At 60.4% G+C, this 57671-nt stretch carries 44 protein-coding genes and 1 riboswitch (2 of these 45 running past the window's edge); of the genes, 24 read left to right on the forward strand and 20 right to left on the reverse strand.

Going from position 1 to position 57671, the window contains the following annotated elements; translation table 11 throughout:
• The 8 genes from bcsQ to HCK03_RS01085 form a co-directional block, all read left to right on the forward strand.
• A protein-coding gene (bcsQ, locus tag HCK03_RS01050) for a cellulose biosynthesis protein BcsQ (RefSeq protein WP_123552502.1) crosses the window boundary here: on the forward strand, nucleotides 1-194 show its final stretch. The gene continues 547 nt to the left of window position 1, outside the view; only the last 194 of its 741 coding nucleotides appear in the window; its start codon lies off the left edge, out of view; its stop codon occupies nucleotides 192-194.
• Nucleotides 191-2809 carry a UDP-forming cellulose synthase catalytic subunit gene (gene bcsA, locus HCK03_RS01055; protein WP_041143126.1) on the forward strand — a complete coding sequence of 873 codons (2619 nt, stop codon included), beginning with the start codon at nucleotides 191-193 and terminating at the stop codon, nucleotides 2807-2809. The genes bcsQ and bcsA overlap by 4 nt, the downstream gene beginning before the upstream one ends.
• Nucleotides 2810-2819: 10 nt before the next feature.
• On the forward strand, nucleotides 2820-5165 hold the full coding sequence (bcsB, locus tag HCK03_RS01060; protein ID WP_143717621.1) for a cellulose biosynthesis cyclic di-GMP-binding regulatory protein BcsB: 2346 nt from the start codon (nucleotides 2820-2822) through the stop codon (nucleotides 5163-5165).
• A gap of 3 nt (nucleotides 5166-5168) precedes the next feature.
• Entirely contained in the window at nucleotides 5169-6278 is a 1110-nt protein-coding gene (bcsZ, locus tag HCK03_RS01065; protein ID WP_185019743.1) for a cellulose synthase complex periplasmic endoglucanase BcsZ, read from the forward strand.
• Nucleotides 6260-9739, forward strand: a complete 3480-nt coding sequence (gene bcsC, locus HCK03_RS01070; protein ID WP_167691035.1) for a cellulose synthase complex outer membrane protein BcsC — start codon at nucleotides 6260-6262, stop codon at nucleotides 9737-9739. Before bcsZ ends, bcsC begins: the two co-directional genes overlap by 19 nt.
• A gap of 285 nt (nucleotides 9740-10024) precedes the next feature.
• Nucleotides 10025-12031 carry a biofilm formation regulator HmsP gene (gene hmsP, locus HCK03_RS01075; RefSeq protein WP_041143122.1) on the forward strand — a complete coding sequence of 669 codons (2007 nt, stop codon included), beginning with the start codon at nucleotides 10025-10027 and terminating at the stop codon, nucleotides 12029-12031.
• A gap of 155 nt (nucleotides 12032-12186) precedes the next feature.
• A complete protein-coding gene (locus HCK03_RS01080) occupies nucleotides 12187-13473 on the forward strand; it encodes a dicarboxylate/amino acid:cation symporter (protein WP_041143121.1) in 1287 nt (428 codons plus the stop codon).
• Nucleotides 13474-13693: 220 nt separating this feature from the next.
• Entirely contained in the window at nucleotides 13694-15199 is a 1506-nt protein-coding gene (locus HCK03_RS01085; RefSeq protein ID WP_041143120.1) for a M16 family metallopeptidase, read from the forward strand.
• Nucleotides 15200-15257: 58 nt separating this feature from the next.
• On the opposite strand, the gene kdgK is transcribed toward HCK03_RS01085, so the two are convergent.
• Complete coding sequence (gene kdgK / locus HCK03_RS01090) at nucleotides 15258-16187, reverse strand: 2-dehydro-3-deoxygluconokinase (RefSeq protein ID WP_167691036.1); 930 nt, start codon at nucleotides 16185-16187, stop codon at nucleotides 15258-15260.
• Between the two features lie 194 nt (nucleotides 16188-16381).
• Between kdgK and HCK03_RS01095 the strand changes: the two genes are divergently transcribed.
• Nucleotides 16382-18433 (forward strand): AsmA family protein, encoded by a 2052-nt coding sequence (locus HCK03_RS01095; protein ID WP_167691037.1) that lies wholly within the window; start codon nucleotides 16382-16384, stop codon nucleotides 18431-18433.
• 45 nt (nucleotides 18434-18478) lie between these two features.
• Here HCK03_RS01095 and HCK03_RS01100 read toward each other — a convergent pair whose 3' ends face one another.
• From HCK03_RS01100 to HCK03_RS01110, 3 genes are all read right to left on the reverse strand, one after another.
• Nucleotides 18479-19801: an MFS transporter gene (locus tag HCK03_RS01100; RefSeq protein WP_041143117.1), complete on the reverse strand. Its 1323-nt coding sequence runs from the start codon at nucleotides 19799-19801 to the stop codon at nucleotides 18479-18481.
• Between the two features lie 269 nt (nucleotides 19802-20070).
• Nucleotides 20071-21102 carry an inner membrane protein YhjD gene (gene yhjD / locus HCK03_RS01105; protein ID WP_041143116.1) on the reverse strand — a complete coding sequence of 344 codons (1032 nt, stop codon included), beginning with the start codon at nucleotides 21100-21102 and terminating at the stop codon, nucleotides 20071-20073.
• A 120-nt stretch (nucleotides 21103-21222) separates the two neighbouring features.
• On the reverse strand, nucleotides 21223-22122 hold the full coding sequence (locus tag HCK03_RS01110; RefSeq protein ID WP_041143115.1) for a LysR family transcriptional regulator: 900 nt from the start codon (nucleotides 22120-22122) through the stop codon (nucleotides 21223-21225).
• 118 nt (nucleotides 22123-22240) lie between these two features.
• Between HCK03_RS01110 and HCK03_RS01115 the strand changes: the two genes are divergently transcribed.
• A complete protein-coding gene (locus HCK03_RS01115) occupies nucleotides 22241-22999 on the forward strand; it encodes an SDR family NAD(P)-dependent oxidoreductase (protein ID WP_041143114.1) in 759 nt (252 codons plus the stop codon).
• Between the two features lie 66 nt (nucleotides 23000-23065).
• Here the strand turns inward: HCK03_RS01115 and HCK03_RS01120 are convergent, their stop codons facing one another.
• The 3 genes from HCK03_RS01120 to HCK03_RS01130 all read right to left on the reverse strand — a co-directional run bounded on the left by HCK03_RS01120 (nucleotide 23066) and on the right by HCK03_RS01130 (nucleotide 26742).
• Nucleotides 23066-23614, reverse strand: a complete 549-nt coding sequence (locus HCK03_RS01120; RefSeq protein ID WP_041143113.1) for a GNAT family N-acetyltransferase — start codon at nucleotides 23612-23614, stop codon at nucleotides 23066-23068.
• A 69-nt stretch (nucleotides 23615-23683) separates the two neighbouring features.
• The gene (locus tag HCK03_RS01125; RefSeq protein WP_148250718.1) at nucleotides 23684-25336 is read right to left on the reverse strand and encodes an alpha,alpha-trehalase; all 1653 of its coding nucleotides are present in this window, start codon (nucleotides 25334-25336) and stop codon (nucleotides 23684-23686) included.
• Nucleotides 25337-25593: 257 nt separating this feature from the next.
• On the reverse strand, nucleotides 25594-26742 hold the full coding sequence (locus tag HCK03_RS01130; protein ID WP_123552496.1) for an iron-containing alcohol dehydrogenase: 1149 nt from the start codon (nucleotides 26740-26742) through the stop codon (nucleotides 25594-25596).
• A 216-nt stretch (nucleotides 26743-26958) separates the two neighbouring features.
• Between HCK03_RS01130 and HCK03_RS01135 the strand changes: the two genes are divergently transcribed.
• Together HCK03_RS01135 and HCK03_RS01140 are read left to right on the forward strand one after the other, a co-directional pair.
• On the forward strand, nucleotides 26959-27582 hold the full coding sequence (locus tag HCK03_RS01135; RefSeq protein WP_148250719.1) for a glutathione S-transferase family protein: 624 nt from the start codon (nucleotides 26959-26961) through the stop codon (nucleotides 27580-27582).
• Between the two features lie 214 nt (nucleotides 27583-27796).
• Complete coding sequence (locus HCK03_RS01140) at nucleotides 27797-28930, forward strand: serine hydrolase domain-containing protein (protein ID WP_052474431.1); 1134 nt, start codon at nucleotides 27797-27799, stop codon at nucleotides 28928-28930.
• A gap of 17 nt (nucleotides 28931-28947) precedes the next feature.
• Here the strand turns inward: HCK03_RS01140 and gorA are convergent, their stop codons facing one another.
• Together gorA and HCK03_RS01150 are read right to left on the reverse strand one after the other, a co-directional pair.
• Entirely contained in the window at nucleotides 28948-30300 is a 1353-nt protein-coding gene (gorA, locus tag HCK03_RS01145; protein WP_041143108.1) for a glutathione-disulfide reductase, read from the reverse strand.
• A 71-nt stretch (nucleotides 30301-30371) separates the two neighbouring features.
• On the reverse strand, nucleotides 30372-31214 hold the full coding sequence (locus tag HCK03_RS01150; RefSeq protein WP_041143107.1) for a 23S rRNA (adenine(2030)-N(6))-methyltransferase RlmJ: 843 nt from the start codon (nucleotides 31212-31214) through the stop codon (nucleotides 30372-30374).
• A 193-nt stretch (nucleotides 31215-31407) separates the two neighbouring features.
• Here HCK03_RS01150 and HCK03_RS01155 point away from each other — a divergent pair, with 193 nt between their 5' ends.
• The 3 genes from HCK03_RS01155 (at nucleotide 31408) to rsmJ (ending at nucleotide 35794) form a co-directional block, all read left to right on the forward strand.
• A complete protein-coding gene (locus HCK03_RS01155) occupies nucleotides 31408-32679 on the forward strand; it encodes an acid phosphatase (RefSeq protein ID WP_167691038.1) in 1272 nt (423 codons plus the stop codon).
• A 185-nt stretch (nucleotides 32680-32864) separates the two neighbouring features.
• Complete coding sequence (prlC, locus tag HCK03_RS01160; protein WP_167691039.1) at nucleotides 32865-34907, forward strand: oligopeptidase A; 2043 nt, start codon at nucleotides 32865-32867, stop codon at nucleotides 34905-34907.
• A gap of 134 nt (nucleotides 34908-35041) precedes the next feature.
• Nucleotides 35042-35794, forward strand: a complete 753-nt coding sequence (gene rsmJ / locus HCK03_RS01165) for a 16S rRNA (guanine(1516)-N(2))-methyltransferase RsmJ (RefSeq protein ID WP_041143104.1) — start codon at nucleotides 35042-35044, stop codon at nucleotides 35792-35794.
• A 276-nt stretch (nucleotides 35795-36070) separates the two neighbouring features.
• On the opposite strand, the gene dtpB is transcribed toward rsmJ, so the two are convergent.
• Both dtpB and uspA read right to left on the reverse strand, forming a co-directional pair.
• Nucleotides 36071-37543: a dipeptide/tripeptide permease DtpB gene (gene dtpB / locus HCK03_RS01175; RefSeq protein ID WP_123552493.1), complete on the reverse strand. Its 1473-nt coding sequence runs from the start codon at nucleotides 37541-37543 to the stop codon at nucleotides 36071-36073.
• Nucleotides 37544-37864: 321 nt separating this feature from the next.
• A complete protein-coding gene (uspA, locus tag HCK03_RS01180) occupies nucleotides 37865-38302 on the reverse strand; it encodes a universal stress protein UspA (RefSeq protein WP_041143102.1) in 438 nt (145 codons plus the stop codon).
• A 377-nt stretch (nucleotides 38303-38679) separates the two neighbouring features.
• Here uspA and uspB point away from each other — a divergent pair, with 377 nt between their 5' ends.
• A complete protein-coding gene (gene uspB / locus HCK03_RS01185; RefSeq protein ID WP_041143101.1) occupies nucleotides 38680-39015 on the forward strand; it encodes a universal stress protein UspB in 336 nt (111 codons plus the stop codon).
• A gap of 54 nt (nucleotides 39016-39069) precedes the next feature.
• Here the strand turns inward: uspB and pitA are convergent, their stop codons facing one another.
• On the reverse strand, nucleotides 39070-40566 hold the full coding sequence (pitA, locus tag HCK03_RS01190; RefSeq protein ID WP_143717611.1) for an inorganic phosphate transporter PitA: 1497 nt from the start codon (nucleotides 40564-40566) through the stop codon (nucleotides 39070-39072).
• Nucleotides 40567-40796: 230 nt separating this feature from the next.
• Between pitA and HCK03_RS01195 the strand changes: the two genes are divergently transcribed.
• Nucleotides 40797-41990, forward strand: coding sequence for a BaiN/RdsA family NAD(P)/FAD-dependent oxidoreductase (locus HCK03_RS01195; protein ID WP_167691040.1), 1194 nt, complete (start codon nucleotides 40797-40799; stop codon nucleotides 41988-41990).
• 42 nt (nucleotides 41991-42032) lie between these two features.
• Here the strand turns inward: HCK03_RS01195 and HCK03_RS01200 are convergent, their stop codons facing one another.
• The 8 genes from HCK03_RS01200 to HCK03_RS01235 form a co-directional block, all read right to left on the reverse strand.
• On the reverse strand, nucleotides 42033-43046 hold the full coding sequence (locus HCK03_RS01200) for a magnesium transporter (RefSeq protein ID WP_076946201.1): 1014 nt from the start codon (nucleotides 43044-43046) through the stop codon (nucleotides 42033-42035).
• Nucleotides 43047-43103: 57 nt separating this feature from the next.
• A riboswitch (M-box (ykoK) riboswitch) is annotated at nucleotides 43104-43287 on the reverse strand.
• Between the two features lie 128 nt (nucleotides 43288-43415).
• The gene (gene nikR / locus HCK03_RS01205; RefSeq protein ID WP_167691041.1) at nucleotides 43416-43832 is read right to left on the reverse strand and encodes a nickel-responsive transcriptional regulator NikR; all 417 of its coding nucleotides are present in this window, start codon (nucleotides 43830-43832) and stop codon (nucleotides 43416-43418) included.
• Entirely contained in the window at nucleotides 43820-44611 is a 792-nt protein-coding gene (gene nikE / locus HCK03_RS01210; protein ID WP_167691042.1) for a nickel import ATP-binding protein NikE, read from the reverse strand. Before nikE ends, nikR begins: the two co-directional genes overlap by 13 nt.
• Complete coding sequence (gene nikD, locus HCK03_RS01215; protein ID WP_167691043.1) at nucleotides 44608-45372, reverse strand: nickel import ATP-binding protein NikD; 765 nt, start codon at nucleotides 45370-45372, stop codon at nucleotides 44608-44610. Before nikD ends, nikE begins: the two co-directional genes overlap by 4 nt.
• Nucleotides 45372-46205 (reverse strand): nickel ABC transporter permease subunit NikC, encoded by an 834-nt coding sequence (nikC, locus tag HCK03_RS01220; protein ID WP_115191715.1) that lies wholly within the window; start codon nucleotides 46203-46205, stop codon nucleotides 45372-45374. Before nikC ends, nikD begins: the two co-directional genes overlap by 1 nt.
• Nucleotides 46202-47146, reverse strand: a complete 945-nt coding sequence (gene nikB, locus HCK03_RS01225) for a nickel ABC transporter permease subunit NikB (protein WP_041143093.1) — start codon at nucleotides 47144-47146, stop codon at nucleotides 46202-46204. Before nikB ends, nikC begins: the two co-directional genes overlap by 4 nt.
• Nucleotides 47146-48720 carry a nickel ABC transporter substrate-binding protein gene (gene nikA / locus HCK03_RS01230; RefSeq protein WP_167692381.1) on the reverse strand — a complete coding sequence of 525 codons (1575 nt, stop codon included), beginning with the start codon at nucleotides 48718-48720 and terminating at the stop codon, nucleotides 47146-47148. Before nikA ends, nikB begins: the two co-directional genes overlap by 1 nt.
• A 105-nt stretch (nucleotides 48721-48825) precedes the next feature.
• A complete protein-coding gene (locus HCK03_RS01235) occupies nucleotides 48826-49704 on the reverse strand; it encodes a LysR family transcriptional regulator (RefSeq protein ID WP_115191716.1) in 879 nt (292 codons plus the stop codon).
• Between the two features lie 99 nt (nucleotides 49705-49803).
• Between HCK03_RS01235 and HCK03_RS01240 the strand changes: the two genes are divergently transcribed.
• From HCK03_RS01240 to arnE, 7 genes are all read left to right on the forward strand, one after another.
• Nucleotides 49804-50307: a phenolic acid decarboxylase gene (locus HCK03_RS01240; RefSeq protein WP_041143091.1), complete on the forward strand. Its 504-nt coding sequence runs from the start codon at nucleotides 49804-49806 to the stop codon at nucleotides 50305-50307.
• Nucleotides 50308-50701: 394 nt separating this feature from the next.
• Nucleotides 50702-51841 carry a UDP-4-amino-4-deoxy-L-arabinose aminotransferase gene (gene arnB / locus HCK03_RS01245; protein ID WP_041143090.1) on the forward strand — a complete coding sequence of 380 codons (1140 nt, stop codon included), beginning with the start codon at nucleotides 50702-50704 and terminating at the stop codon, nucleotides 51839-51841.
• Between the two features lies 1 nt (nucleotide 51842).
• The gene (gene arnC, locus HCK03_RS01250; RefSeq protein ID WP_041143089.1) at nucleotides 51843-52826 is read left to right on the forward strand and encodes an undecaprenyl-phosphate 4-deoxy-4-formamido-L-arabinose transferase; all 984 of its coding nucleotides are present in this window, start codon (nucleotides 51843-51845) and stop codon (nucleotides 52824-52826) included.
• Complete coding sequence (gene arnA / locus HCK03_RS01255; RefSeq protein ID WP_167691044.1) at nucleotides 52823-54808, forward strand: bifunctional UDP-4-amino-4-deoxy-L-arabinose formyltransferase/UDP-glucuronic acid oxidase ArnA; 1986 nt, start codon at nucleotides 52823-52825, stop codon at nucleotides 54806-54808. The genes arnC and arnA overlap by 4 nt, the downstream gene beginning before the upstream one ends.
• Complete coding sequence (arnD, locus tag HCK03_RS01260; protein WP_115191718.1) at nucleotides 54805-55698, forward strand: 4-deoxy-4-formamido-L-arabinose-phosphoundecaprenol deformylase; 894 nt, start codon at nucleotides 54805-54807, stop codon at nucleotides 55696-55698. Before arnA ends, arnD begins: the two co-directional genes overlap by 4 nt.
• A gap of 5 nt (nucleotides 55699-55703) precedes the next feature.
• The gene (gene arnT / locus HCK03_RS01265; protein WP_123552487.1) at nucleotides 55704-57359 is read left to right on the forward strand and encodes a lipid IV(A) 4-amino-4-deoxy-L-arabinosyltransferase; all 1656 of its coding nucleotides are present in this window, start codon (nucleotides 55704-55706) and stop codon (nucleotides 57357-57359) included.
• Nucleotides 57356-57671, forward strand: partial view of a 4-amino-4-deoxy-L-arabinose-phosphoundecaprenol flippase subunit ArnE gene (gene arnE / locus HCK03_RS01270; protein WP_041143085.1) — the 5' portion only. Its footprint extends 23 nt past the window's final position; only the first 316 of its 339 coding nucleotides appear in the window; its start codon is at nucleotides 57356-57358; the stop codon falls past the right edge of the window. Before arnT ends, arnE begins: the two co-directional genes overlap by 4 nt.

Consider the following 57671-nt stretch of genomic DNA (forward strand, 5'->3'; position numbering starts at 1 on the left):
TATATCAGCTCTGGCTGGAGAGCCAGCGGCGCATTCTGCCGATCGCCATCCATCGCGATGAGGCGATGGCGGAGTGCCTGGCGGCGAAGCAGCCGCTGGGTGAGTATCGGCAGGACTCTCTGGCGGCAGAAGAGATCCTGACCCTTGCCAACTGGTGCCTGCTGCACTACTCCTCCGACCGGGAGGCGCAATGATGCGCCTGAGCACGCTGCTGCTGGCTCCTCCGGTTGCCGAACGCCTGAGCGAACGCTACGGCGACTATCGCCAGCACGGCGCCTCGTGGCTATCGGCGACGCTGGGCTGCCTGTGGGCGGCGCTGGCGTGGGCGCTGATACCGCTGGAAACGCCGCGCTGGCAGGCGATCCTCACCAGGCACGGCGACTATTTCCCGCATATTAATCCCCATCGGCCGCGGCCGCTCGATCCGCTGCGCTACCTGCTGCAGTCGGTGTGGCTGCTGGTGACGCGGGTGCCCGAGCCTGAGAAAAAGGTCAACTGGCGCTCGCTGGTGGCCCTTGAAGGCGTGCACGGCCGCTATGCCCAGTGGATGGACCGGCTCCCCGAACGGGTGAACACCCGCACCGGTCATCTGGATAAATACAAAGAGCTGGCGCATCTCAATCCAAAGCTGCGTAAGGCGATCCTCAGCGTGGTGGTTTTTTTCTCGCTGATCCTGGCGCTGCTCTGCATCACCCAGCCGTTTAACCCGATTTCACAGTTTATCTTCCTGCTGCTGCTGTGGGGCGTGGCGCTGCTGGTGCGGCGCATTCCGGGGCGCTTCTCGGCGCTGATGCTCATCGTGCTCTCGCTCACCGTCTCCTGTCGCTATATCTGGTGGCGCTATACCTCGACGCTGAACTGGGACGATCCCGTCAGCCTGGTGTGCGGGCTGGTGCTGCTGTTTGCTGAAACCTACGCCTGGCTGGTGCTGGTGCTGGGGTATTTCCAGGTAATCTGGCCGCTCAACCGTCAGCCGGTGCCGCTGCCCAAAGATATGGCCGAGTGGCCGACGGTCGATATTTTTGTGCCGACCTATAACGAAGACCTCAGCGTGGTGAAAAACACCATTTACGCCTCTCAGGGCATCGACTGGCCGAAGGACAAGCTGAATATCTGGATCCTCGATGACGGCGGGCGGGAAGAGTTTCGCCAGTTTGCCAAAGACGTGGGGGTGCACTACATCGCCCGTGAGACGCACGAGCACGCGAAGGCAGGCAATATCAACAACGCGCTGAAGTATGCCAGGGCCGAGTTCGTCTCTATTTTTGACTGCGACCACGTTCCGACGCGCTCATTCCTGCAGATGACCATGGGCTGGTTCCTGAAAGAGAAAAAGCTGGCGATGATGCAGACGCCGCACCACTTTTTCTCCCCGGACCCGTTTGAACGCAACCTCGGGCGTTTTCGTAAAACACCGAACGAGGGCACCCTGTTTTATGGCCTCGTGCAGGACGGCAACGATATGTGGGACGCCACCTTCTTCTGCGGCTCCTGCGCGGTGATCCGCCGCGGCCCGCTGGATGAGATCGGCGGTATTGCCGTCGAAACGGTGACCGAAGATGCGCACACCTCCCTGCGCCTGCACCGCCGGGGCCATACCTCCGCCTATATGCGTATTCCGCAGGCTGCCGGCCTGGCGACCGAAAGCCTGTCGGCGCATATCGGCCAGCGTATCCGCTGGGCGCGCGGGATGGTGCAGATTTTCCGTCTCGACAACCCGCTGTTCGGTAAAGGGCTGAAGCTGGCGCAGCGGCTGTGCTACGTCAATGCGATGATGCACTTCCTGTCCGGTATTCCGCGGCTGATCTTCCTGACCGCGCCGCTGGCCTTTTTACTGCTGCACGCCTATATCATCTATGCGCCCGCGCTGATGATCGCGCTCTTTGTGCTGCCGCATATGATTCACGCCAGCCTGACCAACTCGAAGATTCAGGGTAAATATCGCCACTCCTTCTGGAGTGAAATCTACGAAACGGTGCTGGCCTGGTACATTGCGCCGCCGACCTTCGTCGCGCTGATTAACCCGCATAAGGGCAAGTTCAACGTTACCGCGAAGGGCGGTCTGGTAGAGGACGAGTACGTCGACTGGGTTATCTCTCGTCCCTACATCTACCTCGTGCTGCTTAACCTGGTTGGCGTCGCGGTCGGCATCTGGCGTCACTTCTACGGCCCGGAAAACGAAATATTGACCGTGTGGGTCAGCATTGTGTGGGTGTTTTATAACCTGATTATTCTCGGCGGCGCGGTGGCGGTGTCGGTGGAAAGCAAGCAGGTCCGCCGCTCGCACCGCGTGGAAATGAACATGCCGGCGGCGATTGCCCGCGAAGATGGCCACCTCTTCTCCTGCACCGTCCACGACTATTCTGACGGTGGGATAGGGATCAAAATTCACGGCAAAGCGCAGGTCCTGGAAGGGCAGAAGGTCAACCTGTTGCTCAAACGCGGGCAGCAGGAGTACGTCTTCCCGACGCGGGTAGCCCGCGTGAACGACAGTGAAGTCGGCCTGCAGCTGCTGCCGTTGACCAATAAGCAGCATATCGATTTTGTGCAGTGTACGTTTGCCCGCGCCGATACGTGGGCGCTTTGGCAGGATAGCTTCCCGGAAGATAAACCGATGGAAAGCCTGCTGGATATCCTGAAACTGGGGTTCCGTGGATATCGTCACCTGGCGGAGTTCTCCCCGCCGTCGGTGAAGGTTATTTTCCGCTCGCTTACCCTGCTGGTTGCCTGGATAGTCTCGTTTATTCCCCGTCGTCCCGAACGCGCCGCGGCGATACTAACTTCGGAACCAGAAATGGCTCAACAATGATGATAATGCGATGAAAAGAAAACTCTCCTTGATTTGTGCAGTGGCGGTGGGAATGGCTGGCTGGTACCCCTTCGCGTCTTACCCGGAACCAACGGCGGCCATTACTGCGGCACCGACCGCTGCCGCGCCGCTAACCGCCCCTGAACCTACTCTTGCGCAAGACCAGCCGACGGCGAACGTCGTTGACCCGGCCGCGCCGGTGGTGGTGGTGGAAAATGTCCCGACCCGCGACGTCAAGCTGAGCTTTGCTAAAATCGCCCCGGCGCCTGGCAGCATGGTGCTGCGCGGCGCGCGTCCCGATGGCTCGGTGGAATTCGGCATGCGCAGCGACGAGGTGGTGGCTAAGGCGCTGCTGAATCTCGACTATACGCCGTCGCCGTCGCTGCTGCCGGTACAGTCGCAGCTGAAGGTCTACCTCAACGATGAGCTGATGGGCGTTCTGCCGGTCACCAAAGAGCAACTGGGTAAAAAGGTTAAAGCGCAGATCCCTATCGATCCGCTGTACATCACCGACTTTAACCGCGTGCGCCTCGAGTTTGTCGGCCACTATCGCGACGTTTGTGAGAACCCGGCCAGCAGCACGCTGTGGCTGGACATCGGGCGCGACAGCAACCTGGACCTGACCTATCAGTCGCTGAAGGTGCGCAACGATCTCTCCCATTTCCCGGTGCCGTTCTACGACTCCCGGGATAACCGCCCGCTGAACCTGCCGATGGTTTTCGCCTCCGCCCCAGACGGGCAGCAGCAGCAGGCGGCGGCGATTGTCGCCTCCTGGTTTGGCAGCAAGGCCGGCTGGCGCGGTCAGCAGTTCCCGGTCTATTTCAACGCGCTGCCGGATCGCAACGCCATCGTTTTTGCCACCAACGACAGGCGCCCGGATTTCCTGCGCGAGCATCCGCCGGTGAACGCGCCGACCATCGAAATGATTGACCACCCGGACAACCCGTACGTCAAGCTGCTGGTGGTGCTGGGTCGTGACGATAAGGATCTGCTGCTGGCGGCGAAGGGCATTGCGCAGGGCAATATCCTGTTCCGCGGTAACAGCGTGGTGGTGGACGACGTTAAGCAGCTGCAGGCGCGCAAACCTTACGATGCGCCAAACTGGGTGCGGACCGATCGCGCGGTGACCTTTGCGGAGCTGAAGACCTACGAACAGCAGCTGCAGTCCAGCGGACTGGTGCCGGACTCGATTAACGTGGCGCTCAACCTGCCGCCGGATCTCTATCTGCTGCGCGCCAACGGCATCGATATGGATCTGAAATATCGCTACACCATGCCGCCGGTCAAAGATAGCTCGCGCATGGATATCAGCCTGAACGACCAGTTCCTGCAGTCGTTCAGCCTCAACAGCTCTCAGGACGTTAACAAGCTGATACTCCGCCTGCCGGTGCTGCAGGGGCTGCTGGACGGTAACTCTGCGGTGACGATTCCGGCGCTGCGCCTGGGCGCCATGAACCAGCTGCGCTTTGATTTCCAGTACATGAACCCGATGCCGGGCGGCTCAATTGATAACTGTATTACCTTCCAGCCGGTACAGAACCACGTGGTGATCGGCGACGACTCGACGATTGATTTCTCGAAGTATTACCACTTTATCACCATGCCGGACCTGCGGGTCTTTGCCAACTCGGGCTTCCCGTATAGCCGGATGGCCGATCTCGCCGAAACCCTGGTGGTGGTGCCGAAAACCCCGACCGAGGGCCAGGTTGCCACCCTGCTGGAGTCCGTTGGCGGCATCAGCGCTCAGACCGGCCTGGCGGCGATCAATATCCAGATTACCGATGACGGCAGCCAGGTTAAGGGCAAAGACGCCGACCTGCTGCTGATCGGCTCGATTCCACCTGCGCTGAAGGACGATACGCAGATTAACCTGCTGGTTGAAGCGACGAAAAGCTGGGTGAAAATGCCGATGCGCCACTACGAGCTGCCGAGCATTTATCCCGACGATGAAGCCCGGACGCCGAACACGCGCGCGGACATCACCTCTTCCGGACCGATGGCGGCCATTATTGGCTTCCAGTCGCCGTATCACGACCAGCGCAGCGTCGTGGCGCTGCTGGCGGACAGCACACGCGGCAACGAACTGCTCAACGATGCGCTGAACGACAGCGGTAAACGAGCGGCGATGTTCGGCTCGGCGGTGGTGGTGCGTGAATCCGGCGTCAACAGCCTGCGGGTGGGCGATGTCTATTATGTCGGGCATCTGCCGTGGTTTGAACGCATCTGGTTTGCGCTCTCCAGCCATCCGGTGCTGCTGGCTATTCTGGCGGCGGTCAGCATCGTGCTGCTGGCGTGGGTACTGTGGCGGATGCTGCGTATCGTCAGCCGTCGTCGCCTGCACCTGGATGACGAGTAATCCATGATGAATGCGCTACGCACAGGGGTGACATTGCTATTGGTGCTGGCGGCGGCGCAGGTCAGCGCCGCCTGCCGGTGGCCGGCCTGGGATCAGTTCAGGAAAGAGTACGTCAGCGCCGAAGGGCGCGTCGTTGACCCCAGCGATCCGCGAAAAATCACCACTTCGGAAGGGCAGAGCTACGGCCTGTTCTTTGCCCTGGCGGCCAACGATCGCGATGCGTTCGGCAAGCTGCTGCAGTGGACGCAAAACAACCTCGCCGAGGGCGACCTGCGCGCGCGCCTGCCCGGCTGGCTGTGGGGCAAAAAGAGCGACAGCGAGTGGACGATGCTGGACAGCAACTCGGCCTCCGATTCGGACCTGTGGATAGCCTGGTCGCTGCTGGAAGCCGGGCGCCTGTGGCAGATGCCGCAGTACGTTGAGACGGGTAAAGCGCTGCTGTCGCGGATTGCGCAAGAAGAGGTGGCGGACGTGCCGGGGCTGGGGCCGATGGTGCTGCCGGGGAAGGTCGGCTTTGCTGACGATAAGGGCTGGCGCTTTAACCCCAGCTACCTCCCGCCGCAGCTGGCGAACTATTTTGTCCGCTACGGCGCCCCGTGGCCGAAGCTGCGCGATGGCAATATCCGCCTGCTGCTGGAGACGGCGCCCAAGGGCTTCTCCCCTGACTGGGTACGCTACGAGAAAGGTAAGGGCTGGGAGCTGAAGGCGGATAAACCGATTATCGGCAGCTACGACGCGATCCGCGTCTATCTGTGGGTCGGCATGCTCAACGACGGCGATAAGCAGAAGACGCGCCTGCTGGCGCATTTTAAACCGATGGCGCAGCAGACCATCAGCCAGGGCCTGCCGCCGGAAAAGGTGAATATCGCCACCGCGAAGACCGCAGGAAATGGCCCGGTGGGCTTCTCGGCCGCGCTGCTGCCGTTCTTACAAAATGAGGATGCCCGGGCCGTTCAGCGCCAGCGCGTCAGCGACAACTATCCCGGCGCGGACGCGTACTACAGCGCGGTCCTGACCCTTTTTGGCCAGGGATGGGATCAACATCGTTTTCGCTTTACCGCCGATGGCGAATTACAACCTGACTGGAACCAGGAATGCGCAAGTTCTCACTAACGTTTATCACCCTGGCCCTGGGGGCTGCGCTTCTGCCGCTGGCGCAGGCCGCGACCACGCCTGCTCAGGACCATCTGCTGGAACAGGTGCGGCTGGGGGAAGCGAGCAATCGTGAAGATCTGGTGCGTCAATCGCTGTACCGGCTGGAGCTGATTGACCCGAATAACCCGGACGTTATCTCCGCGCGGATGCGCTATCTGCTGCGCCAGGGCGATACCGATGGCGCAAAGAAACAGCTCGATCGCCTGTCGAAGCTGGCTCCGGACTCGACCGCCCTGAAATCCTCGCGCAGCGAAATGAACCTCAGCACCGGCGACGGGCGCCAGGCGCTGCAGCAGGCGCGCCTGCTGGGCGTGTCGGGGCATGTAGAAGAGGGCGTGGCCGCATTTGAAAAGCTGTTCAACGGCCCCCCTCCGGACGAAACGCTCGCCATTGAGTATTGGTCGCTGGTCGCGCGGCTGCCGGCCCGGCATAACGAAGCCGTCCTTGAGCTGAAAAAAATTAACGCCAGATCGCCGGGCAACGTTGCCCTGCAAACCGAGCTGGCTAAGCTGATGTTTGCCGACAATAAGCCGGATGAAGGATTCGCTTGGCTAGAGCAGATGTCGCGCTCGGCCGCCGGGCGCAGCACCGCCGCCTCGATATGGTTCGACAAAATAAAAGATATGCCGGTCAGCCGCGCCAGCGTGCAGGCGCTTCAGCGCTTTCTGCTGCTCTTCGCCACCGGCGAATCGGCGGCCAATGCCCGGGTGCTGCTCGAGCAGCAGCAGGGGCAGCTCAAAGACCCGACCTTCCTCGCCCGCTCCGAAGGGCTGGCGGCGGTTAAAAGCGATAAGCCGGGTCAGGCGGTGGCGGATTTACAGCAGGCCGTCCGCGCGGATGCCAGGGACAGCGACGCCGTGGGCGCGCTGGGCCAGGCCTATTCGCAGCGCGGGGATCGCGCCCGCGCCGTGGCGCAGCTGAATAAAGCGCTCGCCATGGACCCGGATAGCCCGAATCGCGACAAATGGCGCAGCCTGCTGCAGACCAACCGCTACTGGCTGCTGATTAAGCAGGGCGACAGCGCGCTGAAGGCCGGGCAGCTGGCGCAGGCGCAAAGCGCCTACGCGCAGGCGCAACGGGTGGATAGCACCGACAGCTACGCGGTCCTTGGCCTCGGCGACGTGGCCGCCGCGCGTAAAGAGAGCGCCGCGGCGCAGAGCTACTATCAACGCGCGCTGCGCATGGATCGCGACAACAGCCTGGCGGTACGCGGGCTGGCGAACCTCTATCGTGCGGAGTCGGCGGAGAAAGCCAGCGCCTTTATCGCCGGGCTGACGCCGTCCCAGCGGCGCAGCATTGACGATATTGAGCGCAGCCTGGCGAACGAACGTCTGGAAAAGCAGGCTGAAGCGCTGGAGAGCCAGGGCAACTGGGCGCAGGCTGCGGAAGTGCAGCGTCGCCGTCTGGCGCTCGACCCCGATAGCGTCTGGATAACCTACCGGCTGTCGCGAGATTTAGTGAGCGCAGGCGAGCGGGCCGAGGCGGATACGCTGATGCGCACGATGGTCAATCGTAAGCCCGGCGACGCCGATCGGGTCTACGCCTGGGGCCTTTATTTATCCGGCAACGACCAGGACGATATGGCCCTAGCGCAGATTAACGCGCTGCCGCGTAGCCAGTGGAGCGATAATATTCGCGAGCTTGAGGCGCGCCTGCAGAGCGACAATATTCTGCGTCAGGCCAACGGGCTGCGCGAGGCGGGCGAGGAAGAGCAGGCGATTGCGCTGATTAAGCAGCAGCCCGCGTCGGTGCGCTACGATCTGACCCTCGCCGACTGGGCGCAGCAGCGCGGCGACGCGCAGACGGCGATCCTCCAGTACAACGCGGCGTTGAGCAAAGAGGCCAACAACGGCGACGCGCGCCTGGGGCTGGCGGAAGTCTACCTTGCCGAGGGCGACAAAAACGCCGCCCGCGCGCAGGTCGCGCAGCTGAAGGGCGAGGACGCCGAATCGATCAATATGCAGCGGCGAGTGGCGCTGGCCGAGGCCGGACTGGGCAACGCGGCGCAGGCGCAGCAGATCTTTAGCCGTATCACCACCCAGGCGAAAGCGCAGCCGCCGTCGATGGAGAGCGCGCTGGTGCTGCGCGATGCGGCGCGGTTTCAGGCACAAAACGGCCAGCCGCAGCAGGCGCTGGAAAGCTATAAAGACGCGATGGTGGCCGCTGGCGTTGCCACGGCCCGTCCGCAGGATAACGACGCCTTCACCCGCCTCACCCGCAACGACGCGAAGGATGACTGGCTTAAGCGTGGGATCCGCAGCGACGCGGCGGATCTTTATCGTCAGCAGGATCTTAACGTCACGCTGGAGCATGATTACTGGGGGTCCAGCGGTACCGGCGGCTATTCCGATTTAAAAGCCCAAACGACGATGCTGCACGTGGATGCGCCGCTGGCCGACGGCCGGATGTTCTTCCGCACCGATTTGGTCAATATGAACGCCGGCAGCTTCTCAACCAACAGCGACGGCAGCTATTCGCCGAGCTGGGGCACCTGCGGAGAGATTGCCTGCACCAACGGTAGCCTTCACCAGAGCGACGGCGGGGCGAGCGTGGCGGTCGGGTGGAAGAACGACACCTGGAGCGGCGACATCGGCACCACGCCGATGGGCTTTAACGTCGTCGATGTCGTCGGCGGTCTGAGCTACAGCGACGATCTTGGCCCGCTGGGCTACACCCTCAATCTGCACCGTCGGCCGATTTCCAGCTCCCTGCTGGCGTTTGGCGGGCAGAAGGACAGCCCCAGCCATACCGGTAAAACCTGGGGCGGGGTGCGCGCCGACGGCGGCGGCATCAGCCTGAGCTACGACAAAGGGGAAGCCAACGGCGTCTGGTCTTCGCTGGGAGCCGACCAGCTCACCGGCAAAAACGTCGCCGACAACTGGCGCGTGCGCTGGATGACCGGCTACTACTATAAAGTTATCAACGAGGATAACCGCCGCGTGACGGTCGGCCTGAGCAATATGCTCTGGCACTATGACAAGGATCTCAGCGGCTATACTCTGGGACAGGGCGGTTACTATAGCCCGCAGGAGTACGTCTCTTTCGCGGTGCCGGTGACCTGGCGTCAGCGTACCGAAAACTGGTCGTGGGAGCTTGGCGGCTCCGTCTCCTGGTCACACTCGCGGACGAAAACCCAGGCGCGCTATCCGCTGCTGAACCTCATTCCCTCTGAGTATCGCGCCGATGCCAGCCAGCTTAGCGAGGAGGGCAGCAGCAGCCAGGGCTTCGGCTATACCGCCCGGGCGCTGGTCGAACGGCGGGTGACCGGCAACTGGTTCGTGGGCGCGGCGGTTGATATCCAGCAGGCCAAGGATTACACCCCGAGCCACGCGCTGCTCTACGTTCGCTACTCGGCCTCCGGCTGGCAGGGCGATATGAATATGCCGCCGCAGCCGCTGGTTCCCTACGCTGATTGGTAGCAGAATAGGCTGAATTACGCGATCAACCGTCACTCCACCCCCGTGTTCGCGTATACTCGTCGTACTTCGCGCCGCGGGGGGTATCTCCCCGTTCGCGCTGCGCTAATCGCGACGCCGGCCCGGCGTGTCCGCAAGCCCGAGGGCGGTGCCTGGTACCCGTCCTGGCGATCCGTTTGGCGCTCTCTGTCGGGCGTTTGCGCGCTATTTCGCAGAGACAATCAGCCGCAAAATACCGGCGTTGAAGGACGAAATCCGGACAGTATTCAGTATCAGTGGAGAACACAGTTGCGCGTCAGCCGCTCACTTACAATTAAACAGATGGCGATGGTCGCAAGCGTGTCCATGGCATTTGTATTGGTCTTTTGCTCTATTTTACTCTTTCACTTTGTGCAACAGAGTCGCTTTACTACGGCCACGCAGTTAGAAAGCATCGCCCGTTCCGTTCGCGAGCCGCTCTCTGCGGCGATCCTGAAGGCGGATATTCCTGAGGCGGAAGCCATTCTCGGTCGTATCCAGCCCGCCGGCATCGTCAGCCGGGCGGACGTGGTGCTGCCGAACCAGTTCCAGGCGCTGCGGATGCGCTTTATTCCCGAGCGCCCGGTTCCGGTGATGATTACCCGCATGTTTGAGCTGCCGGTACAGATATCGCTGCCGATCTACTCCCAGGAACGCCCCGCGAACCCGCAGCCGCTTGCCTATCTGGTGCTGCAGGCCGACTCATACCGGATGTATAAATTCGTGATGAGCACGCTTTCAACGTTAGTGACTGCTTACTTTCTGCTGGTGCTGGTTCTGACGGTGTCGATCACCTGGTGCATCAACCGGCTGATCGTCCGTCCGCTGCGTAAGGTGGCGCGTGAACTTAACGACGTTCCGCAGCAGGAGCGTCTCGGGCATCAGCTGACCCTGCCGCGGCTGCATCACGATGATGAGATAGGCATGCTGGTGCGCAGCTACAATCGCAACCAGCAAACCCTGCTGCGCCGGTACGATGAGCTCTCTTTACAGTCCACCCGCTTCCCGGTCTCCGACCTGCCGAATAAGGCCTTCCTGATGGCGCTGCTCGAGCAGGCGGTGGCCCGCCCGCAAACCTCGGCGCTGCTGGTGGTCGCCTGCGAAACGCTGCAGGACACCGCCGGCGTCCTGAAGGAGGCCCAGCGCGAAATACTGCTGCTGACGCTGGTGGAAAAGCTGCGGTCAATCATCCCCTCGCGCATGGTGCTGGCGCAGGTCAGCGGCTATGACTTTGCGATTCTGGCCAACGGCATTACCGAGCCCTGGCAAGCGGTGACGTTAAGTAAGCAAGTGCTCACTGCAATCAGCGAGCGTCTGCCGCTGCACGGTATCCAGCTTCGCCCCTGCGCCAGCGTCGGAATTGCGATGTTTAACGGCGAGCTGAGCGCGGAGCAGCTCTACCGACGCGCGGTTTCCGCTGCCGTCGCCGCGCGGCGCAAAGGTAAAAACCAGATTGAGTTCTTCGATCCGCTGCAGATGGAGAAGGCCCAGCGCCGGCTGATGGAAGAGCACGATATTCTGGCGGCGCTGGATAATCAGCGTTTCGCCATCTGGCTGCAGCCGCAGGTGAATATCGCCAGCGGCGAAGTGTGCGGCGCGGAGGTTCTGCTGCGCCAGCGCCAGGAGGATGGCAGCTGGCTGCTGCCGCCGGATCTGATTGAACGCATTGAGGCCTGCGGGCTGATTGTCCCGGTCGGCTACTGGGTGATGGAAGAGGCCTGTCGCCAGCTTGCGGCATGGCAAAGCCAGGGCATTATGCTGCCGCTATCGGTGAACGTGTCGCTGCTGCAGCTGCTGCATCACGACCGGGGAACGGAGATGCTGACCCTGCTGTCGCGCTATCGCATTGCGCCGGGCACGCTGATTATCGAAATTACCGAAAGCCGCCGGCTGGACGATCCGCGGATGGTCGTCTCCCTGCTGCGCCCGCTGCGCGAGGCCGGGGTGCGCATCGCCCTCGATGATTTTGGCATGGGTTACGCCGGGTTGCGCCAGCTCCAGCATATGAAGTCGCTGCCGGTCGATATCCTGAAAATCGATAAGGCCTTCATCGATATGCTGCCCGAAGATACCAGCATGGTGCCGGCGATTATTCAGCTGGCGCGCGGCCTTAACCTGCGCATTGTGGCGGAAGGCGTTGAGAGAGAGGAGCAGCACCGGTGGCTGCAGGAAGCCGGCGTCGATATCGGCCAGGGCTACCTCTTCGGTTGCGCTTTACCGCAGGAGGCGTTTGCGGCGCAGTTTTTGCCGGTGAATGAAGAGGGTGCAAGCCTGTAACGGGAGGCTGACTTGTGCGAGTCAGCTCTAAGTTTTTAACAATTCCGTTGCAATTTCGCGCTTAGTTATTTCTGAAATGTTTCCCGGGTGTTACTTTTAAGCCACAGACGACCTATAACCCTTCCAGGTCTGTGGTTATACCCAAAGGACACCCTATGAAAACCTCTCTCTTCAAAAGCCTTTATTTTCAGGTTTTGTCGGCCATTGCGATCGGTATTCTGCTGGGCCATTTCTACCCGGAACTGGGCGCGCAGATGAAACCCCTCGGCGACGCCTTCGTTAAACTGATTAAAATGGTTATTGCACCGGTTATCTTCTGCACCGTCGTGACGGGGATTGCCGGGATGGAAAGCATGAAGGCCGTTGGCCGTACCGGTGCGGTAGCGCTGCTCTATTTTGAAGTTGTCAGTACCCTCGCGCTGATTATCGGACTTATCATCGTCAACGTGGTGCAACCCGGCGGCGGCATGAACGTCGATCCGGCCACCCTTGATGCGAAGGCGGTGGCGGTCTACGCCGAGCAGGCAAAAGATCAGGGCATTGTCGCCTTCCTGCTGGATATTATTCCCGGCAGCGTGATCGGCGCTTTTGCCAGCGGTAACATCCTGCAGGTGCTGATGTTTGCGGTGCTGTTTGGTTTTGCCCTGCATCGCCTGGGCAGCAAGGGCCAGCTGATTTTTAACGTTATCGAAAGCTTCTCGCAGGTGATCTTCGGCATCATCAACATGATTATGCGCCTCGCGCCGATTGGCGCCTTCGGGGCCATGGCCTTTACCATCGGCAAATACGGCGTCGGCACCCTCGTGCAGCTGGGCCAGCTGATCGTCTGCTTCTACATCACCTGTATTCTGTTTGTGGTGGTGGTGCTGGGCTCCATCGCGCGGATCACCGGCTTTAGCATCTTTAAATTCATCCGCTATATCCGCGAAGAGCTGCTGATCGTTCTCGGGACCTCCTCGTCCGAATCGGCGCTGCCGCGCATGCTGGACAAGATGGAGAAGCTGGGCTGTCGCAAATCTGTCGTGGGGCTGGTTATCCCCACCGGCTACTCGTTCAACCTTGACGGCACCTCCATCTACCTGACGATGGCGGCGGTATTTATTGCCCAGGCGACCAACAGCCATATGGATATTTTCCACCAGATAACGCTGCTGGTGGTGCTGCTGCTCTCCTCGAAAGGCGCCGCCGGCGTCACCGGCAGCGGTTTTATCGTCCTGGCGGCCACCATTTCTGCCGTGGGCCATCTACCGGTTGCCGGCCTGGCGCTGATCCTCGGTATCGACCGCTTTATGTCCGAAGCGCGCGCGCTGACCAACCTCGTGGGCAACGGCGTGGCGACTATCGTGGTGGCGAAATGGGTGAAAGAGCTGGATTCCCAACAGCTTGATGATGTCCTCAATAACCGTACTCCGGCGAACAAATCGCACGAATTATCCTCTTAAATCCATCTGTTAGGCCCGTTGTCCCTTGCTGGACTCCGGGCTCCTGCGCATAATTAGGTATCGCTCCCCGGGGTTGGGGAGTGATACTAAATGATTATTTTACGTCTCCGTGCGACATTTTCCTCTCCGCGTGGTCTAACCGACGTACTGACTCACCATATTTTTTGGCAGCCCTCCAGCGGGCTGCTTTTGTAACCAGGAATGTTCATCAGGGGTTCACATGCAGGGCACAAAAATTCAACTCTTAACGGGTGGTTTGCTGATGATGGCAGCGGCCGGTTATGTGCAAGCAGAAGCGCTCCAGCCTGACCCGGCCTGGCAACAGGGGACTCTCGCCAACGGACTTCAGTGGCAGGTTTTAGCTACTCCACAGCGTCCGAGCGATCGTATTGAAGTCCGCCTGTTCGTCAATATTGGCTCGCTGAGTGAAAGCACTCAGCAGAGCGGTTTTAGCCACTTTATTCCCCGCCTGGCCTTAACGCAGAGCGGCAGCCTTCCGACGATGCAGGCGCGCTCCCTGTGGCAGCAGAGCATCGATCCGAATCGTCCGCTCCCGCCGGCGCTCGTCTCCTATAGCTACACCATGTTTAACCTCAGCCTGCCGAATAACCGCAACGACCTGCTGAAGGAGGCGCTGAGCTGGCTGGCCGACGCCAGCGGGAAGCTAAAGGTGACGCCTGAAGCGGTGAATCACGCCCTGCAGGGCGGCGACATGGTCGCGACCTGGCCGCTGGATACCAAAGAGGGCTGGTGGCGCTACCGGCTGAAAGGTTCCACCATGCTGGGGCATGATCCCGCCGCGCCGCTGAAAACCCCGGTCGACGTTGCGCAGCTGAAAGAGTTTTATCAGAAATGGTACACCCCGGACGCCATGACGCTGATCGTCGTGGGCAACGTTGATAGCCGTAACGTAGCGGAGCAGATCAACAAAAACTTCGGCGAGCTGAAGGGCAAACGAGAAACGCCGGCCGCGGTGCCGACGCTGGCTCCGCTGCCGACGACGCCGGTCAGCATCATGACCAATACCGTGCGTCAGGATAAGCTGTCGATCATGTGGGACTCTCCGTGGCAGCCTATTCGCGATTCGGTCGCGCTGCAGCACTACTGGCGCGACGATCTGGCCCGCGAGGCGCTGTTCTGGCACGTGCAGCAGAACCTGAGCAAAAACAATATCAAAGACGTGAACCTCGGCTTTGATTGCCGGGTGCTGTACCAGCGCGCCCAGTGCGCGATCAACATTGAATCGCCGGGCAACAAGCTCAACGCGAACCTGATTGCGGTGTCCCGCGAGCTGGCGAAGGTCCGCGATAACGGCTTACCGCAGGATGAGTTCGATACCCTGATTGCGCAGAAAAAGCTCGAGCTGCAAAAGCTCTTCGCCACCTACGCGCGTACCGATACCGATATTCTGATCAGCCAGCGCATCCGCTCGCTGCAGAATCAGGTGGTGGATATCGCGCCGGAGCAGTATCAGAAGCTGCGTCAGGAGTTTCTTGATTCTCTGACCGTCGATATGCTGAATCAGTATCTGCGTCAGCAGCTGTCGCAGGATATGGCGCTGGTGCTGCAGCAGCCGCAGGGCGAGCCGGAATATAACATGAAGGATCTGAAGGCGACGTGGGAGAAGCTGATGGTGCCTGCGCCAACGGCGACGACGGCGACGGCCGGAAGCGGCGAGGCTGCCGAGGCGCGCAGCGACGCGACGGATATTCCCCCCGCCCAGTAGGTTCGGTTGACGAGGCTCTTCCCGGGCTGCGGCGCTGATGGCGCAGCCCGGGCGAAGGTTACTGCGGCATCGCTTCGCGCGGAATAATCGCCCCGCGATACTGAATGACCGTACTGGCGGTCAGGTGCCCGCGCGCGGCTGCGGACCGGGCGTCACCGCCGGTCAGGCGCACGGCGAGGTAGCCGGCGCTGAATGAATCGCCGGCGGCAGTGGTATCAACCACCTTCTCTTTCGGCAGCTTCACGGCAGGGATCTCCTGCTGCGGCTCGCCGACAATCGACACCAGGCACGAGTCCGCCCCGCGTTTTATCACCACCTCTTTGACGCCGGCGGCATGCGTGCGGGCAATCACTTCTGCTACCGGTTTTTCACCCCATAGCGCATCTTCGTCATCCAGCGTCAGGAAGGCGATATCGGTGCAGGTCAGCATTTGCTGATAAACCTGCTGAGTCTCTTCTTTGCTGGCCCACAGGCGCGGGCGGTAGTTGTTGTCGAAAATCACCTGCCCGCCGTTAGCGCGGCATTCGCACAGCAGCGTAAGCAGCTTCTCGCGGCTCTGCGGGCTGAGAATGGCGAGGCTAATTCCGCTGAGATAGAGGTAGTCAAAGGTCGCCAGCTCTTCGCAGATCGCGGCAGATTGCTCGCTCTCCAGCCAGAATTTTGCCGCCGCTTCGTTGCGCCAGTAGTAAAACGTCCGCTCGCCGGTATCGTCGGTTTCGATGTAGTAGAGCCCCGGTAAACGGTCGGCCATACGCTGGATAAGATCGGTTTTGACCTCCTCGGCCTGCCAGGATTCCAGCATCTGCTGGCTGAAGGCGTCCGTCCCAAGCGCGGTAACGTAGTGCACGGCGAGCTCGCTGGCGTCGGTCTGACGCGCAATGTAGACCGAGGTATTTAAGGTGTCGCCGCCAAATCCACGGTTTACCGCCGCGTTTTTCTCTGACAGCTCAATCATACATTCGCCGATAACGGCAATTTTTTTAGACATCATCATGACCTGAGATTGAATCGGAATTAGCGCTAGTGTGCGCCGCGTCGTTTTTATGGTCAACTATATTAAAACATCGTTCCATTATTTTTTTGACATCAGGCGCGTAATGTGACGAAAGGCGCATTTGTCGGAGAAAGATGCGCTTTTCAACTATATTCAGGACTGACGAGGAGCAAAGGAGCTGAGAGGGTATGACCACAACCCGCAAAACGATTGCTATTATCTCGGGAACGATAGCGCTACTTATCGTTCTGTTTTTCATCGTACTGGCGACCTTCGACTGGAACCGCCTGAAGCCCACGATTAACCAGAAGGTGTCCGCCGAGCTGAACCGGCCGTTTGCCATTCGCGGCGACCTCGGCGTGGTCTGGGAGCGCCAGCGCGACGAGCGGGGCTGGCGAAGCTGGGTGCCCTGGCCCCACGTCCATGCCGAAGATATTGTCCTCGGCAACCCACCTGATATTCCCCAGGTCACGATGGTGCACCTGCCGCGCGTCGAAGCCACGCTGGCGCCGCTGTCGCTGCTGAGCAAAACGGTCTATCTGCCGTGGATTAAGCTGCAGCAGCCCGATGCCAGGCTGATCAGACTCTCCGAGAAAACCAATAACTGGACCTTTACCCTCGGGTCGGACGACGCTGCGGCCAGCCAGGCCGCGCCATCGGACTGGTCTTTCCGGCTGGATAACATTCTCTTCGATCGCGGACGGATTGCCATTATCGACAAGGTGACGCGCGCCGATATTACCCTGACGGTCGATCCGCTGGGTAAACCGCTGCCGTTTAGCGAGGTCACCGGCACGGAAGGCAAAGAGGCGCCAAAGAAGGTGGCGGACTACGTTTTTGGGCTGACGGCCAGGGGGAGCTATCGTGACCAGCCGCTCTCCGGCAGCGGTAAAATTGGCGGCATGCTGGCGCTGCGCAGCGAAGGGACGCCGTTCCCGCTGCAGGGCGACTTCCGCTCCGGCAATACCCGGGTGGCCTTTAGCGGGACGGTGAACGACCCGCTGAGCCTGGGCGGCGTCGATTTACGCCTGAAGTTCTCCGGCGATTCGCTGGGGGATTTATACGATCTTACCGGAATCGTCCTGCCGGATACGCCAGCGTTCTCCACTGACGGTCGCCTGCGGGCGACCTTCAATCAGCAGGGCGGGTCGCGCTTTACCTACCGAGATTTCAATGGCCGAATCGGCGAAAGCGACATTCACGGCTCCCTGACCTACGCCACCGGCAAGCCGCGCCCGAAGCTGGAGGGCGACGTTGAATCCCGCCAGCTGCGTCTGGCGGACCTCGGGCCGCTGATTGGCGTGAACGCCGAGAGTAAGGGGAGCAAAACCGAGCAGCGTAAAGGCGAAGCTACGCCGCAGCCGGCCGGGAAAATCCTGCCTTACGATCGCTTTGAGACCGACAAGTGGCAGCTGATGGATGCCGATGTCCGCTTCAAGGGGCGGCGAATTGAGCACGGCGGCACGTTACCGATTAGCGACCTCAGCACCCACGTTATCCTTGAGCGCGGCGACCTGCGCCTGCAGCCGCTGCGCTTTGGCCTCGCCAACGGCACGATCGCCGGCAGCCTGCATCTGCAGGGCGATAAAAAGCCGCTGCAGGGCACCGCTAACCTGCAGGCCAGACGCCTGAAGCTCAAGGCGCTGATGCCGAACGTGGAGATGATGCAGAAGACCCTCGGCGAGATGAACGGCGATATGCAGCTGCGCGGCACCGGTAACTCGGTGGCGGCGCTGCTGGGCAACAGCAACGGCAATATCAAGCTGCTGATGAACGATGGCCTGATTAGCCGAAACCTGATGGAAATTCTGGGGCTGAACGTCGGTAACTATCTTATCGGGCAGATCTTTGGCGACGATGAGGTGCGGGTAAACTGCGCGGCGGCGAACGTTGACGTGGTTAACGGCGTCGCGCGGCCGCAGATCTTTGCCTTTGATACCGAAAATGCGCTGATTAACGTCACCGGGACCGCCAGCTTCGCCTCGGAGCAGCTCGACTTAACCATCGACCCCGAAAGCAAGGGGCTGCGCATTATTACCCTGCGCTCGCCGCTGTACGTGCGCGGCACGTTTAAATCCCCGAACGCCGGAGTGAAGGTGGGGCCGCTGATCGCCCGCGGTGCGGTAGCGGCCGCGCTGGCAACGCTGGTCACCCCGGCTGCGGCGCTGCTGGCGCTGGTATCGCCGGCGGAGGGCGAAGCCAACCAGTGTCAGACGATTTTATCGCAGATGAAAAAGTAGATTCGGAGAAGAGCTGCCCGGCGCGGCGCGCCGGGCAGCAAAGGATTACAGCGACTGGTGGCGAGTTTCGTGGGTCAGCAGCAGCGCAATCAGCGTCAGCGCAGCCATCGACGCCAGGTAGAGTCCTACCGCCGTCAGGCCGTAGTTGCCCTGCAGCCAGGCGGCAATATACGGCGCGACGGAAGCGCCAAGAATCGACGAGACGTTATAAGAGAACGATGCGCCGGTGTAGCGTACTTCCGTCGGGAACAGCTCCGGCAGCAGGGCGCCCATCGGACCGAAGGTCAGCCCCATCAGGCTCAAGCCGAGCAGCAGAAACGCGAAGACCAGCACCGGCTGACCGGAACCCAGCAGCGGTTTAAAGGCGAACAGGGCAAAGAGAATAATCATTGAGGTAATGACGATCATGCTCTTACGACGGCCAAACGCGTCCGCCAGCAGGCCGGCAATCGGCACCATCACGCCAAAGCCAATCACCGCCATCATCAGCATCCACAGCACTTCATTACGCGGCAGACCGAGGCCCACTGGCGCAGCGCCGGTGCTGAAGGTCATGGAGTAGACGGTCATGATATAGAACAGGGTATAGGTGGCCAGCATGATGAAGGTACCGAGCACGGTCACCCGCACGTGCTTAGTCAGCAGCGTCCCCAGCGGGATTTTTACCTGTTTCTTCGCCGCGGCGATTTTGGCAAAGACCGGCGTTTCATGCAGCGAAACGCGGACGTAAAGCCCGATAATCACCAGCACGGCGGAGAAGATAAACGGCACGCGCCAGCCCCATTCCATAAACTGCTGGTCGGTCAGCAGCCAGGAGAGCAGCAGGAAGGTGCCGTTAGCGAAGAAGAAGCCGATCGGCGCGCCCAGCTGCGGGAAGGAGCCGTACAGCGCGCGTTTACGCGGCGGGGCGTTCTCGGTGGCCAGCAGGGCTGCGCCGCCCCATTCACCGCCAAGGCCCAGCCCCTGACCAAAGCGCGCCAGCGCCAGCAGCATCGGAGCCAGAATGCCAATGCTCTCATAGCCGGGCAGCAGGCCGATCACCACGGTAGAGATCCCCATGGTCAGCAGCGAGGCGACCAGCGTCACCTTACGACCGACGCGATCGCCGAAGTGGCCGAACAGCGCTGAGCCAATCGGACGCGCGACGAAGGCAATGGCGAAGGTTGCCAGCGACTGCAGCGTCGCGGCGGCCGGGTCGCCCTGCGGGAAGAAGATATGCGGAAACACGATAACCGCGGCGGTGGCGTAGATGTAGAAGTCGAAGAACTCAATGGCGGTGCCGATGAGTGAGGCAACGACGACCTTATTGCGCGAGTTAACCGGTGCGGTTTCCTGCGCCTTGTCGAGCGTGGTGGCTGTGGCTTGCATAGATCTTTCTTATTTTTAGCGAACGAAAAGCCATATAGCCACAGCAAAAGCGACATTTCAATCTGTAACAAGGGGCGGGAGAGGCCAAAAAACGGGCAAAAAGCGGATAATTTTTGTGCCTGAAAAATAACTTCTATGAAATGCTTCACATAAATAAAATAATGGCAGATAAAACCAGGTTTAGGTTAAATAAAAGTTACGCGTTGGATTTATCTGCTGAAATGATGGATCGGGCTGAATGATACCTCTCCGTTCAGCCCGATACGGCATCAATCGTGGGTTTTCCCCGGCATCCGGCGGTCGTCTTTATACTCGGCGGTGGCAATCCACGCCGCGCAGAACAGGGTCAGGCGCGCGAAGAAATAGAAAAAGGCCATCAGCCCTAAAACGGAGCCAAACGCGGCGCCCGACGGCGACTTCACCAGCGCCGGCAGCGTCCAGGTCATGACGATTTTAATCACCTCAAAGCCGATTGCCGCAATCATCGTGCCGCGTATCAGCGCTTTGCGCCGCGGACGGTGGCGCGGCAGGCGCCAGAAGATCCAGAAAAACAGCAGGTAGTTGGCGAAAATCGAGATCGCCAGGCCAATCAGCCGCCAGGCCGGTTTTAGCCACTCAATATTGTCGAGATACAGCGCGGAGATGATGGTCTGCTGCGCGGCGCCGGCAATAGAGGTAATGGAGAGGGTAATAATCAGGGCGACCAGCAGGCCAATCAGCGAAATAAAGTCGCGGAAGTATTTTACCCAGATCTTTTCCTGATCCTGCGGCGTACGTTCCCAGACGTCGCGGGACTGGGCGCGGATGGCTTCCCGCAGGTTGCCCATCCAGTTAATGCCGGAATAAAGCGCGACCAGCAGCCCAACCAGGCCGACGGTGGTGCGCTGCTGAACCGCGGTATTAATGGTGTTCTTCAGCGTTGCCGCCAGCGTCGGATCGCTGACGTTGAGCAGGATTTTATCGAAGATGTCCTGCAGCAGCGTCGGATGCCAGGTGAGGACAAAGCCGGCGGCGGCGAAGGAGACCATCAGTATCGGGATCATCGACAGAAACGAGAAGTAGGTGATGGCCGCGCCGAACTGATTACCCAGGCGGTCGTTAAAGCGCTCTGCCGCGCGGATCAGGTGCGCAATAATCGGATTTCGCTGGACCTTTTCCGCCGTCCCGGTCACGCTTTTCAGCGCCTGGTTCGCTTTCTGTCCCACGGCGGATTCGTTGATGGCGGCCAGCGTGCTTTTACTCTTTTCCGGCTGCTGGCCCGGATCCTGGGCCGGGCGTGTCGCGTCGTTTTCCGGTGTCATCAGTTATTTCTTCCTTTTTTTACAGCGAGATTCAGCAAAAATTATATACGCAAAACGCCGGTTGCGGCGGCGGAGCGGTAAACCCGCATCCTGACTCTGGCGAAACGGGCCCGCCGTGCGCTAGTCGACGTAGCCCTTCATCACGCCACCCAGCCACTCCATAAACAGGTGGACGCGACGCGAAAGATTGCGCCGATGCGGGTAGATAAGCGAGACCGGCAGCGGTTCGGCGCGGTATTGCGGCAGAATTTCTATCAGCTCCCCGGTGCGCAGCGCTTCGCGAACGCCGGTGCGCGGAACCTGAATAATGCCCAGCCCGGCGAGGCAGGCGGCCTGATAGGTTTCGGTGCTATTGACGGTCAGTATGCCGCCGGTTTTTACCCAGCGCACGGCGCCGTCGCTGACGACCTCAAAACCCGCCGGGCGAACGCCAAGGGTGCTGGCATAGTGGATCAGGGCATGATCGCCGAGATCGTCAAGAGAGTGCGGATAGCCGAAGCGCGCCAGGTACTGCGGGCTGGCGCAGTTAATTTGCGTCAGCTTACCCAGCGGACGCGCGATCAGGCCGGAATCTTTCAGCGTACCGACGCGGACGACGCAATCAAAACCTTCGCGGATCACGTCAACCAGCCGGTCGCTGCTGCTCAGTTCAAGCTCGATCCCCGGATACTGCTGCAAAAAGGCCGGCAGCCGCGGAATGATCAGCTTTTTTGCCACGCCGACCGGCATATCTACCCGCAGTCGTCCGCTGATGCTGGAGGGATCGTGCTGGAATATGCCGTCCAGCTCCTCGAGGTTGCTCAGAAGGTCTTTGGCGCGCTCGTAGTAGACCATCCCGTCCTGAGTCAGCTGCACCCGGCGCGTGGTGCGGTGCAGAAGGCGTGCGCCGAGGTGGCTTTCCAGCGCCTGTATCTGGCGCGAAACGCTGCCTTTCGGCAGGCCCAGGGTGTCGGCGGCGCGGGAAAAGCTCTCCAGCTCCGCCACGCGAATGAACAGCTGCATTGCGTGAATTTTATCCATACCCGAGACCTATTGTTGTTGCCAGGGAAACAGTAAAACGTAATTTAGCGTATTTATTGTTTTTCTGTCAGCTAATAAGCTCTTTCACGATGCAAACGCAACTGATAAGGGGTTTCTGATGACACAACGTATTGCTTTAGTGACCGGCGGCAGCCGTGGATTGGGAAAAAACGCGGCGCTGAAGCTGGCGGCGAAGGGAACCGATATTATCCTCACCTACCACAGCAACCGCCAGGCGGCGCTGGAAGTTGTCGCTGAAATCGAACAAAAAGGGGTTAAAGCTGCGGCATTAGCGCTTAACGTCGCCGATACGTCGAGCTTCGAAAGCTTTGCTCTCGAGGTGAAGACGCTCCTGCAGCAGCGCTGGCAGCGCGGCACCTTTGATTATTTATTAAACAACGCCGGGATCGGCATCAACGTCGCCTTTGCACAGACCAGCGAGGCGCAGTTTGACGAGCTGATGAATATCCAGTTCAAAGGCCCGTTCTTTCTGACCCAGCGCCTGCTGCCGCTGCTGCAGGACGGCGGGCGGATCCTCAACGTCTCAAGCGGGCTGGCCCGTTTCGCGCTGCCGGGCTATGCCGCCTATGCGGCAATGAAAGGGGCAATGGAGGTACTGACCCGCTACCAGGCAAAAGAGCTGGGCGCGCGCGGGATCTCGGTGAACATTATTGCGCCGGGGGCCATCGAGACGGACTTTGGCGGCGGCGTGGTGCGCGATAATACGCAGGTAAACCAGCATATTGCGGCGCAAACGGCGCTGGGGCGGGTAGGGCTGCCGGACGATATCGGCGACGCGATAGCGGCGCTGCTGAGCGACGATCTGAAATGGATGAACGCCCAGCGGGTGGAGGTTTCCGGCGGGATGTTCCTGTAAGCGGCGAGGCCGCCGCGTCAATTGGCTCTGCAACGGACGCGGCGGCGTATTCTACTGCCGGCGGCGCTAGCCTGCCGCAGCGGCGGGCCGATGATAATCGCGCGGCAGCAGGCCAAATAGCCAGTCGTTATGCCAGCGGCCGTTGAGCCAGTAGCATTCGCGCAGCTCGCCCTCCAGCAGAAAGCCGGTTTTCTGCAGCAGGCTTTTCGAAGCGATGTTGCCGGCGGTGACGGTGGCGGTCAGGCGACGGACGCCGCCTGCGGAAAAGGCAAAATCGCACAGCGCCTGCAGTGATTCGTAGCCGTAGCCTTTTCCCTGGGCCTGGGGAGTGAACAGAAACCCGACCTCAGCGCAGTCGTCCTCGTGGTGCCGGTAGCCGGTCATGCCGAGCGGCTCGTGGGTTTGTCGATCGCGGACGATCAGGCACAGCCAGTGCCTAGCGCCCGGCGTCCACGGCGACAGGCGCGAATCAAACGCTTCGCGGATCTCGGCGAGCGGGCGCGAATCGGCAATATAGAGCATCACCTGCGGATCGCGCTGCAGGGCTAAAAAGAAGGACCAGTCATCCAGCTGCAGCGGCGAGCAGCGCAGCCGTGGCGTAAGCAGTTCAGGCATAGATCGGAGTTCCTGCAAAGGTCGATAGCGTGACCATAGCAGGACATTCTCCGCCCGAATAGCACCTGGTTATAATGGCTCGCCGTAGAGGCCTATCAGCCGACGCACCACGCCGTTGGTCCAGCCGAAACCATCCTGCAGCGGGTATTCACCGCCGCCGCCCTCGTGCGGGACGCCGCTGGCAATATGGTACTTCTCAATCAACTTATGATGCTGCTTGTAGAAGTGGTTCACCGTTTGCAGCCAGCTTTGGGCTATCTCATCGCCGAGCGGGTCCTGGCCGTACATTTTAAAGCCCTGCACCGCCATCCACTGCAGCGGCGCCCAGCCGTTGGGCTTATCCCACTGTTCGCCGCTTTCATACTCGGTGGCCATAATGCCGCCAGGGGTCAGCAGGCGAGCCCGCACCGCGTCGGCAAGGCGATCCGCCTGTTCATGCGTCGCCATTCCGACGTACAGCGGCACGATGCTGGCGGCCGAAAAGAGCGCCAGCTGCTCGCGGCGCCAGTCGTAGTCGCGGAAGCAGCCGCTGTCGTCATCCCACAAATAGCGGGTCACCGCCGCCCGACGGTCGCTGGCCTTCTGGCGAAACGCGGCTTCCGTTTCGCGATCGCCCTCAACGCCGGAGAGATTGGCGATGGTATTTTCGAGTTTGAACAGGAAGGCGTTCAAATCGATGGGGATAAACTGGGTGGTGCGAATACTCGCCAGACGGGTGATATCGCGCAGCCAGCGGCTGGAGTAGTCCCAGCCGGAGGCGGCGCCGGCGCGCAGGTCACGGTAAACCTCGTTGGGCGGGCGGCCGGAGTGCTTTGCCGTTTCGACATCTTCGCGCCAGGACTCGTCGCGCGGGGTGTCGCGATCGTCCCAGTAGCGGTTGAGCAGCGAGCCGTCCGGCATACGCACCGCGTGGCGATAGGCCTGGTTCGGGATCAGCGACTCGGCGCCGTCCATCCAGAAGCGGTACTCCATCTTCAGGTGCTCAAGGTAGCGGCGAGCGCCGCGCACGCCGTCCTCTTCAAACAGCTCAACCATCAGGGCGAAAACCGGCGGCTGCGAACGGCTGAGGTAGTAGGTGCGATTGCCGTTAGGGATATGACCGTAGGTTTCAATCATCCACGCGAAGTTGTCCGCCATGCACTTCAGCAGGTCCTCGCGACCGCTCTCCGCCAGCCCCAGCATCGTGAAGTAGGAGTCCCAGTAGTAGGTCTCGCTAAAGCGTCCACCGGGCACAATATACGACTGCGGCAGCGCCAGCAGCGACGACCACGGGATATGATCCTGCGGCTCGCGGGTGAGGATCGGCCAGAGGTGATCGATATGCTCTTTCAGGGATCGCTTAGGATCGGAAACGTAATCTTCCGCGCGATGATCCGGTAGCCAGAAGTGATCCTCGACGAACTGCCGCAGATCGAACCCTGGGATGCGCCTCACCCGCCGGTAGTGGATTAAAATATCCAGCGGGTCCTGCTTTGGCGCACAGTCGGGGAAGGTTTTGCTGTCGGCGAAAATGCGCGATTTTTGCACGTGGGCGAACAGCTCCAGGTAGCGATCGGCCGGGGTCAGGGCGTCAGACGCCGGCAGCCCCTCGATAATTTCTGGCTCCGGTTCGGCGTCGAACATTTCGTCCAGTTTTAACTCATACGGATCGGCTTCGTAGCGCAGATCGACGTCGATCTTTAACTCATCGCTATTATCGTTGCGTAATGTCTGGCTGGACATAGTGATACGGACCTCCGGATCGCGTCGCTAAATGGCGCCGGATATTCCCGGCATGGCTTTTAAGCTTAGTCATTCGCTTCGGTTTTCGTGGGGGAAACTGTGCGTCAGGTCACGCTTCTGTGCAAATACCTGAAGCCGGAATTTTTATTACTCACTGATTTATATCGTTAATTTATGAACGGGTGCTCTGAATCGCGCGGAAAAATTCAGAGCAATCGTTTTGCAACAAAATCTTATTTTATGGCGCAGGCGCGGGATTACTCCCACGCCGCTTCCAGCATCTCCAGCAGCTGTTCGCTGCTTAGCGTGACCGGGTTGGCTTTCATCGACGACGAGCCGCTGGCGGCCAGCGCGGCGGGCTCAAGCGCCCGATGCGCCACGCCCAGATCGTTGAGATTGCCGAGACCGGCGCCGCGGCTCCATTCGTGCAGGCTCTCCCAGGCGGTATCCGGATGCACGTTGAGCCCGTCGGCCAGCCAGCGGCGCACGTCGTTAAAGCGCTCGCGCAGGGCTTCATCGGTGACCAGCGATTCGTTAAGCGCGAGGCCGAAGGGCAGCAGGCAGCCGCACAGCGCGCCGTGGGAGGCGTTGCTCAGGCCGCCCAGCGGCCCCGCCAGGCCGTGAACAACGCCGAGACCGGCATTGGCCAGCGCCAGGCCGCCGCACAGGCTGGCCCACGCCATTTCATCGCGACTCTGCGGGCACTCTTTTGTCATTAGCGTTTTCAGCGCCTTGATGCCGCGCGGGATCGCCTCCCGGCACAGGGCGTCGGTAAACGGGTTGGCCCGGGTGCACAGCCAGGGTTCGATAAGCTGGGCGATCGCATCGAGGCCGGAGCCCAGGGTCACCGCCCGCGGCGCGTTGTCGGTGAGCGCCGGGTCAACGATCGCCAGGTCCGGCAGCATCCGGTCATCGCGCAGGCTGACCTTACGCTGCTGCTGCACGACGTTAATCACCGCGTTTTTCGTCACCTCGGCGCCGGTGCCGGAGGTGGTGGGGATAGCGACAAAGGGCAGCGGATGCGCTTCCAGCACCCGGCCGCTGCCGACCACTTCCAGATACTCGATAACCTCCCCGGATGCCGGCACCAGCGCGGCGATGGCCTTCCCGGCGTCGATCACCGCGCCGCCCCCGAGGCTTACCACCGCCCCGACGCCCCTTTCGCGCGCCAGGCGTACACCCTGCTCGATCGCCTGCAGGTCGGGCTCATGGGCGATGGAGAGGGTCGTCACCTCCAGCGCGTGGGCGCGAAGTTCGGCCAGCAGAAAGTCGGCCCGCTGCGGGCTGGCGCCGTGAACCAGCAGCACCTTGTCGCTGCGCTGGGCCAGCCAGGGCGCAGCGCTCGGCGCCAGGCCGCGACCAAAACGAATATTTCCCGGGGTTAAAACGTTAAAGGGGGTCAGCATCACGGGCTCCTGTATCGGCAAAAAAGGCAAGCATCCACTATAACCTAAATCATTCGCGTTGCAGGAAGGCGGCAGCGCAGGTAAGTGACCGGGACGCAGCGTGAAGCATGACGAGTATCGACACATTATCCGACGGGCTACTCTTTGTTGGCTGTACTCGCGTAGCCGATGGAGTATGGTGAATAAAACGTCTCTTCAGTTAAGGAATCCCTGACAATGCTAACAATATTGGGTAAACGCTCATCAATTAACGTCCGTAAAGTGCTGTGGACCTGCGAAGAAGCGGGCCTTGAGTATCAGCAGGAGGATTACGGCAGCGGATTTCAGCCGATTGATACCGCGGCGTTCCGCGCGCTGAATCCGAACGCCCTGGTGCCGGTTCTGCTGGATGATGACTTTGTGCTGTGGGAATCGAACAGTATCTGCCGCTACCTGGCGCGTAAGGCCGGACGGGAGGATCTGCTGCCCGTTGCGCCGCAGGCGGCGGCCGAGGTTGAGCACTGGATGGACTGGCAGGCAACGGAGTTTAACAACGCCTGGCGCTATGCGTTTATGGGGCTGGTGCGCAAGGACCCGCGCTTTCAGGACCCGGCGGCGCTGAAAGAGAGCATTGCCAGCTGGACCCGCTGCGTGCAGATAGTGGACCAGCAGCTTCAGCAAACCGGCGGCTGGCTGGCCGGCGGTCGGTTTACGCTGGCGGATATCGTCCTTGGGCTGTCGGTCCATCGCTGGAAAATGACGCCTTTTGCCCATCCGGAGATGCCGGCCGTCGAACGCTGGTATATGGCGCTCAACCAGCGCCCGGCGTTTATGCGCCACGGCAACAACGGCATGGCGTGACGGCAGGATAAAAAAACGTCCAGCTTTACAGCGCCGCGGACGTTAAATTCAGCCTATTCGCTTTGCAATCACCGACCACTGCCGTTACGATCTGCGTCCCTTTTTTATCCACCCGGTAGCGCGTACGGCAGGAAGGTATGGTTTGAGCAGGCGGTTTAGCCCTGTGTTGCTGGCGTCTGTGCTGCTTGTCGGATGCTCCGGAACGCTTTCGCAAATGAGTGTCCCTTCTGACGAAACCAGTCAGGTAGGGCAAAACGGGCATCGGCTCTCCGTCGATACCTTCGTCAACCACTATATGCAGAGCAAGCAGGTGAGCGGCGTGGTGGTGGCGATTATCCGTCATAACGGCCCGGCGGAATTTCACTGCTACGGCGTGACCGATGCCAAAAATCGCTACCCGATTACCCCGGATACGCTCTTTGCCCTCGGCTCGCTGAGCAAAGGGGTTACCGCCGAGGCGATCACCCTGCTGGTCAATGAGGGGCGGCTGCACTGGGACGATACGCTCGCCATGCTGCTGCCGCCGGAGACCCGGCTGAGCGCAGACGCCAAAAACATCACGCTCCTGCAGCTGGTGACGCACACCTCCGGACTGCCGCGCCAGCCAATGAACCTGCTGTCGCTGGAGCATTTGCTGGCCTACCTGAGCGATGGGGAAAACTTCTATCATGAGCTCGACGGCGACGGCGCGCTGGGCTATCTCAGCACCTTCAACGCGCCGCTGGTGCGCGAGCCTGAGTACTCCAATCTCGGCTACGCCATCCTCGGCTACATCCTCAAATATCAGACCGGAGAATCCGTTGAGGCGCTGGCATCGCGGATGATTTTCCAGCCGCTGGCCCTGCATAACACCAGCTTCGTGCCGTCAACGCTGCGCGGATACTCCCGGCGCGCCCTCGGGCATGCGGGGGATCAGCCGAAATTTAAAACCCGCGGTGCGCTGACGCCGGACTGGCAGTTCAGCAACAATATGGTGGGGGCGGCCAACCTGTACAGCGACGCCCGCGACCTCATCGCTTACGCCCGCGCCCACTTTTCACCGACCGGCAATCCGGCGCTGGATAAAGCCTTCACCGACGTTGTCCACGACTACTATCCGCGGCAGACGGAGGCGGCGAATATTGCCTGGGTGACCGATACGATCGGCGGGCAGAAGATTACCTATCAGGTGGGCTACATCGGCGGCTATTCCAGCTATATCGGCTTTGATAAAGCGAACCAGAATGCGGTGGTGGTGCTGCAAAATAGCTTTAACTGGAGTAACTACATCGGGCATGCGATTTTGCAAAATCAGGCGGCGGGAACGGCTTATCGGCTGCGCCATGAGGCGTTGAAAAAAGCCCCGTGAGTACGGGGCCTTGACGTTTAGCGCATGGTCACGAACTCTTCCGCGGCGGTCGGGTGGATCGCTACGGTGTTGTCGAAGTCCTTCTTGGTGGCGCCCATCTTCAGCGCGACCGCAAAGCCCTGCAGCATTTCATCCATGCCGAAGCCGATGCCGTGAATACCGACAATCTTCTCTTCCGGGCCGACGCAGACCAGCTTCATGCGGCACGGCTGGCGGTGCGAGGTGACGGCGGTATACATCGCGGTAAAGGACGATTTATAGACCTTCACCGCCTCGTCGCCGTACTGCTCGCGAGCCTGCGGCTCGGTTAAGCCGACGGTGCCGATTGGCGGGTGGCTGAAGACCACGGTCGGGATGTTGCTGTAGTCCAGATGCTCTTCCGGCTTGTTGTTGAACAGACGCTCGGAGAGACGGCGGCCGGCGGCAACGGCGACCGGCGTCAGCTCGACCGCGCCGGTGTTATCGCCCACCGCGTAGATCCCCGGCACGCTGGTGTTCTGGAACTTATCCACGACGATATAGCCTTTGTCGTTGGTTTCCACCCCGGTGGCCTTGAGGTTGAAGTTATCGGTCTCCGGCTGGCGGCCGATGGCCCAAATCAGGCAATCGACGGTCTGGCTGCGGCCATCTTCGAGGGTCAGGGTCAGGCTGCCGTCGGCGTTTTTCACCACCGACTGCGGAATGGCGTTGGTATGCAGCTGCGGGCCTTCGGCGTTCATCACCTCAACCAGCGTCTCGACAATCAGCGGATCGAAGCTGCGCAGCGGCGCGTGCTTGCGCACGAACAGATGCGTCTCGGCGCCGAGACCGTTAATCACTCCCGCCAGCTCAACCGCGATATAGCCCGCGCCGACAACCGCCACGCGCTTCGGCAGCGCCGGAAGCTCGAAGAAGCCGTTGGAGTCGATGCCGTACTCTACGCCCGGAATTGACGGGTGGCTCGGACGGCCGCCGGTGGCGATGAGGATATGATCGGCGGTCAGGGTTTCGCCGTTGACTTCCACCGTTTTGGCGTCAATAAAGCGGGCGAAGCCCTTAATCACGTCGACCTTATTTTTACCCAGCACGTTGTCGTAGGAGGTATGAATGCGGTCGATGTAGGCGCTGCGGCTGGCAACCAGTCGGTCCCAGTCGAAGTGGTTAATGGTGGTATCGAAACCGTAGTCCGGGCCGTACAGGTGAATCGCTTCGCGGATCTGCGCCGCGTGCCACATTATTTTCTTCGGTACACAGCCGACGTTAACGCAGGTGCCGCCCAGATCTTTCGCTTCAATCAGGGCGCACTTCTGGCCGTACATCGCCGCGCGGTTGATGGAGGCAATGCCGCCGCTGCCGCCGCCGATAGCAATGTAGTCATAATGTTTGCTCATGAGTCATATCCTTAATATCTGAATGCTGCGATTGTATACCGTAAATCAATAGGTTCCGCCGATGACTGCGATTACTCCGGGACGATCCAGCTGACCGTTGCGTGCCCGATGCCGGTCGGAACCAGCTTTTTGTGCAGCCACGGCAGAACGTTGTTCATCTGCTGTTCCAGCTTCCACGGCGGGTTGATCACGATCATCCCCGACGCGGTCATGCCGCGCTGGTCGCTGTCCGGGCGCACGGCAAGCTCAATCTGCATGATTTTACGAATACCGGTTGCTTCTAACTCCTTGATCATGCGCTTAATCTGCGCACGAAGGACCACCGGATACCACAGCGCATAGGTGCCGGTCGCGAAGCGCTTGTAGCCTTCATGAATGCCGGTCACCACCGCCTGGTAATCGCTTTTAATTTCGTACGGCGGGTCAATCAGAATCAGGCCGCGACGGGAGGCGGGCGGCAGCTTTGCCTTCAGCTGCTGATAGCCATCGGATTTTTCTACGCGCGCGCGCTCGTCTTTCTGGAACTCTGAGCGCAGCAGCGGGAAGTCGCTCGGGTGCAGCTCGGTCAGCTGCAGGCTGTCCTGCTCGCGCAGCAGCTGGCGGGCAACCAGCGGGGAGCCAGGGTAGTAGCGCAGCTGGCCGCTACGGTTGAAGTGCTGAACCACGGAGATATACGGCTCCAGCTCGGCCGGCAGGTCATCCTGCTGCCAGATGCGGGCGATGCCTTCCATGTACTCACCGGTACGCTCGGCGTGCTCGCTGCTCAGATGGTAGCGACCTGCGCCGGCGTGGGTGTCCAGATAGAGAAACGGCTTCTCTTTCTCTTTCAGCGATTCAATGATCAGACTCTGAACGGTGTGTTTGAGGACGTCGGCGTGGTTGCCTGCGTGAAAGCTGTGGCGATAACTGAGCATGGATGCAGAGATTCCGGGAATTAAACAAGATAACCGATAGTTTACCGCAGATCCGTGCGGATTACCGCTGTAGCGCCGTGCTGTTTCAATTGTGGCAAAAGCGTTGCAAAACATAACGGTGTCATAAAAGCGTCAAACGGTCGCGCTAGCGTCGCGTGCAGGCAAGGTAATCGTTTGAATAAAAGGAAAAATAATGAAACTGCAAATCACACTTCTGACGTCGGCGCTGATCCTGGCGCTGCCGGCGCTGGCTAAAGACCTTCCGCTCAATCAGGCCGCGGCGATCGCCGCCAGCGTGACGCCTGCGGCCGCCGGTCCGGCGTTTGACGCGCTGGAAAGCCAGACGCTGGCGGCGCTACGCCAGGCGCTGAAAGGGGATGCCGCAACCCTCACCCGCGACCAGCTGGAGCACGCAAAACAAAATAAAACCCAGGCGGATAAAGCCTGGCTTAAGGCCAGCGGCTACGATTTTCAGGCTAAAGAGAACCAGCAGGCGGGGATTGCGCTGCTCTCGGCGTTCAGCAAGCTCCCGGATCCGGTGGTGAAAGATAACCTCGCCACCGTCACCGCCATTAACCGCGATGCCACCCAGGCTACCCGCCAGCAGGCGCTGGCCGATGCCGAGGGGATAAGCTATCTCTACTTCCTCAGCGATGCGATGGGGCCCCGGCTGGGCAAAGCGTTCCTTGCGGCCTACGACAAAGGCGAGCTGGGTAAAGCGGCGGCGCTGATTAAGGCCAGCGAAGTCAGCACCGGCGCGGTGAAAAAGCACTTCAATAACCCGCGTCCGTTCCTGATTCAGGGCAACACCATCCACCTGGTGCCGGATGACGTGGTGGTGAAGGATGGCAAGCCTTACACCGCCGACGGCGGCTCGTTCCCCAGCGGGCACACCAATACCGGCTATACCGATGCCCTGCTGATGGCCGAAATGATCCCGGAGCGCTTCGATGAGCTGGTGACCCGCGGCGCGCGCTACGGCTACTCGCGGATCGTGCTCGGCGTGCACTATCCGCTGGACGTGATGGGCTCGCGGATGGTGGCGCAGCGTAACGTCGCCCACTATCTGAACGATGCAAAATATCGCGCGCTGTTCAACGAGGCGCGCGACCAGCTGCGCGCCGCGCTGGAGAAAGAGTGCGGCACTTCGCTTGCCGAATGCGCGAAAACCGCCGGCAAGGACGATCCGTACCGCGACCCGGCCATGCACGCCTTTTATCGCTTCACTATGACCTACGATCTGCCGCAGCAGAAGGGCGAGAAGCCGGCCCTGAAGGTACCGGAAGGGGCCGAGGTGCTGCTGGAGGCCGCCTTGCCGCATCTTTCCGCCGCGCAGCGTCGGGCGCTGATGGTGAAAAGCGCGCTACCGGCCGGCTATCCGCTGTCGGGAGAGACCGCCGACCAGCAGTTCTGGCAGCGCCTCAACCTGCCTGCCGCCTGGCAGATGGCGCAGAAGGCGCATTAATCTCACCCAGCCCGGCGAAGCAGCGCGCCCGCCGGGATTTTGCTCAACGGCCGGGCTTATTGCAGCAATACCCGGCTCTGCGCATCGCACGACATTGAAATTCACCCAACTATCCCCCATTCTAGATCTCATGCTAAAGCGCCGGAACGCGCGCTTCATTTCCCCTTTTCAACAGGACTGCGCATATGACCAATCCATTACTGACGCCTTTTTCGTTGCCGCCTTTTTCTGCAATCAAGCCGGAGCATGTGGTGCCTGCGGTCACCAAAGCGCTGGACGATTGCCGGGCAGCGGTAGAGAGCGTCGTGGCGCAGGGCGCGCCCTATAGCTGGGAGACGCTGTGCCAGCCGCTGGCGGAAGTTGACGACGTGCTGGGACGTATTTTTTCTCCCGTCAGCCATCTGAACTCGGTAAAAAATAGTCCGGAGCTGCGTGAAGCCTACGAACAAACCCTGCCGCTGCTGTCGGAATACAGCACCTGGGTGGGCCAGAACGAAGGCCTGTACCAGGCGTATCGCGACCTGCGCGACGGCGACCACTACGCCACCCTGAACACCGCCCAGAAAAAAGCGGTGGATAACGCGCTGCGTGATTTTGAACTCTCCGGTATTGGACTGGCAAAAGAGCAGCAGAAGCGCTACGGCGAAATTGCCGCGCGCCTCTCCGAGCTGGGTAACCAGTACAGCAACAACGTGCTCGACGCCACCATGGGCTGGAGCAAGCTGGTCACCGATGAAGCCGAGCTCTCCGGGATGCCGGAGAGCGCGCTGGCCGCGGCTCAGGCCCAGGCGCAGGCTAAAGAGCAGGAAGGCTATCTGCTGACCCTCGATATCCCAAGCTACCTGCCGGTGATGACCTACTGCGACAACCAGGCGCTGCGCGAAGAGCTCTATCGCGCCTACTCCACCCGCGCTTCTGACCAGGGACCGAACGCCGGTAAATGGGACAACAGCCCGGTGATGGCCGAGATCCTCGCCCTGCGCCACGAGCTGGCGCAGCTGCTGGGCTTTGACAGCTACGCGTCAAAATCGCTGTCGACCAAAATGGCGGAAAACCCGCAGCAGGTGCTCGACTTCCTGACCGACTTGGCGAAGCGCGCCCGTCCGCAGGGGGAGAAAGAGCTGGCCCAGCTGCGCGCCTTCGCCAAAGCGGAGTTTGGCATTGATGAGCTGCAGCCGTGGGATATCGCTTACTACAGCGAAAAACAGAAGCAGCATCTCTACAGCATCAGCGATGAGCAGCTGCGCCCCTATTTCCCGGAAAACAGAGCCGTTAACGGCCTGTTCGAAGTGGTTAAACGCATTTACGGCATCAGCGCCAAAGAGCGCACCGATGTTGACGTCTGGCACCCGGAAGTGCGCTTCTTCGAGCTGTATGACGAAAAAGGCGAACTGCGCGGCAGCTTCTATCTCGATCTCTATGCGCGCGAGCACAAGCGCGGCGGCGCGTGGATGGACGACTGCGTCGGCCAGATGCGCAAGCTGGACGGTTCACTGCAGAAACCGGTGGCCTACCTGACCTGCAACTTTAACCGTCCGGTTAGCGGCAAGCCGGCGCTGTTTACCCATGATGAAGTGATCACTCTGTTCCACGAATTTGGCCACGGCCTGCACCACATGCTGACCTGCATCGATACCCCGGGCGTGTCCGGCATCAGCGGCGTGCCGTGGGACGCGGTTGAGCTGCCGAGCCAGTTCATGGAGAACTGGTGCTGGGAGCCGGAGGCGCTGGCGTTTATCTCCGGCCACTACGAGACCGGCGAACCGCTGCCGCAGGCGCTGCTGGAAAAAATGCTCGCCGCGAAGAATTACCAGGCCGCGCTGTTTATTCTGCGCCAGCTGGAGTTCGGCCTGTTCGACTTCCGTCTGCATGCGGAGTATCAGCCGGAGCAAGGGGCGAAAATCCTCGAGACGCTGGCGGAGATCAAAAAGCAGGTCGCCGTGGTGCCTGGCCCGTCGTGGGGTCGCTTCCCGCACGCCTTCAGCCACATTTTTGCCGGCGGCTACGCGGCGGGCTACTACAGCTACCTGTGGGCCGACGTGCTGGCGGCGGATGCCTTCTCCCGCTTTGAGGAAGAGGGGATTTTCAACCGCGAAACCGGCCAGTCGTTCCTCGATAACATCCTGAGTCGCGGCGGTTCTGAAGAGCCGATGATCCTCTTCAAACGCTTCCGTGGCCGTGAGCCGCAGCTGGACGCGATGCTGGATCACTACGGGATTAAGGGCTAATTTACCCGCCATACTTCAGGCTGCCTCTGCGGCAACTGCACTCACTCACCCCGGGAACCTACGCTGCGTTCGTTGCCGGGGATTTGTTCCCTTGTTGTCCTGAGGCAACGCGAATTATTTAGGGTAAAGCGGAAGTGAAAATCTGCTTAATTGATGAAACGGGCGCCGGAGACGGCGCCTTATCTGTTCTTGCCGCCCGCTGGGGGCTGGAGCATGACGAAGACAACCTGATGGCGCTGGCGATGACGCCGGAGCATCTGGAATTGCGTAAGCGCGACGAGCCGAAGCTTGGCGGCATCTTTGTTGATTTTGTCGGCGGGGCGATGGCCCATCGGCGTAAGTTCGGCGGCGGACGCGGCGAGGCGGTGGCCAAAGCGGTGGGCGTCAAGGGCGACTATCTGCCGGAGGTGGTGGACGCCACGGCGGGGCTGGGGCGCGACGCGTTTGTGCTCGCCAGCGTAGGCTGCCGCGTGCGGATGCTGGAGCGTAACCCGGTGGTGGCGGCGCTGCTTGATGATGGCCTGGCCCGCGGCTATGCCGACCCGGAAATTGGCCCGTGGCTGCAGCAGCGTCTGCAGCTTATTCACGCCTCGAGCCTGACGGCGCTGAGCGATATTGCCCCGCGACCGCAGGTGGTCTATCTCGACCCGATGTTCCCGCACAAGCAGAAAAGCGCGCTGGTTAAAAAAGAGATGCGCGTCTTTCAGTCGCTGGTGGGGCCGGATTTAGACGCCGACGGCCTGCTGGAGCCGGCGCGCCTGCTGGCGACCAAACGGGTGGTGGTCAAACGGCCTGACTACGCGCCGCCGCTGGCGGATGTCGCCACGCCGAACGCGGTGGTCACCAAGGGCCATCGGTTTGATATTTACGCCGGCACGGCGGAATAACCCCTTCTCGCCGAATATCCCGCACGGTAGCGCAACGCGCCTTATCCGGCTACGTAGCCTGTAGCCCGGATAAGCATCGCGCGGCCCAGGCGCCGAAATCCAGACAGGTGACGTAGTTTTCCTGACGACAGGGCCGCGGCGCCACTTCCAGCAGGCTGGCCGCCGCGTTGCCGCCGGCAAATTTGCCCAGCAGCGCATGGCAGAGGCGCTCGGGCAGCTTGACGCCCGTAAGAGCTAACCTCAGCCAGCTGCCGCTGGCCGAGGCCTGAGCCGCCGCTATTTGCCGTCGGCAGGGGTATTAATCATGCGGTTGAGCCACGGCACCAGAATCGCCATCACAATCGTCACCGCCAGGGTCACCAGGCCAATCTTGCCGAACACGTCTGTGTAGATCGGCAGGGTCTGCAGCGGGTCGGTGATATTTTCCGGCACCGCGGTGAAGGTCGCCACGTATCCCCCCATCAGGAAGGCTGCCGCCTGCGTCAGGAACCACATCCCGAGGATAAAGCCCATCAGCTGCTGGGGAACCAGCGCGGCGACCATCGCCAGGCCGAGTGCGCTAATCAGCAGCTCGCCAAGGCTCTGGAACAGATAGACCAGCACGATAAACCACGGCGAGGTGAGCCCCTGGGCGTCGGCAAACCAGATACCGGCGGCGGCGGCGGTCAGGAAGCCCAGCGAACATAAAAACATCCCAAGGGTAAACTTCATCGGCATGGTCAGGTCCCGACCTTTGTTGCCGAGGCGGGTGTAGATTGCCGCCAGTATCGGGCTGGCGACCACGACCCAGAACGGATTCAGCGCCTGGAAGCTGACCGGGTTAATGGTGATGCCAAGGATCTGGTGGTGCACGTTGTTGATGGCAAAAAAGTTGAGCGACGTGGGCATTTGCGCGTACAGGATGTAGAACAGCACCGCTTCCAGCATCAGGATAAAGGCGACAAACATCTTGTTGCGGCCGGTTTTATCCAGCTTAAAGGCCTCGCGAAAGAAGAAAATAATCACCACGATAGAGAGGACGATCAGCACCAGGTTGGCGATTTTTACGTTATGCATGAGCCAGGCGCAGAGGAAAATCATCGCTACCGTACCGACCAGCACGTACAGCAGGTTGCGCAGCACCAGCGGCCGATGGTCAGGCTCCGAACCGATATCTTTGACCATCCCACGGCAGGCGAAGTAGACCAGCAGAGCGATAATCAGCCCCGCCCCGCACAGGTTGTAGGTGACGGCGTAGCCGAACTTCTCGGCAATCACCGGCGCCAGCGATAGTGACAGCAGGGAGCCGATGTTAATCGACATGTAAAACAGGGTGAATGCCCCGTCGAGGCGGGCGTCCTCCGGAGGATAGCACTTTGACAGCAGGCTGGCGGGGTTGGCCTTAAACAGTCCGTTCCCGACGGCGATAGTGCCCAGAGCGATAAAAATGAGATCGGGTTTCAGGAGCGATAGCCCGGTCATGAAATAGCCGAGCGCCAGCACAATCGCCCCCAGCACCAGCGTTCGTTTGGTGCCCAGCAGGTGGTCGCCGACGTAGCCGCCGATGGAGATCAGGCCGTAGACCAGCGCCGCAAATGCGCCGAAGGTAATAAACGCCTGTTCCTGAGAGAATCCGAGCTGTTTAACAAAGAAAACCGCCAGGATGCCCTGGACGCCGTAATAGCCAAATCGCTCCCATAACTCTACAAAAAAGATCATGAAGAACGGCCGCGGTTGCTGCAGCAGGCCCGTAGGTGCAGTTGTTTTCATATTCCTTCGCCTTTTAGTGCTATCCCAAAAAAGTATGAACGCGTATGCCAGAACGCGCTGAAAAAGTATGATGGCGCGCTATACTGCGGCCATTGGCTTAATGATTAGATTATTATATAGATGTTTTTTCTTATAATTGGTCGATCACACTAACTGATATTAAATGTGTGGGTTGATATCCTGCCTATGTCTCTAGGCGGGAGATAACGGTTCGTTTGGGATAGTCGGGATAATAGCGGGCGGGCGATGGCGGCGCGGACGGGAAAAGAAACGCCCGCATAAGCGGGCGCAGACAGGCTGATGCTGAGAAAGGCGAAAGCGTTATTCGTCTTCTTCGTCGCGCAGCGGGACAATCAGCATATCGACATGTACGGTGTTGATCAGCTGGCGTGCGGAGGACATCAGCTTGCTCCAGAAGTCCTGATGGTGGCCGCAGACGACCAGGTCCATATCGTATTTTTTAATGGCATCAACCAGCACCTGGCCGAGATCGCCGCTGCCGCTCAGGGTTTCCGTAATCGGATAGCCCGCGTTGCCGGAGAGTTCGCTCAGCGCGTGGTGGGTCTCTTCAGAAATGCGTTTCTGCATGTCGCCCAGATTGACGTCGATAAGACCGGTGTAGAGGTCGGAGTAATTCACATCGACGTGGATCAGGGAAACCTTGGCATTGTAGGGACGTGCCATAGAAACGGCTTTCTCTACCAGCACTTTGCTTTCCGGGGAGAGGTCTACTGCAATAAGAATATGTTTGTAAGCCATAGTGTTACTCCTTCCATAAGTTGTCGATGACCGTTGGACCAGACAGCTAGCGCTGCCGCTTCGCCCGCGTCCTGCGTGCTAATTCGCGGGGGTTCAGTCCGTTAAGGACTTAATTGTAGAAGATATTTCTACCTTATAGCGCCCCTCGCGCGCCGTCAATGCGCCTGGTTCACCAAATAGTTAAACAAATATATCCGTCTTATGTATTGATAACGATTAACCTTGTGGTAAAAAAATTAACGGATCTCCTACACTATTTAATGAGCCGATCGAATAAATAAACGTGATTGGTATCGCACTCTTCTATTGTATGGGTCGGGTATTGGGGAGCGCTAGCCCCGGAGACGTCTCCGAGGGTGGGTCGCCGGGGAGGAAGTATGATCAGCACGATTGCGCTGTTTTGGGCCCTGTGTATCGTTTGTGTGGTGAATATGGCACGCTACTTCTCATCATTGCGTGCGTTATTGGTAGTGCTACGTGGTTGCGATCCCTTGCTGTATCAATATGTTGATGGCGGGGGTTTTTTTACCTCTCACGGCCAGCCGGGTAAGCAGATGAGGCTGGTCTGGTATATCTACGGCCAGCGCTACCGCGATCATCATGACGACGAGTTTATTCGCCGCTGTGAACGGGTGCGGCGACAGTTTATTTTGACCAGCGCGCTGTGCGGCCTCGTGGTGGTGAGTATGGTTGCGCTACTTATCTGGCACTAGCGCAAAAAAAAACGGGCCAGTTTCCTGACCCGTTATATCGCTGCCGTTAGCTTCTTAGATAAGCTTCAGCGCTATCCAGTACAGCCCGCCTGACAGCAGAATCGCCGCCGGGAGGGTGAGAACCCACGCCATCAGAATACTGGTGACGGTTTTTCTCTGCAGTCCGCCGCCGTCAACGAGCATCGTCCCTGCAACCGAGGAGGAGAGCACGTGGGTGGTGGAAACCGGCATCCCGGTGTAGCTCGCCAGACCAATCGATACGGCTGCGGTCATCTGGGCCGACATACCCTGTGCGTAGGTCATGCCTTTCTTACCGATCTTCTCGCCGATAGTGGTCGCCACGCGGCGCCAGCCGATCATGGTGCCGATACCTAACGCCAGAGCAACCGCCATAATGATCCAGATTGGCGCGTACTCGATGGTGCTCAGCATATCGGTTTTAAGCTTCTTCAGCAGACGCTTATCATCGCCATTCACTTCCGGCAGCTTCGCGACTTTGTCGGTGGTGTCGGAAATACACAGCATAATGCGGCGCAGCTGGCTGCGCTGATCGAGAGTGAGCGCATCGTAGCTTTCGATTCCGGTGAGCATCGTTTTCACGCGGCTAAGCGCGTTGACGGTGTTCGCCGGATGGCAGTGGAACTCGCCCGCGGCGACCGCGCCGGCTTCCGGTGACGGAATCAGCTGGTCAACGCCGGTCGCTTTCTTCAGCAGCTCAGGACGCTGTTCGAAGAAGGTTTCCACGTTATTGACCGCATCGCGGGTACGGGTGATTTCGTAGCCGGAAGCGTTCATGTTAACCACGAAACCTGCCGGCGCTACGCCGATAAGCACCAGCATCACCAGGCCAATGCCCTTCTGACCGTCGTTCGCGCCGTGCGAGAATGACACGCCTATTGCTGACAGAATCAGCGCAATACGGGTCCAGAACGGCGGTTTTTTCTTCCCGTCTTTCTTTTCACGTTCAGCAGGCGTCAGGTGGATACGAGCGCGTTTCTTGGTATTGCTCCAGTAGCGGCGCAGAATGAAAATCAGGCCGCCAGCCACCACCAGGCCCACGATAGGCGAGACGATCAGCGAGGCGAAAATACCGATGACTTTCGGGATATTCAGCGCGTCAACCACCGAGGTGCCGGTCATCAATGCATTGGTTAAACCAATCCCGATGATGGCGCCGATCAGCGTATGCGAACTGGAGGCCGGAAGACCAAAGTACCAGGTTCCGAGGTTCCAGATAATAGCCGCCAGCAGCATGGAAAACACCATAGCGAGGCCATGTGCAGAACCCATGTTAAGCAGCAGGTCGGTCGGCAACATATGCACAATGGCATAAGCTACGCTAAGACCACCTAACAGAACGCCGAAAAAGTTGAAGAGAGCCGCCATCGCCACAGCAAGCTGCGACCGCATTGCGCGTGTGTAGATCACAGTTGCAACAGCGTTTGCGGTATCATGAAAACCGTTAATCGCTTCGTAAAACAGCACGAAAGCTAAAGCAAGCAATAGTAATAGCCCGGTATGTAAATCCAGACCGGCAAATAAATGTAGCATAGGACGTTACGCCATTTTGAGGACATGAACGCGGCGCATTATCAGTGACTTTAGCGGCGCGGGCAAAGTGAAATATAGACTTTTTTTGATTTCCTTGCTCTTCAGGTACGACGCGCTTGGGAGTAATCCTATATATTTCAATGATGTAAATAAATACTTAATTTTTCGCGCTGGTGCGACCAGCGTGAAATATTTACAATTCCCGACAATCGGGACATGAGGAAAGCAGTGTGGAAAGGTTTGATGCCATTGTAATTGGCGCCGGAGCGGCGGGAATGTTTTGTGCAGCACAGGCGGGCCAGGCGGGGCTGCGCGTGCTGCTGCTGGATAATGGCAAAAAGCCGGGCCGTAAAATCCTGATGTCCGGCGGCGGGCGCTGCAATTTTACCAATATGTATATCGAGCCAGCGGCCTATCTCAGCCAGAACCCGCATTTTTGCAAGTCGGCGCTGGCGCGCTACACCCAGTGGGATTTTATCGAGCTGGTGGGTAAACACGGCATCGCCTGGCATGAGAAGACGCTCGGCCAGCTGTTCTGCGACGACTCTGCCGAACAGGTGGTCAACCTGCTGCTGGCCGAATGTGAAAAGGGCGGCGTGCAGCTCCGCCTGCGCACGGAGATCCTGAGCGTCGAGCGCGACGACGCGGGCTTCACCCTGCAGCTTAACGGCGAAACGGTGGCGGCGAACAGGCTGGTGGTCGCCTCCGGCGGCCTGTCGATGCCGGGCCTTGGCGCGTCGCCGTTCGGCTACAAGCTGGCCGAACAGTTTGGCCTGACGGTGCTGCCGACCCGCGCCGGACTGGTGCCTTTTACCCTGCATAAACCGCTGCTCGAGCAGCTGCAGGCGCTCTCCGGCGTGTCGGTGCCATCGACCATTACCGCCGAGGACGGCACGGTTTTCCGCGAGAATCTGCTGTTTACCCATCGCGGGCTCTCCGGTCCGGCGGTGCTGCAAATTTCCAGCTACTGGCAGTCGGGAGAATTCGTCAGCATCAATCTGCTGCCGGACTGCAGTCTCGACGACTTCCTCAACCAGCAGCGGGCAGAACATCCGAATCAAAGCCTGAAAAATACCCTCGCCATGCAGCTGCCGAAGCGTTTGGTCGAGTGCCTGCAGCAGCTGGGGCAGATCCCGGACGTTACGCTGAAGCAGCTCAACCTCCGCGAGCAGGAGGCGCTGGTGGAGACGCTGACCGCCTGGCGCGTGCAGCCCAACGGCACCGAGGGCTATCGGACGGCGGAGGTGACCCTCGGCGGCGTGGACACCAACGAACTCTCCTCCCGCACGATGGAAGCGCGGAAAGTGCCCGGGCTCTATTTTATCGGCGAAGTGATGGACGTCACCGGCTGGCTCGGCGGCTATAACTTCCAGTGGGCGTGGTCCAGCGCCTGGGCCTGCGCGCAGGCGCTGTCGGAGGCGTAAAATGAGGTCAGCCTCCCGTTGCGGAAGGCTGACCTCTGGCCGTCAGTTCAGACCCAGAAAATACTGGGCGATTTTGAAGTAGATGATAAGCCCGGTGCCGTCGATCAGCGTGGCGATAAACGGCGCGGAGACCACCGCCGGGTCGATACCGACGCGCTTGAGCACCATCGGGATCACCGACGATACCAGCGCGCTCCACAGCGTAATGCACACCAGGGTCAGGCTGACGATCAGCGTGATTTCCATCCCGATGCCCATCATCCAGGCGCGCAGGCATCCCGCCAGCCCGAGCGTCAGGGCGATCAGCAGCGACGTTGAGACCTCTTTACGGATAACCCGTCCCATATCGCGCAGCCGCACTTCGCCCAGCGCCATGGAGCGCACCAGCGTGGAGGTGATCTGCGTGCCGCTGTTGCCGCCGGTGCCGATCAGCAGCGGGATAAAGAAGGCCAGCGCAATGGCTGACTCCAGCGCCTCTTCAAAGTGCTGGATAACGCTGCTGGTGTAGGCTTCGGCGACGAACAGCAGCAGCAGCCAGACCGAACGCTTCTTCCACAGCGTCCACGGGCTTATCTCCAGATAGGGCTTCTCCAGCGGCAGCGTCGCGCCCTGCAGATGCGCGTCTTCGGTGACCTCATCTTCCAGCAGATGGGCGATCTCCTTCTCCATCAGGCAGCCCACCAGCTCGCCTTTTTCGACCACCGGCACCAGGTTGAGCCCGCGTTCGCCCAGTTCGGCCACCACCTGCTGGCGCTCATCATCGGGCTTTACGCGGAACAGGCAGCTGTCCATTAAGTAGCGAATGGGCTGCGTGGTATCGCTCTCCTGCAGCAGTTTTTTAATCGACAGGCTGCCGCGCAGCTTCCTGCCGGCGACGACGAAAACCTGGCCTGGGATATCGTCGCTGGTGAGCTGCGAGACAAAGCGCTCCCGCGCTTCATGAACGCTGAGCTGCTCCGGCAGCGTAATAAAGTCGGTACGCATGTACTGGGCGATGGCATCGCCGTCGAAGGCGGCGTTAGCCGGATGGGTGGCGCAGTGTTGGATGGATGACATGGTGTAATTCCCTATAAAAAAATCACTCATAGGGGCGAACAAGACAGGATGAGCACAGGCAGATCCCTACGTCCTGGTTTTAGCACTACACAACGTATCTGTCCGGCGTCAGTGCCGTCAGAAGTTACCTTGGCAACACCTTGATTCGATGGATGCCTGTATTTCCCTGAGTGGTCTCTCTCGATACCAGCAGGGCGGTAACTTATATTTGTGCAGGAGCCTCGCCATAACGAGATCGTTAAATGAGGCGCCATTATTCACGAAAAGAGATAGTTAACCAGGTTGATAATTCAACATGTTTATCAACTGTTGATAAACGGCGGCGGTTTTGTTTACCGATCCGCCGTTGCGTTCCCGCCGAACGCGAGGCTAGGAGTGGGCGTGCTCCTCCTCCGCGGTCAGGCAGTGCAAATGCCCGTGACGCACGCCGCGCTGGGCAATCACCTCATCGGCGAAGTGCTGCACTTCGCCCATTTCCCCTTTCAGTACCGCAATCTCGAGGCAGTCAGCGTGGCTGATGTGCACATGCAGCGTGGCGACGGAGAGATCGTGGTGATGGTGCTGGGTGGCAATCAACCGGCTCGCCAGCTCGCGCTTCTCGTGCTCGTACACGTAGGAGAGCACCGCGTAGCCGCGCTGTTCGCTCTTTTGCGCGTGTTCATGCATCAGGGTGTTGCGCAAAATATCGCGCACCGCTTCCGAGCGGTTGTTATAGCCCCGCTGTTCGCTGAGCGCATCAAGGGTGGCGAGAAGCTCATCATCAAGGGTCAGGGTTACGCGCTGCATGGCTGTTTCTCTTTGGTCAGGGAGGCTGGAAAAGCGGGAAGTACCGCGCGCTGTAGCGCCCGACCCGCGGTGGACTGAAGACGCAGCGGTGAGCTTATCTCCGTCGTTTCAACAATTTGCCCGCTCTCCATCACCATCACCCGCTGGCAAAAGCGTTCCACCAGCCGCAGGTCATGGGTGATAAACAGGCAGGCGGTAGAAAACTGGACCTGCAGACGCTTGAGGAGGGCAACGATCTCCGCCTGCAGCACGAGATCCAGATTCGACACCGCCTCATCAAGGATCAGCAGCTGCGGACGCACCACCAGCGCCCGGGCCAGGCACACGCGCTGGAGCTGGCCGCCGCTGAGCTGCAGCGGGCGCTTGTGGAGCAGGTCAGCGCAGAGATCGACCGCCTGCAGCATCGCCTTCACCTGCGCCGTGCGCTCATCGCGGGAGTAGCGGAACAGGTGGCGCAGCGGTTCGCTGATAATCTCCAGCACCGTTTTGCGCGGATTCACCGCGCTCAGCGGGTCCTGAAAAACCAGCTGGATATCGCGGCGAAAGGTGCGCAGAGCCTCGTCCTTCATGGCCGGGAGCGGGGTATCGCGCCAGGCGATAACGCCGCTATCGGGTGATTCCAGCCCCACCAGCATGCGCGCGAGGGTGCTTTTGCCGCAGCCGCTGCGCCCGAGCAGGGCCACCGTCTCCCCCGGCGCGATGCTGAGGTTGATCTGCTGCAGCACCGCCGGGTGATGCGGGTAGTCGTGGCTGACGCCAGTGACGTTAAGTAAATTCACGCTCTGCTCTCCATTCCATACAGCGCCAGGTGCGCTGCCAGCAACCGTCGGCTGACCGGATGCCGCGGGGCGCTGAACAGGGTTGCCACGTCGCAGCGCTCGACGATACGACCCTCGTCCATCACCGCGACCTCGTGCGCCAGCCGTGCCACCACGCCCATATCGTGCGTGATCAGCAGCAGGCCCTGGCCGCGGCTGGTGACGATCTCCTCCAGCAGGTCAAGAATGCGCGCCTGGGCGACGGCATCGAGGTCGGTGGTGGGCTCATCGGCAAAGATAAACGGCGCCTCGCTCAGCACGGCCAGGGCAATCATCATCCGCTGCAGCATGCCGCCGCTCATCTCGAAGGGGTAGCGCCTGAGCAGCTGGGCGGGGTTCTCCAGCCCCACCGCCTGCAGGGCGGCGATAAATGCCGACTCATCCGGAGGCCGGCCGACGGCGCGGCAGGTTTCCCTGGCGTGAGCCGCCATGGTGTGCAGCGGGTTAAAGGCGCTGCGAGGATTCTGCATGATGGTGGCGACGGTGGCGCCGCGTAGCTGCCTGCCGTGGACCGGTATTCCGTCGAGCAGGATGCGCCCGGCGCTCTGCCTGACGCCGGGCGGCAGAACCTCAAGGGCCGCGGCGCAGGTCAGCGATTTTCCGCAGCCGCTGCTGCCGAGCAGCGCCAGCACCCGGCCGCGCCGCAGCGTCAGCGACAGATCGTGGACCAGCGGCCGCTCGGCGTGGAGGGTGAACTGCTCAAGCTCGATCTTCTGTGGCATCAGTGGCTATGCTCCGCGATCAGGTGAGGATCGAGACGATCGCGCAGCGCGTCGCCCACCAGGTTAAAGGCCATCACGCTGATAAACAGCGCCAGGCCCGGCCACAGCATCTGCAGCGGCTGGGTCCAGATATACTGGCGCGCATCGTTAATCATCACTCCCCACTCGGCGGTTGGCGCGCTGACGCCGAGGCCAAGGAACGACATTCCGGCGACGTGCAGCATCATATGGCCGATATCGAGGGTGGCGAGCACCAGCAGCGACGGCACCACCGCCCCCGCCAGATGATCGACAAAGACGCGGACATGCCCCGCCCCGCAAAGCCGGGAGGCGAGCACAAACTCGCGCTGGCGTAGCGAAATCGTCAGGCTGCGCACCATCCGCGCGTACCATGCCCAGTGCGACAGGGCGATGGCGATAATCACGTTAGTCAGCCCGGTACCCAGTACGCCCACCATGAAAAACGACAGGATAGAGGTCGGGAAGGTCATAAACATATCGGCAACCCGCATGGTGAGCTGATCGACCCGGCCGCCCATCAGCCCGGCGCAGCCGCCGATGACCAGCCCCAGCGCCAGCACCAGCAGCAGGCAGGCCAGCACCGCGCCGAGAGAAACCCGCGTGGCGGCCAGCAGGCGGGAAAAAATATCGCGTCCCAGATGATCGGTTCCCAGCCAGTGCCGGGCGTCCGGCGAGAGCAGGCGTGACGGTAAATCAACGGCCTGCGGGTCGTAGGGCAGCCACCACTGGGCGGTGAGGGCGATCAGCACCAGCAGGATAATGGCGATCAGCGCCAGGCGAACCGGCCAGCGGGCAGAAAGAAAAAGGTTCACGGGCGCGCTCCTTCATGGCGGCGAATACGCGGGTCCAGCGCGGCGTTGAGCAGGTCAACCGTCAGGTTGCAGAGCGCAAACACCACCACCATCACCAGCGTGAAGCACTGGATAACCGGGTAGTCGCGGTTAAAGATGGCCGACACCGCGTAGCGCCCGATGCCCGGCCAGGCAAAGATATTTTCGATAATCATCGTGCCGCCAATCAGCTCGGCAATATGCATCCCGATAGCGGTCACCACGGGCAGCGAGGCGTTGCGCAGGATATGGCGGCGTTCGGTTTGCCTGTCGCTCAGCCCGCGCAGCCGCGCCCAGGTGACGTGGCGCTGGCCGGCAACCTCCAGCATGCTGGCGCGCAGCAGGCGGGCGTTAATGGCCAGCGACATCAGGGCTATCGACGCTGCGGGCAGAATAAGGTGTCGCCAGCCGCCGTAGCCCAGCGCCGGCAGCCACTGCAAATAGACCGAAAAAAGCATCACCAGCAGGAAGGCGAGCCAGAAGTTGGGCATCGAGACGCCGAGAAAGGCGATCGCCCGCACGATGAAATCCGCCGGGCGGTCGCGATGGCGGGCGGCCCAAATCCCCAGCGGCACGGAGGTCAGCAGGATAATAACCAGCGCCGCGCCCGCCAGCTGCAGCGTGGCGGGCAGGAAGTGCATCACGTCGTCGAGCACCGGCCGCTGGGTGGCGAAGGAGAGGCCAAAATCGAGATGCAGCGCCTTCCACAGCCAGCTGGCGTACTGGGCGACGAGCGGCTGGTCAAGTCCGAGCATCGCGCGGGTGGAGGCCACCATCTCCGGCGTCGGCGGAAGATTTGACAGGCGCAGATAGTCCAGCGCCGGGTCGCCGGTGCCAAGACGCAGCATGAGAAAGATAATGACCGAGGCGGCGAAAATCATCGGTATCAGCAGCAGGATGCGCCGCAGTACGTAGCGCCGCATCAGGGCTGCTCCGGCCGGATCTGTTCGAACGGAATCTCAGCGGCGATGGCAGCGTAGGGGATCGTACCGAGCTCGGGTTTTGCCACCACCATCATCGAGACGTAGCTGATGGGCAGATAGACCGCATCGTTGTGCAGGCGGGTCAGGATGTCGCGATACAGCGCCTGGCGCTGGGTTTCGTCGGTGGTCGTCAGCACCTTGCCAATCTGCTGGTCGATAAGCGCCTTATCGGCTAACCCCTGCTGGGCCTGATAGTCGGCGTGAGAGGGGACGCGCATTGAGCTCATAAAGGCGTGCGGATCGTACGGCGCGCCCCAGGTGCGGTTAAAAATCATGCCGAAGCGCCCGTCGCGCTGGCGGGCATAAATGCTGCTCTCTTCTTCGCCGTTCAGCACGACATCGACGCCAACCTGGCGCATATCGGCCTGCATAATTTCCGCCATGGATTTGCTCAGAGCGTCGGTGCCGATAAACGACATCTCGATGCGCAGCGGCTGGCCATTTTTCCGGCGGATCTGCTCGCCCGCGGGCTTCAGCCAGCCGGCGTTCTCCAGCAGGGCGTTAGCCTTCTGCGGATCGTAGCGGCGCGGGGTCAGTCCGATATTGGCATAGGGCACCGAAGGGGCGAACAGCGTATCGGCGACCTGCTGGGTGCCGTACAGCGCGTTGTCGATCAGCGACTTTTTGTTGACCGCATAGTTGAGCGCTTCCCGCACCGCCAGCTCATTGGTGGGCGCTTTGGCAGAGTTAAGCGCCAGCATCACCGTTTCGACGGGCTGAGAAAGCTGGGTGCGCCAGGCCGGGTTGTGGCTGAAACGCGCGAAGGTATCCAGCGGCAGCAGGCCCTCGTTGCCGTAGAGCAGATCGATATCGCCGGTTTCAAAGGCGACGGCGCGGGTCATCGGATCCGGGATCACCTTCACGGTCACCTGGTCAATCGCCGGTTTTTCGCCCCAGTAGCGTGGGTTACGCGCCAGCACGTCAAACTGGTTGAGCTTCGTGGTTTTCAGCACCCACGGCCCGGTGCCGATGGGCGCCTTAATGCCGTGAACGGTGCCGCCGTCAACAAACTGTGACGGGGCGATAAAGCGGAACGGACGCGGCAGCGCCAGCTCCTGCAGAAAAGGGTAGTAGGCGCTTTTCAGGGTAATTTGCAGCCGGGTATCGCTCAGCGCCCTGACATCGCTAATCTGATTGGTCAGCTCGAGCCAGGCGTGGCGCTGCCTGTTCGCCAGCACCGCCTGAAAATTGGCTACCGCCGCCTGGGCGTTAAACGGCTCGCCGTTAGAGAACTGCACGTCACTGCGCAGGGTAAACAGCCAGACCTTGCCGTCCGCGGAGTGGGTCCAGCGGCTCGCCAGCCACGGCTTGACCGAGCCATCCTGCTGATATTTGACCAGCGGCTCGTAGACCATGCTTTGGGCGAACATCTGGTTGGGCGTATAGAGGTGGGGATTCAGGGGGCCGACGTTTACCGGCCAGGCGGTGACTAATTCACGCGCGGCGGCGCCGGTTAGCAGAGGCAGACAGAGGCAAACCGCCGTCAGAAGGGGGCGGAAGAGGGTACGGAGGATCGACAAGGCGGTAATCTCAGTGAGCAGAAAAGTATGATGATTTTAATAATTCATCATACTTTAGGAGTAACTCAGATCAATCAATGGCCCGATAGTATAAGAAAATCATATAGACGCGGTGCCATCAGGGTGCCTGAAGAGATCCAGCAGCGTGGCGAGCTGTTCATCAATGGGGGCGACATCGCGCTTAACGATCAGGTGCAGCGGGGTCGCGCGGCGGGCGCCGTGGCTCAGCGGCAGCGGCTTCAGCTCCCCCTGGGCGAGCTGTTGGCGAATGCGCTCTTCGGGTAGCCAGCCGAAACCGACCTGATACAGCACGGCGTCAATCGCGGCATCAATGGTGGAGAAGGTCCACGCGTCGCGGCCCGGCTGGCGCTCGTTGTGGCGATCGGCGATTTGCACCAGCGGCCAGCGGGCGAGGGCGCTATCGTCCAGCGGCCCGTCGAGGGCGGCAAGCGGATGGCCCCGGTGGGCCACGGCGATAAAATCGATGTTCATCAGCCACTCGCCGCGGCCGGTAATATCCTGGCGGCGGGTGAGCACCATCACGTCAGCCTCGCTGTGCGCCGCGCTCTCGTCGCCGACGTTTTCCAGCACCTCCGTTAGCCTGACCTGGGTTTGCGGGTAGCGCTGCTGGAACTGGCGCAGAATAGCAAACAGCCGCTGGCGAGGAAAAATGCTGTCGACCACCAGATCGAGCCTGCTGCGTGCGCCGTTGCGCAGCGCAACAGCGTGATTTTCAACGTAGTAAAAGGCCTGCAGCAGCGGCTTAACCTGGGCGAGCAGCAGCTCGCCCGCAGGCGTTAATACCGCGCGGCGTCCGGATGGCGTCAGCAGCGTCACCCCCAGCCTCTCCTGCAGCAGGGCGAGGTTGTAGCTGACCGACGACTGGCTGCGATGGGTCTCCTCCGCGGCCCTGGCGAAGCTGCCCAGGGCGATAACCTTCTCCAGCAGAGCCCATTGTTCGAGCGTTGTCTTGTGCATAACTCATCTAAAAAGTGGATGGATTCAATCCAAACATAGCGTTATTCATTCATTTTTTAAAGCAGTACGCTGGGTTCCAACAACAGAGGAGCAAGCACAATGAACGCTTTTGACAAACACGATTTGAGCGGTTTTATCGGCAAACATCTGGTTTATACCTACGATAACGGGTGGAACTACGAAATTTACGTCAAAAATGGCCACACCCTCGACTACCGTATTCATAGCGGGATCGTCGGCAACCGGTGGGTGAAAGATCAGCAGGCCTTTATCGTACGAGTGGGCGCCAGCATCTATAAAATCTCGTGGACCGAACCAACCGGAACCGACGTCAGCCTGATCGTTAATCTCGGCGATCGGCTGTTTCACGGCACCATCTTCTTTCCGCGCTGGGTTATCAACGATCCGCAAAAAACCGTCTGCTTCCAGAATGAGCATATTCCGCTGATGGAGTCTTACCGCGCCGCCGGCCCGGCCTATCCGACGGAAGTGATTGATGAGTTTGCGACAATTACCTTTGTTCGCGACTGCGGCGCCAATAATGACGCTGTTATTAATTGTCCCGCTAATCAATTACCGGCTGATTTCCCTGCAAACTTGTAATATTCCGGAAATAATTTTGTGATCTACATTAGATTTTAGCGTTAGTAGCATAGCGTAAAGTTATATTTATTCTTTAACGGTTTAATGTTGGTTTACTTTACCACCCCGTGCTCCTGGCCTGCCCTGGGACAGGAGCCGAATCCCGCTCTCAAAATAGCCATCGCAGTTAATAAACTTATTTATAAAACAACTGGTTGTATTGACGATTGCCAACTATATTAATTTCTTAATATTATCCTAAGCAACCCCGTCTAAATTAAATAACGTCAAATACCCTGCAATGGAAATGTGGCATTGAAAGAATTTCATTTTCATTTTGTTTAAGTCCGCTGGCGCAGGATATTTTTTTCTACCGGCCTGAGTTGGATCGGGCCAAATACAGAGCAGGAAAATGATGAGCGAATTTTTGCCGTTTTCGCGCCCGTCTATGGGTGACGCAGAGCTGGCCGCGCTGCGTGAAGTTTTGCAATCAGGTTGGATCACCACCGGGCCGAAAAATCAGGCGCTGGAAGAGGCCTTCTGCACGCTGACCGGCAACCGTCACGCGGTGGCGGTCAGCTCGGCGACCGGCGGCATGCACGTGACGCTGATGGCGCTGGGCATCGGCGCCGGCGATGAGGTGATCACCCCTTCACAGACCTGGGTCTCGACCCTGAACATGATCTGCCTGCTGGGCGCGACGCCGGTGATGATCGACGTCGATCGCGATAACCTGATGATTACCGCTGACGCGGTCGAAGCGGCGATTACTCCCCGCACCAGGGCTATCGTTCCCGTGCATTACGCCGGCGCGCCGGCGGATATCGACGCGATTCGCGCCGTCGGCGAGCGCCACGGCATCGCGGTGATTGAAGATGCCGCCCACGCGGCGGGGACGTACTACAAGGGCCGCCACGTCGGCAGCCGCGGTACCGCAATCTTCTCCTTCCACGCCATTAAAAATATGACCTGCGCCGAAGGCGGGCTGGTCGTCACCGATGACGACGAGCTGGCTGCGCGTATCCGTAGCCTCAAGTTCCACGGCCTTGGCGTTGACGCTTACGATCGTCAGACCCTCGGCCGCGCCCCGCAGGCGGAGGTGATCTCCCCGGGCTTCAAGTACAACCTCGCCGACATCAACGCCGCGCTGGCGCTGGTGCAGCTGGATAAGCTGGCGCACGCCAACCAGCGTCGCGCCGACATCGCCCGCCGCTATCTGAGCGAGCTGGCGGATACCCCGTTCGCGCCGCTGCAGGTGCCGAGCTGGGAGCACCAGCACGCCTGGCACCTGTTTATCATTCGCGTCGATGAGGCCCTCTGCGGCATTAATCGCGATGCCTTAATGGAGCAGCTGAAAGCCATGGGGATCGGCACCGGCCTGCATTTCCGCGCGGCGCATACGCAAAAATATTACCGCGAGCGCTTCCCGACGCTGTCATTGCCGAACACGGAATGGAACAGCGCGCGCATTTGTTCACTCCCGCTGTTCCCGGATATGACCGATGACGACGTCACTCGCGTTATCTCCGCTCTGCACCAGCTGTCAGGACGTTAATATGTTTACTTACCCTCCCGTGAAGAAGGTCTCGGTGGTCATCCCTGTGTATAACGAGCAGGAGAGTTTGCCAGAGCTCATTCGCCGCACGGATACCGCCTGCGCCACCCTTGGGCGCGAATATGAAATTCTGCTGGTCGACGACGGCAGCAGCGATGACTCCGCCCTCATGCTGACGGCGGCGGCCGAAGCCGAAGGCAGCCACGTCGTGGCGGTGCTGCTGAACCGTAACTACGGCCAGCACTCGGCGATCATGGCGGGCTTTAGCCACGTCACCGGCGATCTGATTATTACCCTCGATGCCGACCTGCAAAACCCGCCGGAGGAGATCCCGCGGCTGGTCGAGAAAGCGGACGAGGGCTATGACGTGGTCGGAACCGTACGTCAGAACCGCCAGGACACCTTCTTCCGCAAAGCCGCGTCGAAGACCATCAACCGCCTGATCCAGCGCACCACCGGTAAAGCGATGGGCGACTACGGCTGCATGCTGCGGGCCTATCGCCGTCATATCATCGACGCGATGCTCAACTGCCACGAGCGCAGTACGTTTATCCCGATCCTCGCGAACACCTTTGCCCGCCGGGCGGTGGAGATCCCGGTGATGCACGCCGAGCGTGAGTTCGGCGACTCCAAATACAGCTTTATGCGCCTGATTAACCTGATGTACGACCTGGTGACCTGCCTGACCACTACGCCGCTGCGTCTGCTCAGCGTTTTCGGCAGCGTGATCGCCCTGCTGGGCTTCACCTTCTCGATCCTGCTGATCGTCCTGCGCCTGGTACTGGGTCCGCAGTGGGCGGCCGAAGGGGTGTTCGTGCTCTTTGCTGTGCTGTTTATGTTTATCGGCGCCCAGTTTGTCGGCATGGGCCTGCTTGGGGAGTATATCGGGCGCATCTATAACGATGTTCGCGCTCGCCCCCGCTACTTTATTCAACGTGTTGTTCGCCAGCCGGAAACGGCATCTCAAGAGGAAGATCGTTCATGAAAGCCGTAGTCTTCGCTTATCACGATATGGGTTGTGCAGGTATTCAGTCCCTGCTGGACGCCGGGTATGACATCGCCGCTATTTTCACCCATCCGGATAACCCCGGCGAAAACCATTTCTTTGGTTCGGTGGCGCGTCTCGCTGCGGAACAGGGTATCCCGGTATGGGCGCCAGAAGATGTGAATCACCCGCTGTGGATTGAACGTATCCGCGAAATGAAGCCGGACGTCCTGTTCTCCTTCTACTACCGCAATCTGCTGGGCGATGAGATCCTCAATCTTGCGCCGCAGGGCGCCTTTAACCTGCACGGCTCCCTGCTGCCGAAATATCGCGGCCGCGCGCCGCTGAACTGGGTGCTGGTCAACGGAGAGAGCGAAACGGGTGTTACCCTGCATCGCATGATCGGCCGCGCCGATGCCGGCGATATTGTCGCTCAGCAGTCGGTGGCCATTGGGGCCGATGACGTGGCGCTGACCCTGCACCGCAGGCTGTGCACGGCGGCGTCCGAGCTGCTGGGCCAGGCGCTGCCGGCGATCCGCGAAGGTAACATTGCCACGCTCGCGCAGGATGAGAGCCAGGCGACCTACGTTGGCCGCCGCACGCCGGAGGATGGCCGCCTTGACTGGGAGCAGCCCGCGCAGGTCCTGCATAACCTGGTCCGCGCCGTCTCCGATCCGTGGCCGGGCGCGTTCGGCTACACCGGCGCCAACAAATTTATCGTCTGGAAATCTCGCGTCCGTCGCGATCTGCCGGCAGCGAAGCCGGGGACGGTGCTCTCCACCGCGCCGCTGGTGGTCGCCTGCCAGGACGGAGCGCTGGAAATCGTCACCGGTCAGACCGATCGCGGCGTCTATATTCAGGGCACGCAGCTGGCGCAGGCCCTGGGCCTGGTCTCCGGCGCGGTGCTGAGCAGCAAACCGGTCGTGGCAATTAAGCGCCGCACCCGCGTGCTGATCCTCGGCGTTAACGGGTTTATCGGCAACCATCTGACCGAGCGCCTGCTGCAGGACGATAATTACGAAATCTACGGGCTGGATATCGGTTCTGATGCCATCAGCCGCTTCCTCGAGAATCCGCGCTTCCACTTCGTCGAAGGGGATATCAGCATTCACTCGGAATGGATTGAGTATCACATCAAGAAATGCGACGTGGTGCTGCCGCTGGTGGCGATTGCTACGCCTATCGAATACACCCGTAACCCGCTGCGCGTGTTCGAGCTGGACTTCGAAGAGAACCTGAAGATTATCCGCGACTGCGTCAAGTACGATAAGCGCATTATCTTCCCGTCGACCTCTGAAGTGTACGGCATGTGCACCGATAAAAACTTCGATGAAGACAGCTCGAACCTGGTGGTGGGGCCAATCAACAAGCAGCGCTGGATCTATTCCGTGTCGAAGCAGCTGCTCGACCGCGTTATCTGGGCCTACGGCGACAAAGCCGCGCTGCGCTTCACCCTGTTCCGTCCGTTTAACTGGATGGGACCGCGTCTGGATAACCTCAACGCCGCGCGTATTGGCAGCTCCCGCGCCATTACCCAGCTGATCCTCAACCTGGTTGAAGGCTCGCCGATTAAGCTTATCGAAGGCGGCAAGCAGAAGCGCTGCTTCACCGATATCAGCGACGGTATTGAAGCGCTGTTCCGCATTATCGAGAACAAAGACGGCCGCTGCGACGGGCAGATTATCAACATCGGTAACCCGGACAACGAAGCCAGTATTAAAGAGCTGGCCGAGATGCTGCTGGATTGCTTCGAGCGCCATCCGCTGCGCGGCAACTTCCCGCCGTTCGCCGGTTTCCGCGATGTTGAAAGCAGCGACTACTACGGTAAAGGTTATCAGGACGTCGAGCACCGTAAGCCGAGCATCCGCAACGCGAAGCGCTGCCTGAGCTGGACGCCGACGGTACCGATGGAAGAGACCGTCGAGCATACCCTCGACTTCTTCCTGCGCACCGTTGAGCTGGCGGATGATAAGACATCATGAAACAGGTCGGCTTACGCATAGATGTTGATACCTTTCGCGGCACGCGGGACGGGGTTCCGCGGCTGCTGACCCTTCTGGGCCAGCACGGGATTCAGGCGAGCTTCTTTTTTAGCGTTGGGCCGGACAATATGGGGCGCCATTTATGGCGCCTGATAAAACCTAAGTTTTTGTGGAAGATGCTGCGCTCAAAGGCGGCCTCGCTGTACGGCTGGGATATCCTGCTGGCCGGTACCGCCTGGCCCGGACGGCGCATCGGCGCGGGCAATGAAGAGGTGCTGCGCGCGACGGCACAGGCCCATGAGGTGGGCCTGCACGCCTGGGATCACTACAGCTGGCAGGCATGGAGCGGCGTCTGGCCGCAGGAGCGCCTGACCCTGGAGGTTGAGCGCGGGCTGCTGGAGCTGGAGCGGATTATTGGCCGCCCGGTGACCTGCTCCGCCGTCGCCGGCTGGCGCGCCGACCAGCGGGTTATCAAAGCCAAAGAGTCCTTCGATTTTCTCTACAACAGCGACTGCCGCGGCAGCCGCCCCTTCCGGCCACAGCTCGGCAACGAGATGCTCGGTACCGTGCAGATCCCGGTAACGCTTCCCACCTGGGATGAGGTGGTCGGCAGCGCGGTGGATACCGGCGGCTTTAACCGCTATCTGCTGGACTGCATTCATCGCGACGCGGGCGTCCCGGTCTATACCATTCATGCCGAAGTGGAAGGGATTGCGTTTGCGCAGCAGTTTGATGAGCTGCTGACCATGGCGGCGCAGGAAGAGATTCAGTTTTGTCCGCTGAGCCAGCTGCTGCCCGCTGATTTTAGCGAGCTGCCGGCGGGTAAGGTGGTCCGCGGTGAACTGGCCGGCCGGGAAGGCTGGCTTGGGCGTGAACAATTATTGAGTTAGGACGTATGAAAAGCATTCGTTATGGTATCTCCCTGCTGGCGCTTTTTGCCCTGTATTACATACTGCCGCTGAATTTTCGCCTGCTCTGGCAGCCTGACGAGACGCGCTACGCGGAGATTAGCCGCGAAATGCTCTCCTCCGGCGACTGGGTGGTGCCGCATTTCCTCGGGCTGCGTTACTTTGAAAAACCGATTGCCGGCTACTGGATTAACAGCATCGGGCAGTGGCTGTTTGGCCACAACAATTTTGGCGTTCGCTTTGGCGCGGTATTCTCTATCAGCGTGACGGCGCTGCTGGTGGCCTGGCTGGCGTGGCGGATCTGGCGGGACAAGCGGGTAGCGATCCTCTCCGGCGTGATGTTCCTCACCGCGCTGCTGGTTTACGGTATCGGCACCTACGCGGTGCTGGACCCGATGATCACCATGTGGATGGCCCTCGCCATGTGCAGCTTCTGGGGCGCCGCTCAGGCACAGACCCGGCGGGGAAAAATGGCTGGCTATCTCCTGCTGGGCGTGGCCTGCGGGATGGGGGTGATGACCAAAGGCTTCCTCGCGCTGGCGGTGCCGGTGGTGGGCGTACTGCCGTGGGTCATTGCGCGCAAACGCTGGCGTGAAGTGCTGACCTGGGGCTGGCTGTCGGTGGTCGCCTGCGTGCTGGTGGTGCTGCCGTGGGGGCTGGCTATTGCCCAGCGCGAGCCGGACTTCTGGCGCTACTTCTTCTGGGTAGAGCATATACAGCGCTTTGCCGAGAAAGACGCCCAGCATAAGGCGCCGTTCTGGTACTACATTCCGTTCCTGATTGCCGGAAGCCTGCCGTGGCTGGCGCTGCTGCCCGGGGCGCTGAAGCGCGGCTGGACCGAGCGCGACGACGCCCGCGGCGCGCTGTACCTGCTGGGCTGGGTGGTGATGCCGCTGCTGTTCTTCAGCATCGCCAAGGGCAAGCTGCCGACCTACATCCTGCCGTGCTTTGGGCCGCTGGCGATCCTGATGGCCCGCTATGCGCTGGATGCGGCGAAAGCGGGGGCGAAGGTGCTGCGCATCAACGCGATGATCAACATCGGCTTCGGCCTGGTCGGCCTGCTGGCGGTGCTGGCGGTCTCGCCGTGGAGCTTTATGCACCATCCGGTGTGGTCGAAGATTGAGCTGTATAAGTGCCTGCTGGCGGCCTTGATATTTGCGACCTGGGCGCTGGTGGGCTGGATGACGATGAAGGACAGCGCCCGGCGCTGGCCGCTCGCCGCCTGCTGTCCGCTGGGGCTGGCGCTGCTGGTGGGTTTCGCCATCCCTGACCGGGTGATCGATAGCAAGCAGCCGCAGTTTATGATTGATATCGTCGGCGAGTCGCTGGCGCCAAGCCGCTACGTGCTGACCAATAACGTCGGTATTGCCGGCGGCCTGTCGTGGGAGCTCAAGCGTAACGATATCATTCTGTTCGATAAGCAGGGTGAGCTAAAATACGGTCTCGACTGGCCGGATGCGCAGGGCCGCTTCGTCAGCGAGGGTGATTTTGTCAGCTGGCTGGCGACGCATCGTCAGCAGGGGCCGGTATCGCTGGTTCTGCTGATGGACAAAGGGGAGAGCATGAACGATCTGGCGCTACCAAAACCCGATAGCTCCTATGAGTTAGGGCGGGTTGTGTTTATCCAGTATCTGCCGCAATGAGTATCTGGATCTGCCTGGCGCTCGCCAGCCTGCTGAGCTGCGCCGGGCAGCTGTGCCAGAAACAGGCCACCCGCCCGTCTAAATCCGGGCGGCGCGGACGGCATATTCTCGGCTGGCTGGGCCTGGCGCTGCTGGCGCTCGGCGGCGGTATGCTGCTGTGGCTGAGCGTGCTGCAGGCGATCCCGGTGAGTATTGCCTACCCGATGCTGAGCCTCAACTTCGTCTGGGTCACCCTCGCGGCGTGGGGCGTCTGGCACGAGCCGGTAGCGCGCCGCCACTGGGTGGGTGTTGGCTTGATTGTCGTCGGGATCG

The organism is Klebsiella terrigena, from assembly GCF_012029655.1.
GTDB classification, from domain to species: domain Bacteria; phylum Pseudomonadota; class Gammaproteobacteria; order Enterobacterales; family Enterobacteriaceae; genus Klebsiella; species Klebsiella terrigena.

Bases quoted from the DNA above. Each gene is read 5' to 3' on its own strand.
- HCK03_RS01100 (WP_041143117.1), bottom strand. From the start codon at position 19,801: ATGCAAGCCACAGCCACCACGCTCGACAAGGCGCAGGAAACCGCACCG.
- prlC (WP_167691039.1), top strand. From the start codon at position 32,865: ATGACCAATCCATTACTGACGCCTTTTTCGTTGCCGCCTTTTTCTGCA.
- pitA (WP_143717611.1), bottom strand. From the start codon at position 40,566: ATGCTACATTTATTTGCCGGTCTGGATTTACATACCGGGCTATTACTA.
- HCK03_RS01150 (WP_041143107.1), bottom strand. From the start codon at position 31,214: ATGCTCAGTTATCGCCACAGCTTTCACGCAGGCAACCACGCCGACGTC.
- HCK03_RS01110 (WP_041143115.1), bottom strand. From the start codon at position 22,122: ATGGATAAAATTCACGCAATGCAGCTGTTCATTCGCGTGGCGGAGCTG.
- HCK03_RS01235 (WP_115191716.1), bottom strand. From the start codon at position 49,704: ATGCACAAGACAACGCTCGAACAATGGGCTCTGCTGGAGAAGGTTATC.
- bcsZ (WP_185019743.1), top strand. From the start codon at position 5,169: ATGATGAATGCGCTACGCACAGGGGTGACATTGCTATTGGTGCTGGCG.
- HCK03_RS01115 (WP_041143114.1), top strand. From the start codon at position 22,241: ATGACACAACGTATTGCTTTAGTGACCGGCGGCAGCCGTGGATTGGGA.
- HCK03_RS01200 (WP_076946201.1), bottom strand. From the start codon at position 43,046: ATGTCATCCATCCAACACTGCGCCACCCATCCGGCTAACGCCGCCTTC.
- nikB (WP_041143093.1), bottom strand. From the start codon at position 47,146: ATGCGGCGCTACGTACTGCGGCGCATCCTGCTGCTGATACCGATGATT.
- nikR (WP_167691041.1), bottom strand. From the start codon at position 43,832: ATGCAGCGCGTAACCCTGACCCTTGATGATGAGCTTCTCGCCACCCTT.
- HCK03_RS01130 (WP_123552496.1), bottom strand. From the start codon at position 26,742: ATGCTGACCCCCTTTAACGTTTTAACCCCGGGAAATATTCGTTTTGGT.
- bcsB (WP_143717621.1), top strand. From the start codon at position 2,820: ATGAAAAGAAAACTCTCCTTGATTTGTGCAGTGGCGGTGGGAATGGCT.
- bcsC (WP_167691035.1), top strand. From the start codon at position 6,260: ATGCGCAAGTTCTCACTAACGTTTATCACCCTGGCCCTGGGGGCTGCG.
- arnD (WP_115191718.1), top strand. From the start codon at position 54,805: ATGAAACAGGTCGGCTTACGCATAGATGTTGATACCTTTCGCGGCACG.
- HCK03_RS01140 (WP_052474431.1), top strand. From the start codon at position 27,797: ATGAGTGTCCCTTCTGACGAAACCAGTCAGGTAGGGCAAAACGGGCAT.
- kdgK (WP_167691036.1), bottom strand. From the start codon at position 16,187: ATGTCTAAAAAAATTGCCGTTATCGGCGAATGTATGATTGAGCTGTCA.
- bcsA (WP_041143126.1), top strand. From the start codon at position 191: ATGATGCGCCTGAGCACGCTGCTGCTGGCTCCTCCGGTTGCCGAACGC.
- gorA (WP_041143108.1), bottom strand. From the start codon at position 30,300: ATGAGCAAACATTATGACTACATTGCTATCGGCGGCGGCAGCGGCGGC.
- HCK03_RS01080 (WP_041143121.1), top strand. From the start codon at position 12,187: ATGAAAACCTCTCTCTTCAAAAGCCTTTATTTTCAGGTTTTGTCGGCC.
- uspB (WP_041143101.1), top strand. From the start codon at position 38,680: ATGATCAGCACGATTGCGCTGTTTTGGGCCCTGTGTATCGTTTGTGTG.
- HCK03_RS01155 (WP_167691038.1), top strand. From the start codon at position 31,408: ATGAAACTGCAAATCACACTTCTGACGTCGGCGCTGATCCTGGCGCTG.
- arnC (WP_041143089.1), top strand. From the start codon at position 51,843: ATGTTTACTTACCCTCCCGTGAAGAAGGTCTCGGTGGTCATCCCTGTG.
- arnT (WP_123552487.1), top strand. From the start codon at position 55,704: ATGAAAAGCATTCGTTATGGTATCTCCCTGCTGGCGCTTTTTGCCCTG.
- arnA (WP_167691044.1), top strand. From the start codon at position 52,823: ATGAAAGCCGTAGTCTTCGCTTATCACGATATGGGTTGTGCAGGTATT.
- yhjD (WP_041143116.1), bottom strand. From the start codon at position 21,102: ATGACACCGGAAAACGACGCGACACGCCCGGCCCAGGATCCGGGCCAG.
- dtpB (WP_123552493.1), bottom strand. From the start codon at position 37,543: ATGAAAACAACTGCACCTACGGGCCTGCTGCAGCAACCGCGGCCGTTC.
- uspA (WP_041143102.1), bottom strand. From the start codon at position 38,302: ATGGCTTACAAACATATTCTTATTGCAGTAGACCTCTCCCCGGAAAGC.
- HCK03_RS01095 (WP_167691037.1), top strand. From the start codon at position 16,382: ATGACCACAACCCGCAAAACGATTGCTATTATCTCGGGAACGATAGCG.
- arnB (WP_041143090.1), top strand. From the start codon at position 50,702: ATGAGCGAATTTTTGCCGTTTTCGCGCCCGTCTATGGGTGACGCAGAG.
- HCK03_RS01085 (WP_041143120.1), top strand. From the start codon at position 13,694: ATGCAGGGCACAAAAATTCAACTCTTAACGGGTGGTTTGCTGATGATG.
- HCK03_RS01125 (WP_148250718.1), bottom strand. From the start codon at position 25,336: ATGTCCAGCCAGACATTACGCAACGATAATAGCGATGAGTTAAAGATC.
- HCK03_RS01240 (WP_041143091.1), top strand. From the start codon at position 49,804: ATGAACGCTTTTGACAAACACGATTTGAGCGGTTTTATCGGCAAACAT.
- HCK03_RS01120 (WP_041143113.1), bottom strand. From the start codon at position 23,614: ATGCCTGAACTGCTTACGCCACGGCTGCGCTGCTCGCCGCTGCAGCTG.
- HCK03_RS01135 (WP_148250719.1), top strand. From the start codon at position 26,959: ATGCTAACAATATTGGGTAAACGCTCATCAATTAACGTCCGTAAAGTG.
- nikD (WP_167691043.1), bottom strand. From the start codon at position 45,372: ATGCCACAGAAGATCGAGCTTGAGCAGTTCACCCTCCACGCCGAGCGG.